The 57,671-nt window shown below is 70.5% G+C and carries 48 protein-coding genes (1 of these 48 running past the window's edge); 13 read left to right on the forward strand and 35 right to left on the reverse strand.

Annotated features, from left to right (window positions below; genetic code table 11):
* A partial coding sequence (locus D7X32_RS07405; protein ID WP_147450065.1) for a transposase domain-containing protein occupies positions 1 to 121 on the forward strand: 121 nt, incomplete at its 5' end.
* 562 nt (positions 122 to 683) lie between these two features.
* On the opposite strand, the gene D7X32_RS07410 is transcribed toward D7X32_RS07405, so the two are convergent.
* Complete coding sequence (locus D7X32_RS07410) at positions 684 to 1,421, reverse strand: class I SAM-dependent methyltransferase (RefSeq protein WP_120601805.1); 738 nt, start codon at positions 1,419 to 1,421, stop codon at positions 684 to 686.
* 99 nt (positions 1,422 to 1,520) lie between these two features.
* Positions 1,521 to 2,036, reverse strand: a complete 516-nt coding sequence (locus D7X32_RS07415; protein WP_120601806.1) for an OmpA family protein — start codon at positions 2,034 to 2,036, stop codon at positions 1,521 to 1,523.
* Between the two features lie 345 nt (positions 2,037 to 2,381).
* Between D7X32_RS07415 and D7X32_RS07420 the strand changes: the two genes are divergently transcribed.
* Entirely contained in the window at positions 2,382 to 2,741 is a 360-nt protein-coding gene (locus D7X32_RS07420; RefSeq protein WP_120601807.1) for a hypothetical protein, read from the forward strand.
* Positions 2,742 to 2,841: 100 nt separating this feature from the next.
* On the opposite strand, the gene D7X32_RS07425 is transcribed toward D7X32_RS07420, so the two are convergent.
* The 11 genes from D7X32_RS07425 to D7X32_RS07475 all read right to left on the reverse strand — a co-directional run bounded on the left by D7X32_RS07425 (position 2,842) and on the right by D7X32_RS07475 (position 14,846).
* On the reverse strand, positions 2,842 to 3,345 hold the full coding sequence (locus tag D7X32_RS07425; protein WP_147450066.1) for a hypothetical protein: 504 nt from the start codon (positions 3,343 to 3,345) through the stop codon (positions 2,842 to 2,844).
* A 49-nt stretch (positions 3,346 to 3,394) separates the two neighbouring features.
* Complete coding sequence (locus tag D7X32_RS07430) at positions 3,395 to 3,997, reverse strand: fimbrial protein (RefSeq protein WP_120601809.1); 603 nt, start codon at positions 3,995 to 3,997, stop codon at positions 3,395 to 3,397.
* Complete coding sequence (locus tag D7X32_RS07435) at positions 3,994 to 4,569, reverse strand: hypothetical protein (protein WP_120601810.1); 576 nt, start codon at positions 4,567 to 4,569, stop codon at positions 3,994 to 3,996. The genes D7X32_RS07430 and D7X32_RS07435 overlap by 4 nt, the downstream gene beginning before the upstream one ends.
* A 3-nt stretch (positions 4,570 to 4,572) precedes the next feature.
* Positions 4,573 to 6,264, reverse strand: a complete 1,692-nt coding sequence (locus D7X32_RS07440) for a phospholipase D-like domain-containing protein (protein ID WP_120601811.1) — start codon at positions 6,262 to 6,264, stop codon at positions 4,573 to 4,575.
* A 186-nt stretch (positions 6,265 to 6,450) separates the two neighbouring features.
* On the reverse strand, positions 6,451 to 7,662 hold the full coding sequence (locus D7X32_RS07445) for a proprotein convertase P-domain-containing protein (RefSeq protein ID WP_120601853.1): 1,212 nt from the start codon (positions 7,660 to 7,662) through the stop codon (positions 6,451 to 6,453).
* Between the two features lie 42 nt (positions 7,663 to 7,704).
* On the reverse strand, positions 7,705 to 9,204 hold the full coding sequence (locus tag D7X32_RS07450; protein WP_120601812.1) for a methyl-accepting chemotaxis protein: 1,500 nt from the start codon (positions 9,202 to 9,204) through the stop codon (positions 7,705 to 7,707).
* Positions 9,204 to 9,800 carry a thioredoxin domain-containing protein gene (locus D7X32_RS07455; RefSeq protein WP_120601813.1) on the reverse strand — a complete coding sequence of 199 codons (597 nt, stop codon included), beginning with the start codon at positions 9,798 to 9,800 and terminating at the stop codon, positions 9,204 to 9,206. The genes D7X32_RS07450 and D7X32_RS07455 overlap by 1 nt, the downstream gene beginning before the upstream one ends.
* Positions 9,801 to 10,054: 254 nt before the next feature.
* On the reverse strand, positions 10,055 to 11,158 hold the full coding sequence (locus D7X32_RS07460) for a class I SAM-dependent methyltransferase (protein ID WP_120601814.1): 1,104 nt from the start codon (positions 11,156 to 11,158) through the stop codon (positions 10,055 to 10,057).
* Positions 11,159 to 11,195: 37 nt separating this feature from the next.
* A complete protein-coding gene (locus D7X32_RS45365) occupies positions 11,196 to 13,079 on the reverse strand; it encodes a glycosyltransferase (protein ID WP_158625626.1) in 1,884 nt (627 codons plus the stop codon).
* A gap of 41 nt (positions 13,080 to 13,120) precedes the next feature.
* The gene (locus D7X32_RS07470; protein WP_120601815.1) at positions 13,121 to 13,852 is read right to left on the reverse strand and encodes a PIG-L deacetylase family protein; all 732 of its coding nucleotides are present in this window, start codon (positions 13,850 to 13,852) and stop codon (positions 13,121 to 13,123) included.
* Positions 13,845 to 14,846, reverse strand: a complete 1,002-nt coding sequence (locus D7X32_RS07475; protein ID WP_147450067.1) for an isopenicillin N synthase family oxygenase — start codon at positions 14,844 to 14,846, stop codon at positions 13,845 to 13,847. Before D7X32_RS07475 ends, D7X32_RS07470 begins: the two co-directional genes overlap by 8 nt.
* A 350-nt stretch (positions 14,847 to 15,196) precedes the next feature.
* Between D7X32_RS07475 and D7X32_RS07480 the strand changes: the two genes are divergently transcribed.
* From D7X32_RS07480 to D7X32_RS07500, 5 genes are all read left to right on the forward strand, one after another.
* Complete coding sequence (locus D7X32_RS07480) at positions 15,197 to 15,592, forward strand: PEGA domain-containing protein (protein ID WP_120601817.1); 396 nt, start codon at positions 15,197 to 15,199, stop codon at positions 15,590 to 15,592.
* Between the two features lie 58 nt (positions 15,593 to 15,650).
* The gene (locus D7X32_RS07485; protein WP_120601818.1) at positions 15,651 to 17,603 is read left to right on the forward strand and encodes a serine/threonine protein kinase; all 1,953 of its coding nucleotides are present in this window, start codon (positions 15,651 to 15,653) and stop codon (positions 17,601 to 17,603) included.
* Positions 17,600 to 18,862, forward strand: coding sequence for a FecR family protein (locus D7X32_RS07490; protein ID WP_147450068.1), 1,263 nt, complete (start codon positions 17,600 to 17,602; stop codon positions 18,860 to 18,862). Before D7X32_RS07485 ends, D7X32_RS07490 begins: the two co-directional genes overlap by 4 nt.
* A gap of 198 nt (positions 18,863 to 19,060) precedes the next feature.
* Positions 19,061 to 19,981, forward strand: coding sequence for a serine protease (locus D7X32_RS07495; protein WP_120601820.1), 921 nt, complete (start codon positions 19,061 to 19,063; stop codon positions 19,979 to 19,981).
* A gap of 131 nt (positions 19,982 to 20,112) precedes the next feature.
* On the forward strand, positions 20,113 to 21,072 hold the full coding sequence (locus tag D7X32_RS07500; RefSeq protein ID WP_120601821.1) for an alpha/beta fold hydrolase: 960 nt from the start codon (positions 20,113 to 20,115) through the stop codon (positions 21,070 to 21,072).
* Between the two features lie 19 nt (positions 21,073 to 21,091).
* Here the strand turns inward: D7X32_RS07500 and D7X32_RS07505 are convergent, their stop codons facing one another.
* Both D7X32_RS07505 and D7X32_RS07510 read right to left on the reverse strand, forming a co-directional pair.
* Complete coding sequence (locus D7X32_RS07505) at positions 21,092 to 22,708, reverse strand: GspE/PulE/PilB domain-containing protein (RefSeq protein ID WP_120601822.1); 1,617 nt, start codon at positions 22,706 to 22,708, stop codon at positions 21,092 to 21,094.
* A gap of 60 nt (positions 22,709 to 22,768) precedes the next feature.
* Positions 22,769 to 23,158 (reverse strand): VOC family protein, encoded by a 390-nt coding sequence (locus D7X32_RS07510; RefSeq protein WP_120601823.1) that lies wholly within the window; start codon positions 23,156 to 23,158, stop codon positions 22,769 to 22,771.
* Positions 23,159 to 23,185: 27 nt separating this feature from the next.
* On the opposite strand from D7X32_RS07510, the gene D7X32_RS07515 reads away from it, so the two are divergent.
* Entirely contained in the window at positions 23,186 to 24,541 is a 1,356-nt protein-coding gene (locus D7X32_RS07515) for a response regulator (RefSeq protein WP_120601824.1), read from the forward strand.
* On the opposite strand, the gene D7X32_RS07520 is transcribed toward D7X32_RS07515, so the two are convergent.
* The 6 genes from D7X32_RS07520 to D7X32_RS07545 all read right to left on the reverse strand — a co-directional run bounded on the left by D7X32_RS07520 (position 24,525) and on the right by D7X32_RS07545 (position 39,611).
* Positions 24,525 to 27,641, reverse strand: a complete 3,117-nt coding sequence (locus tag D7X32_RS07520) for a hypothetical protein (protein WP_120601825.1) — start codon at positions 27,639 to 27,641, stop codon at positions 24,525 to 24,527. The genes D7X32_RS07515 and D7X32_RS07520 overlap by 17 nt on opposite strands.
* A 24-nt stretch (positions 27,642 to 27,665) precedes the next feature.
* Entirely contained in the window at positions 27,666 to 31,343 is a 3,678-nt protein-coding gene (locus tag D7X32_RS07525; protein ID WP_341868120.1) for a flagellar motor protein, read from the reverse strand.
* Entirely contained in the window at positions 31,340 to 33,244 is a 1,905-nt protein-coding gene (locus D7X32_RS07530) for an Ig-like domain-containing protein (RefSeq protein WP_120601855.1), read from the reverse strand. Before D7X32_RS07530 ends, D7X32_RS07525 begins: the two co-directional genes overlap by 4 nt.
* A gap of 183 nt (positions 33,245 to 33,427) precedes the next feature.
* Complete coding sequence (locus tag D7X32_RS07535) at positions 33,428 to 34,402, reverse strand: FecR domain-containing protein (RefSeq protein WP_120601826.1); 975 nt, start codon at positions 34,400 to 34,402, stop codon at positions 33,428 to 33,430.
* A 32-nt stretch (positions 34,403 to 34,434) separates the two neighbouring features.
* Positions 34,435 to 36,276, reverse strand: coding sequence for a sensor histidine kinase (locus D7X32_RS07540; protein WP_120601827.1), 1,842 nt, complete (start codon positions 36,274 to 36,276; stop codon positions 34,435 to 34,437).
* A complete protein-coding gene (locus D7X32_RS07545; RefSeq protein WP_120601828.1) occupies positions 36,273 to 39,611 on the reverse strand; it encodes a response regulator in 3,339 nt (1,112 codons plus the stop codon). Before D7X32_RS07545 ends, D7X32_RS07540 begins: the two co-directional genes overlap by 4 nt.
* 195 nt (positions 39,612 to 39,806) lie before the next feature.
* On the opposite strand from D7X32_RS07545, the gene lexA reads away from it, so the two are divergent.
* Positions 39,807 to 40,475: a transcriptional repressor LexA gene (gene lexA / locus D7X32_RS07550; RefSeq protein WP_120601829.1), complete on the forward strand. Its 669-nt coding sequence runs from the start codon at positions 39,807 to 39,809 to the stop codon at positions 40,473 to 40,475.
* Between the two features lie 51 nt (positions 40,476 to 40,526).
* Here lexA and D7X32_RS07555 read toward each other — a convergent pair whose 3' ends face one another.
* From D7X32_RS07555 to D7X32_RS07585, 7 genes are all read right to left on the reverse strand, one after another.
* Positions 40,527 to 40,940, reverse strand: coding sequence for a hypothetical protein (locus tag D7X32_RS07555; protein ID WP_120601830.1), 414 nt, complete (start codon positions 40,938 to 40,940; stop codon positions 40,527 to 40,529).
* 52 nt (positions 40,941 to 40,992) lie between these two features.
* Positions 40,993 to 41,562: an imm11 family protein gene (locus tag D7X32_RS07560; RefSeq protein WP_120601856.1), complete on the reverse strand. Its 570-nt coding sequence runs from the start codon at positions 41,560 to 41,562 to the stop codon at positions 40,993 to 40,995.
* 58 nt (positions 41,563 to 41,620) lie between these two features.
* The gene (locus tag D7X32_RS07565) at positions 41,621 to 42,187 is read right to left on the reverse strand and encodes an imm11 family protein (RefSeq protein WP_120601831.1); all 567 of its coding nucleotides are present in this window, start codon (positions 42,185 to 42,187) and stop codon (positions 41,621 to 41,623) included.
* 15 nt (positions 42,188 to 42,202) lie between these two features.
* Positions 42,203 to 43,531, reverse strand: coding sequence for an AHH domain-containing protein (locus tag D7X32_RS07570; RefSeq protein ID WP_120601857.1), 1,329 nt, complete (start codon positions 43,529 to 43,531; stop codon positions 42,203 to 42,205).
* Positions 43,532 to 43,539: 8 nt separating this feature from the next.
* On the reverse strand, positions 43,540 to 44,682 hold the full coding sequence (locus D7X32_RS07575; protein ID WP_120601832.1) for a tetratricopeptide repeat protein: 1,143 nt from the start codon (positions 44,680 to 44,682) through the stop codon (positions 43,540 to 43,542).
* A 17-nt stretch (positions 44,683 to 44,699) separates the two neighbouring features.
* Positions 44,700 to 45,815, reverse strand: coding sequence for a hypothetical protein (locus tag D7X32_RS07580; protein ID WP_120601858.1), 1,116 nt, complete (start codon positions 45,813 to 45,815; stop codon positions 44,700 to 44,702).
* 63 nt (positions 45,816 to 45,878) lie between these two features.
* Positions 45,879 to 46,661 (reverse strand): SDR family NAD(P)-dependent oxidoreductase, encoded by a 783-nt coding sequence (locus tag D7X32_RS07585; RefSeq protein ID WP_120601833.1) that lies wholly within the window; start codon positions 46,659 to 46,661, stop codon positions 45,879 to 45,881.
* Between the two features lie 150 nt (positions 46,662 to 46,811).
* Here D7X32_RS07585 and D7X32_RS07590 point away from each other — a divergent pair, with 150 nt between their 5' ends.
* Entirely contained in the window at positions 46,812 to 48,341 is a 1,530-nt protein-coding gene (locus D7X32_RS07590) for an acyl--CoA ligase (protein WP_120601834.1), read from the forward strand.
* A complete protein-coding gene (locus tag D7X32_RS07595; RefSeq protein WP_120601835.1) occupies positions 48,338 to 49,348 on the forward strand; it encodes a 2-dehydropantoate 2-reductase in 1,011 nt (336 codons plus the stop codon). Before D7X32_RS07590 ends, D7X32_RS07595 begins: the two co-directional genes overlap by 4 nt.
* Here D7X32_RS07595 and D7X32_RS07600 read toward each other — a convergent pair.
* Genes D7X32_RS07600 through eno form a run of 3 tightly spaced genes read right to left on the reverse strand, consistent with a single transcriptional unit; the run spans position 49,345 to position 52,363 of the window.
* Positions 49,345 to 50,226 (reverse strand): peptidoglycan DD-metalloendopeptidase family protein, encoded by an 882-nt coding sequence (locus D7X32_RS07600; RefSeq protein ID WP_244238895.1) that lies wholly within the window; start codon positions 50,224 to 50,226, stop codon positions 49,345 to 49,347. The genes D7X32_RS07595 and D7X32_RS07600 overlap by 4 nt on opposite strands.
* A 44-nt stretch (positions 50,227 to 50,270) precedes the next feature.
* Positions 50,271 to 51,062: a 5'/3'-nucleotidase SurE gene (surE, locus tag D7X32_RS07605; protein ID WP_120601859.1), complete on the reverse strand. Its 792-nt coding sequence runs from the start codon at positions 51,060 to 51,062 to the stop codon at positions 50,271 to 50,273.
* 2 nt (positions 51,063 to 51,064) lie between these two features.
* Positions 51,065 to 52,363: a phosphopyruvate hydratase gene (eno, locus tag D7X32_RS07610; RefSeq protein ID WP_120601837.1), complete on the reverse strand. Its 1,299-nt coding sequence runs from the start codon at positions 52,361 to 52,363 to the stop codon at positions 51,065 to 51,067.
* Between the two features lie 80 nt (positions 52,364 to 52,443).
* Here eno and D7X32_RS07615 point away from each other — a divergent pair, with 80 nt between their 5' ends.
* Positions 52,444 to 53,532, forward strand: a complete 1,089-nt coding sequence (locus D7X32_RS07615; RefSeq protein WP_120601838.1) for an ADP-ribosylglycohydrolase family protein — start codon at positions 52,444 to 52,446, stop codon at positions 53,530 to 53,532.
* A 114-nt stretch (positions 53,533 to 53,646) separates the two neighbouring features.
* On the opposite strand, the gene D7X32_RS07620 is transcribed toward D7X32_RS07615, so the two are convergent.
* The 4 genes from D7X32_RS07620 to D7X32_RS07635 all read right to left on the reverse strand — a co-directional run bounded on the left by D7X32_RS07620 (position 53,647) and on the right by D7X32_RS07635 (position 56,120).
* The gene (locus tag D7X32_RS07620) at positions 53,647 to 53,826 is read right to left on the reverse strand and encodes a hypothetical protein (protein ID WP_043321424.1); all 180 of its coding nucleotides are present in this window, start codon (positions 53,824 to 53,826) and stop codon (positions 53,647 to 53,649) included.
* Between the two features lie 406 nt (positions 53,827 to 54,232).
* Positions 54,233 to 54,658 (reverse strand): type II toxin-antitoxin system RatA family toxin, encoded by a 426-nt coding sequence (locus D7X32_RS07625; RefSeq protein ID WP_014396139.1) that lies wholly within the window; start codon positions 54,656 to 54,658, stop codon positions 54,233 to 54,235.
* A gap of 43 nt (positions 54,659 to 54,701) precedes the next feature.
* Positions 54,702 to 55,667 (reverse strand): class II fructose-bisphosphatase, encoded by a 966-nt coding sequence (gene glpX / locus D7X32_RS07630; protein ID WP_120601839.1) that lies wholly within the window; start codon positions 55,665 to 55,667, stop codon positions 54,702 to 54,704.
* Between the two features lie 42 nt (positions 55,668 to 55,709).
* A complete protein-coding gene (locus D7X32_RS07635; RefSeq protein ID WP_120601840.1) occupies positions 55,710 to 56,120 on the reverse strand; it encodes an acyl-CoA thioesterase in 411 nt (136 codons plus the stop codon).
* Positions 56,121 to 56,213: 93 nt separating this feature from the next.
* Between D7X32_RS07635 and D7X32_RS07640 the strand changes: the two genes are divergently transcribed.
* Positions 56,214 to 57,671, forward strand: the 5' portion of a protein-coding gene (locus tag D7X32_RS07640) for an alkaline phosphatase family protein (RefSeq protein WP_120601841.1). Its footprint extends 162 nt past the window's final position; the window shows 1,458 of its 1,620 coding nt (coding positions 1–1,458); its start codon is at positions 56,214 to 56,216; the stop codon falls past the right edge of the window.

The raw sequence follows: 57,671 nt of genomic DNA on the forward strand, positions 1-57,671 counted from the left end.
CGTCAATCCCGAGGAGTACCTGGCCGACGTGCTGCTGCGCGTCCAGACGCACCCGAACGCCCGCATCGGAGAGCTGCTGCCGCACGAGTGGAAGCGCCTTCGCGCCGCCGATTCGTCCTGAGCCCCCCTGCTCAGGTCCGCCCCGTCAGCCCGCTCTCTCACAGGCTCGCGACCACCGCCGAGCACGGTCCCCGTCCCTCTGCAATAGGCTCGGTCACGTCGCTCGCCGGACGGATACTTTCCAACAGCCTGCGAGGATCACGACTAATCCTTTGACCGGATGATTTCTGTCGACCATCTCCCTCGGAGAAGGGGGGCGGAATCACGCGGACGCGGTGTCGGAGCTGCACGAGATGGCGAAGCGATCCCGCGAGGTGATGGTTGAGCTGGGCATGCGGAGCCCCCGTGGCCTCCAGGTGTCCCAGGACGAGATCAGCACGAACTAGCCACGCTGCCTGCGCGGAGGCTCCACTCCAGTCCCGCCATGTTGCACGTATGTCGCATGAAGCTGCGGCATGGTGTGGAACACGGCGGGACGACAGGGCACGAGGCGGGATATCGAATCCGGGTCGCTCCGAGCGGCAGCGAGGTAAGGGCGCGATCCTGCTGGGAGTTTCGCACCGCCCGGTGCGGGTTCGAATCCCGCCGCCTCCACCCTCACGAACCCGGCGGGCAGAGTGGCCTCACCGCTCGCAGCGCAGTGCGACCGCGTGCGGGTTGTCGAGGTAGTCCTGCCAGAACTCACGACCGTACCGGGCGATGCCCTCCGGGGAGCATTCGGGGCGCATCCAGGCGAGGTGCTTGAAGCCCGCCTCGCGCAGCGCGTGCTCGTACGTGTCCTGGCTCCAGTGGGAGAAGTGGATGGTGAAGGGCGTCTTCGTGTGCAGCTCCGCGGAGATGGCCTGCCCTTCCCGGGGCGACTCCGGGAAGTCCAACATCGTGATGCCATAGCGGGTGCTGTTGGGCCCCTTGCCGCTGAACCCGGGATTGAACGTGTACGTGACGAAGCGGCCCCCGGGCTTCAGGTGGGCGTGGATGCTCCGGCACATGCGCAGCAGGTGTTCGGGCGAGTGCGCGTAGTGCAAGAGATAGATGGCCGTCACGCAATCAAAGACACCCAGTGGCGCCATGTCTGCCACGTCCGCCACGTGGTACTCGATGCCCCGTGACTGAGCCGCTTCGGCCTCCCGGGCGACGCGAATCATCTCCTCCGAAATGTCCACGCCGGCCACCCGGTTCGCGCCCCGCGCCTGGAATTGCCGCGTGTACAGCCCGTCGCCACAGGCCAGGTCCAGGACGGATTGTCCCTGCACGGAGCCGAGCGCTTTGAAGAAGGTATGGCCTTCGAGGTACTCCGAGCGGACTGGCAAGACATCCCAGTCCGCCACCTTCACGCCAATCTGATCGTATTGCGCCGACACTTTCGCACGACCCTTCCAGACACGGACTGACAGGTTCTCCACGGAACCTATCAGAGGCAGTCACGCGGAGTGCGGGCTGCCGGGAGGGCCGACCGCCGATTACAGGCGGACCTGGAGCTCGTAGCGGCGGTTCTTCGCCTTCTTCGCCTCGGTGTTGTCCGGCTTCACCAGCGGGCGCTCGGAGCCGTAGCCCACGGCGGTGATCTCCCCGCGGGGGATGCCGCGCGTGACCAGCTCCTTGACGATGGCCTCCGCGCGCTGCTCGCTGAGCGTCTTGTTCTTCGCGGCGTCACCCGTCGAGTCGGTGTGGCCGGAGACCTCGAACTTGTAGCCACTCACGCCGGCTGCGACGAGCTGCTTCTTGGCGTCGACGAGGGCGTTGGTGAGCTTCTTGAGCTTCGCGTCGCAGCCGGGGGCCAGCTCGGCGGTGCCCGTCTTGAAGCTGCACTGGTTCTTGCGGCCCTCGTCCGTCAGCTTCGTGTTGACGCGCTTCTCGACGGTGGACTTGCTGGCATCGCCCGCGGCCTTCTTGAGCGAATCCATGGAGATTTGCGCGGTGGCCACGCCCGGAACGGCCAGCAGCGATACGGCGATGCAGAGCGCCTTGAGCTTCATAGGTTGGGACTCCTTGGGCTCCAGGGGAAGGGAGCCGGAGCCGAAGGCTGCCCAGAGCCGCCCGTCGCGTCCAGCACCAACGCGTGGGAGCACGGGATGCCTGCCCCGTCGGTGCACTGACAGTGGCAGCGGGCAGGGGTGCTCGTGCGGCAAGACGGTGCCCATTCCAATGAGACATGTCGCAGCGCGACGTGAAGCACGCCACCGCACCGGTTTGGCGGCTGCGCAACTCCTGCTGTATACGTCCCGCGCCGCGCAGGCCCCTGACTGAAACGTCGGCCTGTGTCTCTTGAGCACACACCCGGGGGACGACGCGCGGCGCCATCATTCACCTGGAGAAAATCGATGATGAAGAACCTGCGCACGCTCATGTGTGTCGTTGGCGGTGTCACGTTGTTCGGGACGGGATGTGGCGGCCCGCCCCAGGAGACACCGGAGGAGCTGCAATCGCCCGCGACGTCCGAGGAGCAGCCCGGTGTGCGGCAGCAGACTGTCCGCATGGTCTGCTGGAGCGACCTCGGCATCTACGACGGGCCGTCCACGTCCAACTTCAAGATCATCACCCTGCACTACGGCAACTACTTCGACACGGACAGCGCGGCGTTCGTATCGAATGGGGAGTACTGGGTCCGGGGCCAGTGGGTCTGCAGCGCGCCCTACAACTGCCTCGCCTACGGCTACGTCCGCTGGGCCGGGCTCTGCTAACCGGAAGCTGACGGGCGGAACGAGCGGGGCGGCTTTCAGTCGCCCCGCTTCTTCTTGCGTCAATTCTCATACGTCGACCGCGGTCGCGCTCCAGCAGGGTTCACTCCTCGCCCGCGAAGGAGCCGATCAGATTCTCGATGATGGCCCTGGCGGCCTCATCCTTCGCGTCGGCGGTCACCCATACGAGCAGGTCGCCATTGACCGTCCCGTCACCCCGCAGGCCTTCGGGCACGTGTGTCTTCAGCCAGGCCTCCGCCGCACTCGCTTCCTTGTAGTTGTTGAACAGGTAGACCGACGCCCGGACCGAACCCGACGTCCAGGCCCGGCCGAAACCCGCTTGGGCGCCGAGGTCCTGGACAGCGGGAGACGGAACGACTGGCAAGAGCTCAGCGCCGCCCGCGCCATGGCGCACCAGCGCCTCGCCTCGCCGGAGGGATGGATCGACCGGTGAGGGCTCATTGCTGCCCGCGTCAGGTCGTGTCAGCGCCTCGCCTTGCCGGAGAGATGGAGCGTTCGGGTTCATGGAGTTCCTTTGCGGTGGGCCACCGGCACACGCGCACAGCAGCAGCGCGGAGCAGGCAGACAGCGTGAGCAGGGTTCGCATGGGGCTCACGCGATAGCACCCTTGTCCGCGGGCCAGCCAGCGCACGGGCTCAGTCCTTCGTGTCGTCCACGAGCTGCACGGGGACACCGGGCTCGAAGCGCTCTCCGTCCGCGTCCTGGAGGTCCAGGGGGCCGGTGGAGAGGATCCAGACATCCAGGGTCTCGTCGTTGTCGGTGTTCCCCGCGCACACCAGGGTGATGTCGCAGGCGGGGCATTGGCCGGAGACGCCAGGCAGTGCCTTCACCGGCATCGGAAGCGCCTCCACGCCAATGGGGCCCAACTGGGTGAACCGGTAGGTGTCCACACCGATGGACACCGCTCCGTCAGGGACCTCGCCGCGCTCAACGTCGCGAGCCTCCATCGGACCCGTGCCCGCGAAGTATGCGTAGCGATTGTCCCGCTCGGGCGCAAAGCCCACCTTCGCGAAGACCGGCTCGTAGGCTCGCGTGTCCTGGAAGTGGCGCTGCTGGAGCGCGTACCAGGTCCTCAGGTTCGACTTGCACTCCGCCGCGCGGGCGCGCTGGCCGAACCGCACGAAGTTGCGGACCGTGTTGACCGCCACCACGCCCAGGCACGAACAGGCCAGCACGCCGAGGACGATGAAGAGCCACGTCCTGAGGGAGCGCCCTTCCCCACCCGGACGGCGGCTCATGGCGCGCGCACCTCGCCCCCCAGCGCCATCGCCGAGCCGACGAAGGCCGTGACGCTCCGGTAGCCAGTGGGCGGCGGCTGAAGCGCGGCGGTGCTCCCGGTCCCCAGTTGGGTGATGCCCCCGGGCAGGATGCGCCCCAGGTTCCACGTCCGGCCCCGGAAGTGGAAATCCTCACTGGAGCACAGCACCGCGGAGAAGAGGTTGCTGGAGAGCGGGCCCACCGCGGTTCCGACGACCGTGGAGAGGCGCTGGAGCGTCGCGATGGGCTGGCCCACCGAAAAACTCTCCGGCGCGGAGAAGTCTCCGCAAGGCTCCGGGTTGAAATACAGGGTGAAGCGGCCTACCGGGTCCAGCGACACCGTGAGGTCCCCGTTGGTCAGATGCTGGGGCGTGAAGGGCTCGGCGCGGAAGGTGAAGAAGGCGCTGGCCTCACCCGGCGGACCGTTGAAGAGCGGCCCCTCCACGTCTCCCAGGAGCGCGAAGTAGCCCACGTCCTGCACCTTGCCGTCGAGCGCTTCGTAGAAGCGCCCGATGGCGTACCAGACCACGCCTGCGATGGGATGGATGTGCATGGCTCAGAACCAGCTGTAGTCCAGCGGGTAGGGCAACTTGTCCTTCGCCGCCCGGAGCTCTCCGGGACTGCGGGGGATGAGCCGCACCTGGTCGTGCACGCTCCGGGCATCGTCCCGAAGGGCCTCCGGCACTTCCTTCATGGAGTGCACGTTGTAGTGCGGGAAGAGCTTCTGCTTCACCTCGACGGCGAATGAGTCGCTGTTGATGTGAAGGCTCATCTCACCGTCGTAATGCATGCTGCGGTGACCGAAGTTCGCGCTGCCCACGATGACGTGGCGCGAGTCGATGAGCATCAGCTTCGAGTGCACGTAGATCTTCGTGCTTTGCGCGTAGTCGTCGCTGTGCGACGGGAATCGCACCGGGCAGTAGAACTGGACGCGGGGCTTCGCGTCATCCTTCAGGTCCACGCCGTCAATCAGCTCCAGCGCCACCTTCACTGGCTCGCTGACGGTCTTCGCCCCCTTGACCTCCGGAGGCGTCATCTGGAGCTTCGCGCCTTCCATCCAGCCCTTCGGCTTCTTCGCGTCGAGGACCTTGTAATACACACCCTGTTCATTGTTCACCGGGTCCGTGACGTCCCGCAGCCGCAAGGCGCGCAGGGACTCGTCGAGCTTGCCCTTGACGCCGCCCTTCTCCTTGAAGCTCGCCAGCAACATCCGCGTGTACGCGATGCGTGACAACTGCGTATTCGCCTGGGTCGGGTCGCAGATGGGATCCGGAATCACCACGCAGACCTGGAACTGCTTCTGCGTCTTCAGCTTCCGGCAGATCTCCGTGATGATCTCCGGCTCGAAGAACTGGTAGTTCTCCGCATAGACATACGAGTTGGCGCCCTGGAGGAGCGTCTTGATTTCATCCCGGATGCTGTATTCGGTCTTCGTGGCGAAGACGCCCGTCGTCAGCACGGAGATCGTCAGCCCTCCCAGCGAGGGTTGATCGTGGACGAGTCCCCGGACGGCCCCCCGGACCTTGTACGCAGGTTGTTCCTTCGACCAGAACTGCAGCGACTTCAAGGAGACCTGCCGGTCCCACCGGCGCAACCACTCCTCCTCGATGTCACACGTCACCGGCCCTTCCACCAGCACCGCCGTATCGTGGAGGGTATGTCCGTGCCCCGTGAGGGGGTGCTGCCCCAGGTGATAGGCCCGGTCCCAGTACTCCAGCTCCATGTTGAAGCCGCCCACCAGGGCCTTGAGCTGCCCGCCAATGGAGAAGAGGGACATCTTCTGGTGCAGGCCGTACCCCACACCGCCGACCGTGGGGTGGCTCTCCAGGAAGACGAGGATCTTGTCGTTGTAGCCGTGAAGGGCCTTCGCCACCGCCGCGTTCCCGCGGGCCACCTTCTTCGCGAAGTTCTCATCACCGCCCGCGTTCGCCGACACGGCGTCCGGGTCCCACAGGATGATCTCCACGTGGATGCCCCGGTCCGCCAGCCCCTTCAAGGCCGCCTCCAGCGTGAAGCCCTGGTCGTCCTGTTTGAGCGGGAGGTGGTGCTCCATGGCCCAGTAGGCCAGCCGGACGTAGGTGTTCGCGGGCGCGGCCGGCTTTGACGGGCCCTTCGGCTTCGAGGACGGCTCGTCCGCGAGGGGGACGCTCTCCCGCACCTCGTCGAGACAAGCAACGAAAGCGGCGAAGAAGTCTTCGCCATCCATGATGAACGTCGCGCTGTTGTTGTCACTCGTCCGCTTGCTCATGGGCGGACACTATAAGAGCACCTCCGGTTTGCGACGACCCGACAGGTCAGAAACTCCAGCGCTCCCGGTTGGAGGGCCCCCAGTGATAGCGCAGCCTGTTTTACCCGCTGCAACGCCCTACCCTGCGCTCCATGTCCCTGCGAAGGCCCGCGAGGACAAGCCTCGCGGGCCTCGAATCATCGAACCTCAGTCCCAGCGGCTGGTCAGCTTCAGCTTCCACTCGCGCAGCTTGCCGTTGCCCACACCCGACGGGTTGACGACGTGCAGCTTCCACAGGCCGTTGATGGTCCCATCGCGCGGGATGCCGCGCGTCACCGGGATGCGCTTGGGCGGCGTGCCCTCGTTGGGGCCGTCCCACAAGAGCGCCGTCTCACCGCCCGGATCCTCCAGCGTCAGCACCAGCCTGGACGGGTTGTTGTGCGCCAGGTCCAGCTCCACCGTGATGTCCTCCGGCACCGTCGCCAGGCCCACCACAGGCTGCGTCACCGTCTGCGGCGTCGTGTTCCCCTGGAGCGTCAGGTCCGCGTACGCGGTGAACTCGCCCGACATCCACGCCGGCCGGCACCAGCCCTCCGTCGCGCCCGAATCCAGGCCGTGGCACGCCAGCCCGTCCTCACACGGCACGAAGCGCGAACACGAGGCGCCGTCCCCAGGAATGCTCAACGTCGTCACACAGCGGCCGTAGAGGCTGGAGGCGTCGTACGGTTTGCCCTCGCAGTGGAGATTCGTCCCGCACGTCCCCGCGCCCGTGCACGGATCGCCCTGCTCGCCCAGCTGGGTGGCCGTCTTCAGGTTCTGCAGCGCCGTCGCGTCCACGGCCGGCAGCCGGCCCAGCTTCAGGATGTCGTAGAAGGGCCGCGCCGCCACCATCGCGTTCGCCGCCACCGCGGGCACGTTGTACGTGGACTGCAGCGCCGTCAGCGACTGCGTGTTCACCACCGCCAGCACCCGGCGCGCCTCCGCGACGTTGAACGACACGCCCTGGAACGTGCCCACCCAGCCGTCCACCGGCAGCTCCACGCGGCCCGTGCCCCGGGCGTACGTCTCCAGCGCCGTCAGCGCCGCGGGCCCCACGTACATGAGGTCGTCCACCTGCTCGATGGAGACGAAGCGCCGGTCATCCGCCGTGTGCGCGATGCCGTCCGGCCCGTAGCGGTAGTTGATGATGCTCTGCGCCGCCTGCGAGTTGAGCGGCACCTGCGTGTCCAGCACGTTGAAGTTCAGGGAGTACTCATTGAGGAACAGCACCACCCCGATGCCCGCGGGCGTGCCCGTGGCCAGCTCCTGCGTCTGCACGGCCAGCGCGGCGGCCGGCGTGTCCGACACCGCGGCAGCGCCGCAGCTCAGGAGGAGGGGAACCGAGGAAAACGACAGAAAACGACGGAGTCTGGAGTTCATGGCCTCCATGTACTCCATGCCGGGCCGCGTGTCGGTGACCGTTCAGGTCCTGTCTTGATACAGCGCGATGACCCCGTGGACCTGGTCGGTGACCTGCTGGAGGCTTTCCGCCGCCGCGTGGGTGGCCTCCACGCGGGCCATGGAGGCCTGCATCAGCGCCGTCAGGTCCGACACGGCGGTGAAGATCTGAGACACGCCCGCGGACTGCTGGCTCACCGACGCCGAAATCTGGCGGACGGCGTCCGCGTTGCCCTTCACCAGGCCGGACAGCATGCCCAGCCGTTCGCCGGAGGCGCGGATGGTCTCGATGCCCCGGCCCATGCGCTCGCCGCCCTGGCGGGTGAGATCCACGACCCCCTGGATGCGCGAGCGCGTGTCATCCAGCACCGCGCGCACCTGCTGCGTGGCCGTCACGGACTGGGACGCGAGGCCGCGAATCTCGCGCGCCACCACCGCGAAGCCCCGGCCCACGTCCCCTGCCCTCGCCGCCTCGATGGCCGCGTTGATGGCGAGCACGTTGGACTGGTCCGCCAGGTCCTGCACCGTCCGGGTGATGCCGGCGATCCGCTCCGTGTAGGCCGCCAGCCCCTGGATGCGCTCGGAGATGTCCGCCGTCTGCGCGCGCAGGTCCGCCAGCCCCTCCACGCTCCGGCCGATGGCCTCCTCCACCGCCGCGCCCACGTCCCCGGCCTCCTGCGTGGCCCCCAGCACCCGCGTGGCCTGCGCGGACGCCACCTGCGACGTCTGGCGGATCTCCTCCGCCGTCACCCGCGTCTCATCCAGCGCCCGGGCCTGCCGGGAGAGCTCGTGGCGCTGCTCGCTCGTGGATTCGGACAGCGTCCGCACCGAGTCGCGCAGCGCGCCCGCGGAGCCCATCAGCGGCCGGACGACCTGCTCCTCCACCGCGCTCCGGGACAGCTCCAGCTGCGCCTCGCGCTGTGCCGCCGCCCGGAGGTCGCGCTGGCCCTGCACGCAGGAGGTGATGAGGAAGATGTCCTCGAACGCCACCCATGCCGTGTGCTCCACCCACCGCCAGGACTCCCGGGCGTGCATGCCGAAGATGGACTCCGGCCAGAGCGCGCCGCGCAGGAAGTGGTCCGCCGCCACCACGCCGCTGAAGGTGAGCAGCACCTTCCAGTCCCGGTAGATGGAGAGCAGCGCCAGCGAGCCGAAGATGTGGAAGTGCGTCTCGATGCGCCCGCCCATCAAGTGGATGAGCAGCCCGGACATCAGCGCCTGCCCCACCGCGATGACGTGCCGCGTGGACTCACGCCCGGGCCGCGTGAGGGCGAGCACCACCGGCAGGCCGCCCAGCAAGAGCCCCAACCCCACCGCGGCGGCCACGTGGGAGTGGACCGAGCTCTCCAGTCCCTCCCAGGCGCGTGGCGACAGGTACACCGCCGCCACGATGCCCCCCAGCCACTGCAACACCATCAGGACCACGAAGGTCCGGTCCGTCCGCCGGCCCAATGACAGACACTGAGCCTCGAACAGCTGGCGCGCGCGCGCGGATACGGCTGCTTCAGACAGCTGGATTCTCATCACGGAGTCTCACCGGAGGACGTGGAGGGCGTCTGGAGGGCACAGCCGAAAACAGGCGCGGTGGCGGTGCTGGAGTCCTCCGCGCGAAGGAGGTCGCGAATGGCGCCGCCACCCGCGCTGTCGCCTTCGTGGCCCCGCGCGGAGGTGATGCCCCCGCTGAAGCGCTCCACGCCTTCCGGCGAGTAGAGGACCACCTGGCCCGAGGTGCGCGCGCCCAGCTCGCGCGCCACCGCGCCGTCCACGTCCGCCACCACCTCCACCCCGGGCAGGGCCACGGCGCGCGTCCACAGCTCCGAGCGCTCGAAGCCCGGCGGGGCCTGACGCGGCGCCCAGACGAACACGCGCGTGGCGAGCCTCGCGCCTTCGCGGTCCAGGAGCTTCGCCAGCTCCGCGAGCGTCGCGCGGGAACACGGGCACTGGGGATGGAGGAAGACGAGCAGCGTCCATGCGCCCGGCGCCCGCGTGAACCGCTCCGGCAACCGGGAAGGAGGCGTGGCCGCGAGCCCCGCGGCGCTCGCGTGTGACCACACGAGCCCCAGCCCCAGCACGCTCGCCACGAGCCACCCGGCCACCAGCCACGGCAGGGCCCCGCGCAAGCGCGCACTGTGTTTCAGACCCTCCTCAAGGGATGCCCGGGCCGGGGCATCCACGGGGCCATGCGAGACAACCGGGGCGGCCATGCACGGTCATGCTGATGATTTCCCGTGTCATTGGCAACGCGTATTCAAGCGGGCAAGCCTATACAATCCTTAAACAGGAAAGAGCTTCAAAACCAGAGGGCAGCCTCTTCCGGGAGAGAGGCTGCCCTCCTATCCGGCGAGCCCGGGCTTCCGTCCCTGAATTCTTGTTATCACCGTTCCCAGAGCCGGATTTCGGTGCCTGCACGGCGCACGAGCAGCGGGCTTCCGGCGCCGTCCACGGGTTCGATGCGGCCCGGGAGTGTCGCGGACTGGACGCACTTCCAGCCGCGTCCGGCGAGCGCGGCGTGCACCTGGGCGCCGAAGCCGCCGCCGTAGGACGTGAGCAGGTGGGACGCGCGCAGCCGGTCCAGGAGGTCGCTGCCAGCGTCCTCGGACAGGTAGTAGAGCACCTCCGCGAGCAGCACCAGGTCCGCCTCCAGCGCCACGTCCTCCGCGCTGGCCTCCACGATGCGCACGCGCGGAAGCCCCCCCAGCCGCTCGCGCAGGCGCGTGACGAAGCGGGGCTCGGACTCCACGGCCTGGACGTTCGCGTCGGGGAAGAGCGTCAGCAGGTGCTCGGTCATCATTCCCTCGCAGGCGCCCACGTCCACCACGCGCCGGGGCGGCACGGCGTGGCGCAGCGCGCCGAGCACCTTCGCGGTGAGGGCGAAGCGCTCGACCTCGTAGGTGGAATGGGCGAAGCCCCAGGGGTCCGCGAGCTCGGCGAAGATCTCCGGCTTGGTGAGGGACAGGGCGCGCACCACGTCCCCGGCGCGCACCTCCGCGAAGGCTTCGATGCCGGGCCCGTCGCGCACCGGGTCCGTGCAGGCGCCCGAAGAGGCTCCGTCCGGACGTTCCCGGTAGAGCGTGTTGAGCAGGCCCAGCTTGCGCTGGAAGGCCGCGTCGTCCAGCACCGTCCAGGCCGTGGGCCTGGCACCCGTGGCGGGCACCCACAGCCGGTCGAAGACGCGGCTGACGAGGAGCGCCACCTCGCGGTGCAGCGGCGCGTCCTCCTGCGGGCTGTGCGTGAAGACGCGGACGTCGCCCCGGGCGCGCTGATCGCGGCACCAGGGCCCCACCTCCGACGGGGACAGCAGCAGGTGCGTGCTCCGCGCGCCCAGCGCCCGGCCCACGGTCTCCAGCTCCCGGCCCGCGCTCCCGTCCTCCGTCACCACCGCGACGTCCGCGCCCGGTGCCACCGTGCTGAACAGGCGGACCACGTCCTCCGGATGGGCCACGACGATGAGCGCCGGGGCCTGCGTGTTCTCAGCCATGGATGCACTCCGCTCTGAAAGGGATTCCGCCAGGGGCTCAGCCATGGGCCGCGCTCCAGTCGGACACGGACTGCGCTTCCTGCTTCGGGAAGCGGAGCAGCGGCAGCAACTGCTCGCGGATGAGCGGCTCCCAGCTCAACCGCTCCGACAGCGCCCAGCCCGTCGCCAGCAGGAGGCGCCCTTCGTGCGCATCACGCGGCAGGCGGCGCACCACCTCTTCCGCCACGCGCGCCGCGGTGCGCACCTCCTGCTCCCGCAGCACGGCCGGTGGCAGCGCCTTCCAGGCCTCCACCGTGTGCGCCAGGCCCGCGGCCCTGGCGTCCGCCACGGCGTCCGACACCACGAGGTTCGGATGCGCGGACTCCGACAGGCCCTGCCTTTCGCACACCGCTCGCAGGGCACGCCTGGCGCCGCTCACGCCGGAGATGACGCAGATGGCGCCGCAGCCCAGGGCCTCCAGCTGCGCCAGGCCATAGGACTCATACAGCGACTGTCCCAGGGACACGTCCGTGGCGCGGTGCAGGTCGTCCCGCGTGAAGTCCAGGCCCGCGGGCCACGTGGGCTGGTTCACCAGCGCGATGTGCAGGCCCGTGTCCTTCGCGTTGAACGCGTCCACCCGCGCCTTCAGGGCGCGCAGGTTGCCGGACGGCTCCGCCTCGTTCCACTCCGTCACCATCACCAGCAGCGCGGGCTTGTGCTCCGGTGGCAGCGACGCCGCCAGGTGTTCGCACACGTCCACGTCGCGCCAGAGCCCCTTGCAGACCTCGTCCCGTGCGATGTGCGTGAGCAGCAGGCGGAAGTCCTTCCCCCACTGCCTGCGCGCATGGGCCAGCACCCGCGTCCGCGCGGCCTCCTTCGCGTCCCAGCCCGTGTCGATGGGCCGGTGCCCGTGCGGCACCACCGTCACCGGGTGGAGCGCATAGCGCTTGTCGAGGAACCGCAGCTCGTCCGCCACGGAGGCGCTCACCGCGCCCACGCGGTCGCACAGGTGGCCGTTGCGCAGGATCTGGAAGTTGGGCCAGCTGCCGACGGGATACACCTCGTCCAGCGTCCGCCCCTGCTCCAGCCCCAGGCGCTGGATGTTGTAGAAGCGCGCGTCGGACGCGCCCTGCCCTGCCTCGCCGTACTCCACGAGCACCCGGGGCGTGCGCACCTCGCCCGCGTAGTACACGGTGCGGCACCAGCCGCGCCCGTCGAGCAGCGCCTTGTACGCGAGCGGCAGCGACAGGTGCTCCTGCGCCAGGATGACCGTCCCCGCCCCCTCATCCTTCGGACGCAGGCGCTCCAGCGCGTCGAAGACGGGCTCCGCGAGCACGATGGACAGCATCGCGTCGTGGTCCAGCGCGGGCGCGTCCATGAGGCCGTGCCGTACCGCCTTCCGGAACAGCCCGTTGACCCAGGGCGCCGCACCCAGCCGCGTCCCGAAGCGCTTGCGCCACACGCGTGAGAGCCCCCGCCACGCCGCCGGACGCCGGCCCCGGCAGTCGAACGGGAGGTCCACCCCGAGCAACGTGTGCAGCCGCGCGAGGAACTTCGGCAACGTGCCCAGCCGCACCCGGTAGCCCCGGAGCACGTCCGTGAGGTCCACGAGCAGCACCTCCACCGGACCGCCCGGAGCGTCGCGCCGCCCGTAGACGAACGACACGTCGTGCTTCTCCTCCACGGGCCGGAAGACGCGCGTCCACCGCTCCGGGTTGTCCTGGCGCAGACCGCTGTAGAACACCTCGCCGTGCGCCTCCAGGTCGCGCGCCAGGGACTCCTCCGGCGCGTAGCTCCCCAGGCCGCACGGCCGCACCGTGGGGCTCACCAGCAGCGTGCGCGGGAAGGCCTGCCGGTACTCGGGCGCGGACAGCAGGTGTTCCAGCACCACGCCCATGCCGCCCACCGTGCGCGTGGCTTCATAGGAGAGGTGCACCAGCAAGTCCCCCTCCTGCGTCCCGAGCCAATGGGGCTCCCTCGCGCTCATGGCGCCACCGTCCACACGCGCTCGCACAACCCCCGGCCCGCGCCCAGCCGCCGCGCGTGCGCCTCCACCGCGGGCAACGTCTGGGGCTCCAGCTGGCTGGCGTAGAAGGACAGTCCGCGCAGCTTCGCGGACCACAGCGCCGTCATGTCCAGACACCGGGGCGACAGTCCGAGCGCCCACGCGTAGTCGACGATCTCATCCTCCGGGTGGTGCGCGGAGTACGGCAGGTCCTCGTAGTAGACGACGCCCCGCTCGCCGCGCAGGGCCCGCACCGCGTCGCGCACCAGCAGGTGGTCCACGTGGCTGGAGATGCCCAGCGGCACGTAGCAGAGGGCGTCCTCGGACACGCTCGCCAGCACCTCGCCCAGCGCCAGCCGCACGCGCGCGGCCAGCGCCTCCCGGGCCTCCTCCGGCTCCGCGGGGCCCCCGGGCGGCGCGCGCAGGCTGGTGTCGCGGAAGCCCAGGTGCACCAGGTCCGCGCCATGCGCCCGGGCGAACCTCCGGTCCTCGCCCATCCGCAGCGACGTCACCGCCATCGCTCGCGAGGGGTCCACCGGCAGCACGAACTCCCAGCAGCTCTGCGAGAAGACCGTGACGAGCGTGGGCACGATGCCCCGGGGCACGCCGAGCAGGCTCGCGTACGCGCCCAGCGCCACGTCGTCCGGATGCGGAGAGAAGAAGACGTGCTCCGGCCCCTCGTCCCTGCGACCGCGAGCGCGCTCAGCCACGGGCGCCTCCCGCGAGCGCGGGCGCGGGCCACGCGTCCAGCGGCAGGTCGTGCAGGTCGCCCTCGGGCGTCACGAACCCGAGGATGACCACGCGCTCCCCGTCGTTGTGCACCGTGTGCCGGAACGCCCGCACCGGCGCGTCCAGCTCCCGCGTCAGCCCTTCCGAGAACCGGCCGGAGGTGATGAGCCAGTGCCCCGCGTCGTTGGGCATGAGGCGCGGCGTGTTCCCGTCCAGCCACACCAGCCCCGGCCGGGACTCCCCCAGGTTGAAGGTGAAGAAGCTCTTGTCCGAGTGCGGCTCCGACGCGTGCGCCACCACCTCCCGCCGGCGCCGCGCCGTGCTGGGCGCGTGGTACTTCACGAACCGCACCGCCCCTTCCGTGCGGCGGCGGAACAGCCGCGTGAGCCCCCCGGCGCGCAGGCCGTAGCCCAGCTCCAGCGCCTCCAGCAGCGCGATGCCCACGGCGTGGCAGGCGTCGTACGCGTCCTCCGAGGCCTCCAGGAGCTCCCGCACCGGCTCCGGCACGACGCGGCGGCGGAAGCCCGTCCAGGTCGCGGGCTTGGCCATGAACGCCTCGATGGGTTGCCTCACCACCGGCGACTGCGGGTACCAGGTGGCGTTGTAGCCCGTCTCGAACACCGTGGCCGCGGGCAGGAGCGCGTGCAGGTACGGATGCGCCAGGAGGGCGTGCTGGAAGGTCGCCTCGTAGCGCTCGAACAGACCCGCCAGGGCGTGGCGCTCCAGGAAGGCCGTGGGACGCTCCAGGTAGAAGAAGCCCCGCTCCGACAGGTGCGTGATGAGCCGCCGCGCGAAGGACTCCCGCTGGCGCGGCGTCCCGGACACGTAGTCCTCCAGCTTGAGCGGCCGGATGGCCGTGAAGCGCTGGGGCTGTCTGCGCACGAGGCCATCCCGCGCGGAGGTGAAGGGTCTGGGCGGCAGGGACGGCGACGGTGTCCGGGGCGCGGTGGCGGGCATGGGATGTCGGGTCGTCATGGGTGGGATTCAGGCTGGAACGTGTCGCAGGCTACGGGTGGCGTCTGACATGCGTGGATCCACCCGGACCCGTACCCGGGTCCAATTCCTCTCAAATCCATCCACCTCCCAGGTCGCCTGGCACGCACGCGCCGTCGCTCGCGCGCGGGGTGGACGCGAGACACGGACGGACGCCATCCGTCCACCCGGGAACATCCCCTTTTCACTCTGGAGAACGACCTGGGCAGGTGGGTCCGGAAAGCACCTCCGGGAGCGCTGTTTTCTCCTGTTTGTACGGGTGGGAACAGCGATTGCGACGTGGGGGCCGGTGCCTTGACGGAGGCCCCCGCGCTCGCGCTCCAATCCCTGTCATGCCTCCGCATACGAGCCGTCTGCTCATCGCCGCCCTGATGGCTGGTACCTTCGCCTGTGCGCGCGCCCCCGTCTCACGGGAGGTGGATGCCCTGGCGCTCCTGCGGGTGGAGGCCATCCGTCCCCCGATGCCCGCCGTGGCCAGCCGCGCCGCGGTGCGGGTGGAGCGCGTGACGACGACGGGGCTGCGCCTGGACGTGATGCCGGACCGCGCGCGCGTCTTCGTGGATGGCCGCGCGATGGGGCTCGCGCGCCACCTGGGCGCGCTGCTGCCGCTGGCGCCCGGTGTCCACCAGGTGAGCGTCCGGCTGGAGGGCCACTCCACGTGGCGGGCCGAGGTGATGGTGGGCGACCGGCCCGAGCCCATCCAGGTGACGTTGACCGCTTCGCAGTGACGAAGACGCGGTCCGTGACGCGAAGCGCACCGTCATTTTCGTGAGGGGGAGGACCGGCGTGAAGCTGCCAAAGAGGAAGGGCCGGCTGTTCCGGTTGCCGTTCGCGGATGCGCCGGAGTCCCGCGCGCGGCTGTGGAAGAGCCTGACGGAGCACGGCCTGTTCGTTCCCGAGGACACGCCGCAGCCCATCGGGACGGAGTTCCCCCTGCGGGTGGCCTTCCAGGGGGACGGGCCCGCCGTCTCCGGCCGCGTGCGGGTGATGGAGCACGGCGTGTCCGGCTGGGTGCGCGGCTACTTCGTCAAGTTCGTCGCGCTGGACGCGGACAGCCTTCCGCTGCCCCTGAGCCCTCGCGAACCGCCCGCGCACGCACCGGTGGCGGCAGCTCCCGTGAGCGCGCCCGACAGCGTTCCCGGGGGGAGCGAGGACACGTGGCGCGAGGAGCCGACGCCGGTGGGCATCCGGCCCCGCTCCACGGTCAGCGGCGTGTCCGCGCTGAATGACTATTCGCACCTGGAGCTGCTGCACGCGCGCGACCCGGAGGCGTGGCAGGGAGGGCTGCGGCCGTTCGACGCGTTCGGGCCGTACCAGCTGCTCCAGCGGCTGGGCGCTGGCGGCATGGCGGAGGTGCTGCTCGCGCGGCGCACGATGGCGGAGGGCGTGGACAAGCTGGTGGCGCTCAAGCTGGTGTTCCAGGAGTACGCGCGGCACCCGCGCCTGTCGGAGCTGTTCCTCACGGAGGCGCGGCTGAGCGCCACGTTGCAGCACCCCAACGTCATCCAGGTGTTCGACGTGGGCAGCGCGGCGGGCCGGCCCTTCATGGCCATGGAGTACGTGCACGGACGCAACGGCGCGGACCTGTTGCAGGCGCTGCGGCAGCGCGGCAAGCCGCCGCCGGTGGCGCTCGCGGTGACGCTGGCCATCGAGCTGTGCAAGGCGCTGGAGTACCTGCATGGGCAGCGCGACCTGGACGGACGTCCGCTGCACCTGGTGCACCGCGATGTGAGCCCGGGCAACCTGCTCGTGGGCCTGCACGGCGAGGTGAAGCTGGTGGACATGGGGGTGGCGTCCGCCAGCATCGCCAGCGGGAATGATCTGCTGGTGGTGGGCAAGCGCGCGTACATGGCGCCGGAGCAGGCCGCGGGAGGGCGCCCGGAGCCCGCGTGGGACGTCCACGGCCTGGGGCTGGTGCTCTACGAGCTGCTCACGCTGCACCGTGCCTCGGAGGTCGCCAGCGGCATGGAGGGGCGGCCCTGGGTGCTGAAGCCGTCCCTCTTCAATCCCCAGGTGCCACCGGAGCTGGAGCAGCTGGTGCGGTGGGCCACCGCTCCAGAGCCGTCCGCCCGGGCGCCGAGCGCGAAGGTGCTGCGGCAGGCGCTGGAGCGCGTGAGGAGCACGCTGCCTCCGTTCGACCTGGTGCAGACGATGCACGAGCTGTTCGGCGAATCGCTGGACCGCGCGCGGCATGAGACGGAAGCGCTGATGGGGGTCGCGCGGGGCAAGGACCGGCCGCATGCGTTCCCGGGAGTCCGCCGGTGGCGCGGCGCCGTGGAGCAGCGCATTCCGGCGGCCGTGAAGCTGGCGGTCGCGCGGCACGGGAGGGCGCTGCGATGGGGCGCGCTGACGCTCACCGTCCTCTGCGCGACGGGCGCGGCGTTGATGTGGCCGCTGCATTCCAGGGAGGCGGCGCTGGCCGGGCATCTGTCCCGCGCGGACCGGCTCATCGCGGTGGCGAAGCTGTCGGGCGCGGGCGAGGACACGGCGCTGGCGCAGTTGCAGGCCGCACGGACGCTGCGGCCCGAGGATCCGCGCGTGCGCACACGGCTGGCGGCGTTGGCGGATGCGTTCGAGCAGCTGGCGGCGGAGGCCACGCAGCGAGGGGACGTGACGGAGGCGATGGCGCACCTGCGCGCCGCGCTGGAGGCGGAACCGGAGCGGAGCGCTCCCCGCCTCCGGCTCCGGTTCCTGGAGGAGGAGCTTCGCAAGGCCCCTTCGGGTTGGAGGGTGCGATGAGCATGACCCTTCCGCGTTGGGGCACCCGGGGGTGGGTCGTGCTCCTGATGACCGCGGCGGGCTGTGCACGGACCTCGGAGGAAGAGGGCGCGCCGGAGTCCGTGGAGCGGGAGCTGTCCGCCATCGTGGCCACCTGCGCCGTCGCGCGCGGGCCTGTCGGCACGATGCGCACCGCGAATGCGTACTGGGAGCCGTTCGAAGCGGGCGCCACCTTCCGGTCCGGTGACTGGGTGCGCACCGGCCCGGACGCCTCCACGCGCATCGAGCTCCGGGGGGGCGGCCGCATCGAACTGGAGGAGCGCACCGTGGTGATGGTGGAGCGTCCCGTGCTTCCGGAGGGAGGCGGTTCGGTGGTGGCGCTGGAGTCGGGAACCGCCCGGGGCCTGCTGCCCGAGGACGCGCTGCCGGACGGCCCGCTCGTGCTTCGCGGCGACAACGGGCGGCAGGTGGCGCTCACGGTGGGAGCCCATGCCGGCCCCACGGAGTTCCGCGTCACCCGCACCGCGCGCGGCATGCACCTCAGCGTCTCCCGTGGACGGCTGTTGCTGTCCGAGGGCGCGCACCGCCGGACGCTCGAGGCCGGCAACTGGCTGGACGTCGCACGCGGCCTGGAGGACTCCGAACACGATGGCCCGCCCTTCCCCACCAGCCTCTCGCCGGGCGTGGACGCGCGCATCGCGTGGAGCCCGGAGCTGCGCATCCCGCTGAGCTGGAAGCCGCTGGACGGCGCGCGGCGCTACCAGGTGCAGGTGGCGCGCGACCTGGGCTTCACCCGGCGCATCGTGGACACGCAGGTGGAGGGCCCGGGGTTCACGTTCCTCCCGCCGGAGCCCGGCACGTTCGTCTGGCGTGTGTCCGCGGTGGATGAGGCAGGAGGGCCGGGGGAGTCCGGCTTCGCCCGCCGCATCTTCGTGGAGCGCCAGCGGCCTCGTGGGCTGCTCGTCACCCCACGGGATGGCTACGAGGCCCCGAGCGACCTGGCCGCCGAGGACCTGGTCTTCGCGTGGCAGTCCATTGGCGGAGAGCCGCGCTACCGGCTGGTCGTCGCGCGCGACCGGGACCTGCAACACCCGGTGCTGGTGCGCGAGGGCAGTCCGCAACAGGTGGTGCTGCCCGGCCTGGCCCCCGGCGAGTACTACTGGGGCGTGTACGTGGCGGAGGACCCGCCTGTCCCGCTGTTCCAGAAAGCCCGGAGGCTGGTGGTGCCCGGAACGCCCGGGCCCCCCGCACGCGACCCGTCCCTCCCCGTGGAGCGCTGAGGGCCGGCGTCGTCCCGCCACACGCTCGACGCGCTTTCACGGACGGCTGACGCGTCATGCACCTCCGCTGACATGTCACACGGCGACGAAGACGACGTGCCGTCGCACGTCCAGGTGCGCGTCTCGTCCAGACAGCCGGGGCGCATGAACGCGGCATGTCGATTGCTGTCTCACGCCGCACTTGAACCAGGAGGATGCATGCGCTTCATGAGCGGAGTCGTCGTCGCGGTCGGTCTTCTCGGGTGCGGTGGTTCGGAGGCCGAGCAGGCCCCCTTCGATACAGTGGGTCACACGGACCAGGAGATCGTGGGAGGCATCGAGGCCCGGCCGAACTCCATCCCCTGGATTGTCAGCCTCCAGCAGGACGGCAGCCATTTCTGCGGGGGCAGCCTGGTGCGCGTGAGTGACAAGGAGGAGAGCGACATCGTCCTCACCGCGGCCCATTGCGTCTATGACGGTCTCGTATTCACCACGGCGTCCGCGGGGGCGCATGACCTGTACCACCCCACGTCCACGCAAGTGACAGTCCGGGTGACGAGGGCCGTCTACCACCCCCAGTACAATCCGGACACGACGCTGAACGACATCGCCGTCCTCAAGCTCGAAAAGCCCATCAAGTTCGACACGACCGTCGCCAGGGCTTGCGGCCAGTCCTCGGGCATGCGCCCCAACCTGGCCCCTCAGCTCGCGGGCGGCAACACGCGCGTCCCTGTCTGCCTCCCAGCCTCCGGGGAGCGCATCGCTGCAAACACGATGGCGACGGTCGCGGGCTGGGGCCTGACCCGGGAGGGTGGCTACGACACGTCCAGCCTCTTGCTGCAGGTGGGAGTCCCCGTCCTCAGACATCAGGACGTCGCCAATAGCTACGCGACCCAAGGAATCAGCATCAACGAAAATGCCATGTTCGGGGCTGGGTATGCGAAGGGGGGCAAGGACGCATGCCAGGGCGACAGCGGCGGGCCGCTCGTCGTCCAAGGCCCCCAAGGCTACGTGCTCCAGGGCATCGTGAGCTTCGGGGTGGGCTGTGCGCGGGCAGGGCTGCCCGGCATCTACACGCGGGTCTCCAACTACATCCCGTGGATCAACACGCAGATCCGGAGCCTCAGCGCCGTCCGGTAGGGCTGCCAGCATTTGATGGACACCGCTGTGCCTTGAGCCAGCAGGAGGCTGACGCGGCCCGTATGATGGCCGCCGTGTAACGGGCCCGTCCGCCGCGAGGCTCCGGTGCCCTTCCCGCCCTGGGTGAACGCATGTCCGTGGCTCTTGGAGTCCTTGCTGGCGCCGCCGTCCTCGTGCTGGCCGCGCGCTGGTGGTTGATGAACCGGGTGGGCGCCCCCAGCGCGAGCGAACCCTTTGACGGACATGTCTACCGGGTGGGCAAGGCCGTCATCGCCGAACGGCGCTGCGAGCAGCCGCGCGCCACGGTCATCGTCATGCACGGCTTCGTGGCCGACATGCGCTACTTCACGCACCACTACCGCGAGCCCGGCCTCCAGCTCATCCTGCTGACGAGCTGCGACTACCACCTGCCCATCACCGGTCCCCGCGAGGAACCGGCCGCCTGGGCGAAGGTGCCGGCCGAACCCGAGGGCACCATTGCCCACGATGCCGCCGTGCTGGTGCAGGCCCTGGAGCACCTGCCCCGGACGGACGTCGTGCGCGTCCATGGGCATTCGCGCGGAGGCGCCGTGGTCCTGGAGGCCGCGAAGCTGCGGCCGGACCTCTTCGAGCGCGTGGAGGTGGTGCTGGAGGCGCCCGTGCTCCCGCAGGCCCGCCCCTACCGGAGCCTGACGCCTTCGCAGCTCTGGTTGCTGCCGTTCCTCATCCCGTTGTGGCGGCTCGCGCCCATCGCCCGGCACAACCGGGGCGCCTGGGGGCCGCTGGAGAATGCTCGCAAGCGAGAGCTCATCATGGCCTTCCCGTTCAACCCGAAGCGGGTGGCGACGATGATGGCCAACCTGCGGGACATCGAGGCCTGGAGCCAGACGCGCGACGCGTCCCTGTTCGGCAACGTGCGGCGCGGCACGGTGCTCGTCCCGGGGAAGGACCGGGTGCTGGAGTCCGCGTCCATGCGGGAGAGTGCCTGGCGCGCGAAGCCCGGGCTGGACGTGGTGGAGCTGGACGGGTGCAGCCACTTCGTCCTGTGGGACCGCCCCGATGCGCTGCCCGTGCTGGCGCTCGCCTCGGAACGGCCCACCGGGAACGGGTGAGCATTCGCGAGGGCTGGCGCTACGCGCTCTTGCGCCGCCGCATCATCGCTTCGTACGAACGGCCCACGCCCTGCGAAAGGATGAGCAGTTCGCCCACGTCCGGCGGCGTGAACTGCTCCGGTCCATTGTCCACGTAGAGCAGGTGGACCACCTTGCCGCGCACGAGCAGCGGCAGGATGACCGCCGTCGTGGGGAAGCCGCCGCCGAGCAGCCGGTAGAACATGCCCATCGCCGCGTCGCGCTTCACCGGACCGACGTAGTGGGAGCGCAGGTCGCGCACCAGGCGGAAGGTGCTCTGGTCGCGCAGCGGCACGCCGATGCGGCGGACCCCTTCGTCGCTCACGCCCTGCCCCATGCCGTGCCAGCCGGTGACGAGGTTGCCCTGCACGGACAGCAGCAGGCAGCGGCGCCACTTGCCCATCGCGAAGCGGAGCACCGTGCGGGCCACGTCCTCGCGGTCCGAGCTGCGCGCCAGTTCCGCCTGGGCCTCCGGGAACGTGAGCGGCGTCGGAGGCGGTGCCGCCGGCTTCGCGGCCACGGGCGGGCTCGCGGCGGTCCCCGGGGGAATCGCTCCCGTCACGCCGGCCTGGGCCGCGACTTGCGTGGACACACCCTGCGCTCCGGCCTGCGCCGCGACCTGGGCGGGCACTCCCTGCGCTCCCGTCTGACCCGCGAGATGAGCAGGCACTCCCTGCGCTCCGGCCTGCGCCGCGAGATGCGCGGGCACGCCTTGAGCCGCGACCTGGGCGGAGACTCCGTGCGCACCGGCTTGCGCCGCGACTTGCGCGGGCACTCCCTGCGTCGCCGCGCCCTGCCCCGCGGGACTCGCGGCACGGGCCGCCGCCTGCGCGGGCACTCCCTGCACCGGCACGGGGGGCGCCATGTGCGCGGGGATGTCCACTCGCGGAGCCATGGGCTTCTGGGCCGCGGGCGGCACGGGCGCGCGCTGCGCCGGAACAGCCGCTGGCATCGCGGGCCGGCCCTGGGGCGGCGCGGCCACGGGCGCCTCCAGCACCTCCTCGCCCGTGATGATGATCTCCCCTTCCAGCACGTCCGCTTCCGCTTCCGAACCGCCGCGAAGCGCCTGCGCGTAGACGGACTGGAACTCCTCCTCGCTCATCAGGTCCGGCGGCCGCTCCGCCGCCTTCGCCAGCTCCGCCGCCGCGCCCTTCGGGGGCCTGGGCCGGACCGCGTTCATGTCGATGGCCCGCAGCTGCCGGAACGCCTTCGCATGCCGCCGGAGCAGCTGGTTCATCCGGAACTCAGGGATGACCACCGGCACCACGCGCTTGCCCGTCTTGAACGCGATGGCGTCCAACGTCGGGAAATCATGCGGGTTCACCACCGCGACGCTCAGCCGCGTCGCGTCCGACCGCATCGGCAGGAACTCCTTGTCGTCCGCCTCGTTCGGGTTCACCAGCGCCACGGCCTTCGGGTCGGGCACCATCTCACCTGACGCGTAGGCGCAGTTGTGCAGCCGGCCCAGCGTCTTCGCCAGGTCCTGCTCGGACAAGAGCCCCAGCTCCACCAGGTTGGTCCCCAGCCGGCCGCCGTGGACGACCTGCGACTCCAGCGCCTCCTCCAGCGCCGCCGCCGACACCAGGCCGTCCTTCACGAGCAGTTCACCCAGGCGCATGGGGCCCGCTTGTAGCCATGCCCCGTCACCCTCCGCAAGCACCCGGCCGGGCACGCCTCCCTAGTCGTCTGGATGGTGGCTCAGCCCCACCCGGTTGCCCTCCGGGTCCCGCACGTAGAGCGTCCAGCGCGTCTCGTGCTCCAGCGGTACCCCCGCGCGGGCCAAGGTCTCCACCACCCCACCTCGCGCCTCGCGGGCAATCCGGAACACCAACATCAGCAGCCCCGGCGCCGGATGGCGGAACGGCACCACCTCCGGCATCCCGTCCACCGCCTCGATGGCCAGGAAGGCGCCCCCGGGGACGCCTACCCAGACGCTCCTCAGGGTGCCGTCCTCCCGCAGGTGGCGCTTCAGTTCCGGAAAGCCCAGCAGGTCGCGATAGAACGCTGTTACGCGCTCCACGTCCTTCGCTTGAATGGCCACGTGGTGGAAGCCCTGAACGTCCTTCATGGGGTTGATGCTAGGGTCTGGCCGCCCATGGCGCGACTGCTCATCGTGGAGGACAACCAGGAACTCGCCTCCCTCATCGCCACGGTGGCGCAGAACCGGGGCCATGAGGCGCTCACCGTCTTCACGGGGGAGTCCGCGCTGGAAGCGCTGGGGCCCCACTCCCGCTTCGACGCCGCGCTGGTGGACCTGCTGCTGCCGGACATCCGCGGCAGCGAGGTGCTGGGAGCGCTGCGTGCGCACGCCATCCCCGCCATCGCCGTCAGCGGCGTCTACAAGGGCGACCGCTTCGCCACGGAGGCCACGCAGGTCCACGGCGCCTGCGCCTTCTTCGAGAAGCCCTTTGAACTGGACGCCGTGCTCGACGCACTGGAAGAGGCCGCGGGCGTGCCGCCCGTGACGCACGGCGAGCTGCTCGACGAGGTGGACCTGCTCGTCCTGGAGGAGCTGGTCCAGGAGACGCCCTCGGAGGACGAGCCCGCGCTCGAGTCCGTCGGGTCTCCGTCCGAGCCGTCCGAACCGGCGCTCCCCGATGAGACGCCGGACGTGTCGGAGGCCCTGCCCCTGCCCTTCGCCCAGCGCGGCGCCGTGTGGACGGAGGCCGCGCCCGCCCCCGCGCGCCAGCGCCGCCAGCTGCCGGAGTGGTCGCTGGGCGGAGACCTGGCGCACACGTCGATGCCTCGCCTGCTCAACGCCTATTACGAAGCCCGTCACCACGGCGAGCTGAAGCTGCGCCAGGGCACGGTGCTCAAGGTCGTCTACTTCGAAGCGGGCCGCGTCGTGTACGCCGCCTCCAACCTGGCCCCGGAGCGCTTCGGCCGCTTCTGCCTGCGCAAGGGCGCGCTCACGGAAGCCCAGCTCGCGGAGGCCGTGGGCTACGCGCGCGAGCATTCGCTGCGCACCGGTGACGCCCTGCTCAAGCGCGGCCTCCTGAGCCCCAAGCAGCGCCGCCAGCTGCTGGAGGAGCAGGTGAAGGACATCCTCTGGTCCACCTTCACGTGGACGGAGGGCGGCTACGGCTTCAGCCCCATGCGGCCGCAGCGCGCGGACCTGGTGCCGCTGTCGCTCTTCCCGGGCGACCTCATCCTGGAAGGCGTCACGCGCACGGAGACGCTGGTGGCGCTGCGCCAGCGCATGGCGCCCGGACGCCGCCTGTTCCCCGCGGCGGATCCGCCCTACGGCCTGCACGAGCTGAAGCTGGACGGGCCGCAGGCGATGCTGCTCGCGTTCGCGGACGGCACGAAGACGGTGGAGGACCTGCTGGCCCTCACCGACCTGTCCGAGCGCGAGGCCCTGGCCACCCTGCGCGGCCTGGAGCTGTCGGGCGTGCTGGAGGAGCGGCAGGAGACGCCCAACCGCCGCCAGCGCATCAGCTTCGGGCTCTGACGCCCCGCCGGCGCCGCGCGGCCCACGCCAGCGCGCCCAGCCCGAAGGCCGTCACGCCCGAACCTCCGCCGGAGCACCCGCAGCCCGACATGGAGGGAGGCGGCGGCTCCGCGCGCGACACGGTGACCTCGCGCAGCGTCGCGGTGCCGGAGAACTTCGGCGGGGCCAGCAGCCCCGTGCGCACCACGTACGTGAGCGTCGCGGTCTTGCCCGCGGGCAGCGGCACCGGCTCCACCGCGAAGTGCTGCTCGGACGCATCCACCGGAGACACCGGCCGGCCATTCAGCGTCATGCTCTCGGGCACCACCTGCGCGCCGGTGACGTCTTCCGCGTAGCGGATGGAGCTGACGTCGCAGGCGGTGTCGTTGCGCAGCGTCACCGTGACGCCCACCTGGCCGGAGTTGAGGCCCGACCCCGTCTCCGTGCGCCGCTCCACCGTCACGAAGGGCCGCGCGCCAATGCGCACCGCGTGCTGCCGCGCCGCCCCGCTGGCACCCTCGCCCACGGCCGCCACGTCCAGCGTGAGGAACTCGCCCACCAGGGACTCCAGCGCCGTGTCCACCGTGGCCAACGACACGGTGTCCTCATTGTCGACGAACGGCTCCAGCGCGGGCCCGCTGGCACGTGTCCACTTCAGGTCCACCGACGAGCAGGCTCCCGCCGGAATCGTCTGCCGCAGCGTTCCCCGGGCCCCCTCGCCACAGGTGGCGATGAGCTCGCCGTCCAGCTCACCCAGCTCCACGTCGCGCGCGCGCCGCGGGAAGGACTCGAGCACATCGTCGGTGGTGACAGTGCCTTCGGCCGACGCCTCCTGCATGCGCGCCCGCACCGTATAGCTGGCGCTGCCGCAGGTGGGGGGCAGGTCCAGTTCGAAGGGCCCCCCGGCCCCCGTGGCCGTCCACGTGTCCAACACGCGGCCCGGATCCGCCACATCCTCCAGCGTCACCACCGTGGTGAAGGCCCGCATGCCCGTGCAGTTGAGCGGAGGATCCGTCGTCACGCGGCCGCGCACCTTGCGCTCTTCCGGAACGTCCACCGCCACCTTGGGCACCACCGACTTCAGCGGCACCCAGCGCGGCTTCACCGCGACGTCCACGTCAGCCGTGGGGCTGTCGAGCGGGAAGCCGTCCACGGTGATGCGGTTGAAGGCGCGCAGCTTCACCTGCAGCGTGTCCACGCACGTCGCGGAGGAGAGCAGCACCGAGTTGCCCTCGATGGGCTCCGAACCCACCGGAGGCCGGGCGCTCCCCTTCAGGGCCAGCACCGACACGCCCGAGGGATTCTCCAGGACCGACCAGAACGTCGACACCGGCGGCAGTCCCGGAGTCGCCGGAGTGCCCGGAGGCGCCGCGCACAGGTGGGTCGCCTGGGGGCCCAGGGACGCCCCGGAGAAGACCTCGGGCATCCCGCCCGCGAACGGCGCCTCGGGAGGGCCCCACGGGTGGAGCTGCACCGGGACGGTCCTGGGCTGGGAGGTCAGCTCGCCGTCGTTCGCGCGCACCGCGTAGTCGAAGGCGGTGATGCCCTCCTTGCAGCGGTCCGCCCGGGTGGAGGGCGGCGTGAGGGTTGCAACGCCCGCGGCGTCCACGGTGAGCACCGGTGCCCTGGCGGGCGTCGTCCAGAGGTACTTCACGGGATCGCAGCCGGTGGTGCCTCGCGTGGGCGTGAGGGTCCCGGAGGGCCCGCCCATGAAGAAGGCGCCGCTGGCCACCGCCACGCCCGCGTCCTGGGGCATCCCGGGCGGGACGGTGTGACGCAGCTCCAGCGCCACCGTCTTCGACCTGTCGTGCGCACGGAGTCCGTCAGAGGCCATCACGTCCAGGTACGACGTCTGGGTCGCGCAGATGGCTGGGGGCGCGGTGAGCGTCAGCTTGAGCCCGCTGTCCTCGCGCGAGTCGAGCGGCCCCTGGACGACGGCGAGCGGACTGCCCGACGCGCGCACCGTGGCCGAAAGCCGCACGGCGTCCCCGTCACCGTCGCGCAGCTTGAGCACCACCTCCTCCTGCGTGCCCTCGTCCACGGGGATGCTGTCCGGCAGCTCGCTCACGTTGGGAGGGTTCACGTTCTTGTAGATGAGGACGTTCTGCGCGGGCCCGTTGAGGATGGCGACGCAGTAGGACGCATCCGCGCAGGCCAGTTGCAGCGCGGTCTGGGTGATGCCCGTGGGAAGCTCCGTGTTCTGCCGCCAGAGCGTGCCTGGTGATTCGGGCGGAGACACCGGCTCCGCGCTGTACGCCGTCACCTTTCCATCTGACTGCTTGAGCAACAGCAGGCCGAACCCCGTACCCGCGCTGGAGCCACTCGCCACGTCGAGCGCGAGCGCGTCGACCGCGCCGGGCGCCAGCGGGATGGGTGCGAAGGGATAGCCGGTGTCGCCCAGGGTGCCTCGGAACAGGCCCGTGTCGTTGCCGAAGAACGCGAGCGGCTTGTCCGGCGTCGCGCCCGGCAGGAGCGCCACGCCGTGGGCCCGGTTCGGCGGGGTGATGCCCGACGCCACGTAGGCCACCGCGTCCTTGCCCCGGTACCAGAGGAAGTTGGCCTTGGATGGGGACACGGAGAACAGCGCCTGCGGTTGGCCATCCGCCTGCGGGGGCAGCACCGCGAGCTGCGGCTGGGCGGACAGGCCCGGCAGCGGAGTCGCCAGGGTGCCCCACTCCGCCGTGCCGCCATCCGGCGCGACGAGCGAGGAGCGGAACTGGGGGGTCAGCAGGGGCTGCTCGGCGGCGACGGCGTAGCCCACGCCCCCGTCCGCCGTGACGCGTACGGAGCGCACCTCGTAGTCGTTGCCGTCGTCGGGGAACAGGTGCTTGCCGTCATCCGCCGGAGAGCAGCCGCCCACGCTCTGGAGCGTCCCGTCCGTGCGGATGCCCACCACGCAGTCGGGCGCGCGCAGGAAGCTGCCCGCCATGCCCACGTTCACGGTCGTCACACCGCCATCGCGCGACACGTACAGCTGCGTGTCGGTCGCCACGGCGAAGAAGCCGGGCCGGAAGACAGTCACGTCCTTTGGAAGGCCCGTCTGGGTCTGGACGTTGGACCACTCCGCGCGAGCCACACCCGCGCACAGCCCCAGCCCCAGGATGATCCGCCAGACTCGCACGTTCGGCTTCCCTCTGCCCGGCGCCTACCAGGCCACTTCCACCCGGAGGTAGAGGCGATCCGGAGCATCCTCCGATTCGGCCTCCAGACCCAAGCCGCTGAAGCCCAGGACGGTGTACCCCAGGGCCACCCGGAGGCGCTCGTCCAGCCGGTAAGCGACTTCCGGCCGCAGCGCGCTCAGGCCCTGGTCGTCCGCCGCGGACGTACGCCGGGCGGCCTCCACCGCGACCTCCAGTCCGCCCACCACCCGCACCGCGGGCCGCAGCGTCCCCGTCCACACCCAGCGGGAGGACTCCCCCAGGCTGGAGCGTCCCACATGAAGGCCCGACGCCACGGAGAGCCGCTCGCCCAGCCGCACCGCCGGCATCAGCGACACCGTCTGGAGCATCCGGTCCCCGAAGTAGAAGCGGGCGCCGGGGGACAGCTCTCGCGTGAGGCCGTAGCGCGCCACCACCAGCCAGGGGCCGGGCCGCCAGACGAGCGCCGCGAACCCTTGCGCGAACCGGGCCTCCAGCCCCTCCCGGCCCGCCGTGTGCGCGAAGTCCAGGCGTCCGGAGGCCGTCACGTCCTTCAGCAGCTGGGCCTCCGCGGCCAGCGCCAGCACCACCTGGGTGCGGTCCACCGGGCCGGAGGTGCCAAGCGCGGGGGTGCCCTCCTCGTGGCGCAATTCAGCGCGCACGTCCGCCCGGAAGCGCTCGCGCAGCCACTGCGCGGACACGCTGGCCACGTCGCGCGTGAGGTCGCTGGCGATGTCCAGCGGGTTGCGCACACCGCGCTCGTAGCGGGCCCCCGCGCTGAAGCCGCTCTTGCCCGCCGCCCACTGGAAGCCCACCGCGCGGGCCCGCCGCACCGCCATGGCATCGTGCGCACTCACGTCCTCCACGAACACGGTGGTGCCATCCCCCACCTCCGTGCGAGCGCCCGTCACCGCGCGGCCCGCGCCGAAGTCCGGCCCGTCCACGTCCACGGAGTAGCCGCCGTAGTACGTCTCCTGGCCGTGCCGCACGCGCGCGTCCAGCCAGGCCTGCGGGCCCAGCTCGGGGCCCCAGCCGCCCTTCAAGCCCACGGAGGCGTCGTCGTCCAGCCTCACGTCCACGCCCGCGGAGGTGAAGGTGTCATCCATGCGGCCCAGGCCTTCGCCGCGCTCGTGCAGCCGCTGCCGGTGGCCCGCGGACAGGGTGAGGCGCGAGGTCAGCGCGTAGTGCCCCGCCACGCCCAGCGACGTCCGGCCGCCCTCGAGCGCGTCGCCCTCGCCGGGCACGTCCGTGGCGCGCAGCCAGCTGTCGCGCAGCTCCACGCGTGCGCCCCAGTCATCGCGCTCGTAGGCCACGGCGGCGCCCAGCGTGCGGGCACCAAAGGGCGTGTCCTCGAAGGGCAGGCGCGGATCCGCCGAACGCCGCTCGTCGCCCAGGAGCGTGAGCTCCACCGGGCCCACGGGCTGCGCGACGCGCAGGGACAGCTGCCGGAAGCGCGCGGCGTCCAGGTGCGCACCGTCGGAGAAGCCCCGGGAGCGCTCGCGCCACGCGGCCTCCACGGCGCCGCCATGCGCGGGCCCCAGCACACCAGGGCCGCTCAGGCGCAGGCCCACCGCGCCGCCATGGTCGTCCTGCGTGCCCATGGGGCGGAGGAAGGACAGGCCGCCGTCGTCCGACACGCCGAACACGCTGGAGTCCACCGCGAAGCCCCGGCTGCTCGCGGCCTCGGCGAGGAGCGAGTAGCCCCCCAGCCGTGTCTGGCCCCGCCCCGACAGCAGTTGGAAGGGAGCGCCCAAACGGCGCTCGCGCACGGCGGAGAGGCCGACGGTGGAGTCGCGCCAGCGCGCCCAGGCCTCGCCGCCCACCGAGTCGCGTGGATCGCCTGAGTGCAGCACGGCGTAATCCACGACGAGCACCGGCTCCGGCGCCTCGGTGAGCGCGTCCGTGCGCAGGAGCGACGCCCCGGTGAGGAACGACAGCGGGCGCGCGAGCAGGATGCGGCCCGCGAGGTAGTCGATGTCGTAGTCGCGGCCCCGGATGAGGTGCTGCTCGCCCAGCGGTAGGCCGGTGACGCCGTCGCGCACCTCCACGCGCACCAGCTCGGAGCCCTCCGCCACGATGCCGCCCCCGAGGTAGTAGAGGCTGCCGCCGGTGGCCCGCAGCTCCTCGTGCGCGGGGGTCGCGGCCAGACCGCGCGTGGGGTCCACCAGCCCTCCGGCGAACACGTCCATGCCCACGCGCACGGGGCCCAGCTGTTCGCGCAGCTCCGCGTAGGGGCCGAAGAGGGGGCGGTGGTAGCGGCCCACCTCGCGGTCCTGGAGCAGCGCGCGGTAGGTGCCGAAGCCCGCGCGGCCATATTGCTCGTGCCGGGCCTCCAGGCGCAGGCGCCCTTCGGCGGGGTTGGGCGTGAGCGACACGGAAGCGTCGCCCCACTCCGCCGGCGCGAGGTCGGGGTCGGGCCAGCGGTCGAAGCGTTCAGGCAGCCGGGGGCGCAGCCAGTCCGCGAGCGGCGCGTCGTTCAGTTGGCGCAGGTCGGTGTCGGTCAGGTCCAGTTCGCCGACCACCTGCACCGGCCCCACCTGGGCTTCGCCGTGGAGGGCACCGCGCCCCCGCAGCCGGAAGCCGCCGCCAGCGGGCGCGATGCTGGCTTCCATGTCGAGCAGGCCCACGACGAAGGGCTGGGCACTCGCTTCGACGGACACCGTCACGGTGCTCGCGGGCTGCGATGGAGGAGCCAGCGTGATGGGGAGGGTGTTGCGACCCGGCACGAGCCGCACGGGCAGGCGGACTTCACCGTCGGGGCCCGCGTGGAGGATCGTGTCGGAAGACGTCACCTCGGTGCCGGGTGGCACCTCCAGGCGCAGGAACGTGTCTCCGGCGGGCAGTGGCGCGTCCGCGGAGAGCCCTCGCACGGCGCCCAGGCGATTCCTCTCGCGAGGGATGACGAGCCACCCGCGCTCACCGCGTCGCACCACGTCGAACGTGTGCTGGGCGAACTCCACCGCGCCGCCCGGCGAGGTGGTGGTGATGGCGATGACGTTCCGTCCCGGCTGGAGCGGCACCGTCGCGAGCCACGCGCCGGAGTCCTCCACGGTCGCGTCCACGTCCCCCGCGCGGACCCGGTCGCCGGGGGAGGCCTTGCCGCTGATGACGAAGCGGAGTCCACCGTTGGCGATGCGGGCCTCGGGGGGGCTGCCAGGCGCGGCGCTGGGGGGCGCGGAGGCGCGCGTGGGCGGGGAGCGCACGGCGAAGTCCTGGAGGACGGCGGCGCCCCAGGGAACCTCCACGGTCGCGGTCCGGGGGACCACCTGGCTGGAGGGCGGCAGGCTTCGCGGATCCACCTTCAGCGCATGGCGTCCGGGGCGCAGGTGCGGGCCGTCGGTCAGGTCCGGCACGCGCGAGTCCACGCCGGTGAGGTGGTAGCGGCCGAAGGCATCCGTGCGCACCTCGCGGCCCGTGGACAGCACCAGTCGCACGTCCGCGAGACCGGGCTCGTCGGGTCCGCAGAGGCCATCGCCGTCCACGTCCACGCAGACGCGTCCCGCGATTGTCGAGGCCTGGGTCGGCAGGTCCGAGGACAGCGCCTGCGCGGACGCCACGGACGACAGCAGGAGCAGCACGAGCACGAGGCTGACAGTGGCATGCCGGCCCACGGCGCGAAGCAGCGCCCCACCCCGGGCCATCCCGGCCGCGCGCGCATCACCCTGCGCCGGGACCGGGGACCTCAAGGCCGCACCTCTTCCACCGCCGTCACGCCCGTGCGCACGTCCGCCACGGACACGCTCACGGGTCCTTGCGCGCCACGCACCGTGAAGCGCCTGAGCCCGTCCTGCACAGACTCGTCACCCCGCTCGCCCTCGGACAACGCGACGTGCACCGGGCGATCCGTCAGCACGCGGCCGCTCGCATCCTCCACCCAGCACGTCACCCGCGCGCCTTCGATGCGCACCCGCACGTTGACCGGCAGCGGCGGCGCCAGCTCCACCCGCTGCACGACGGGCGCGGGCACCAGCGGCGCGGACTCCGGGAACACCGGTCCCTGCGGCCCCAGCACGTACACCGTGACGTCCAGCCCCGGCCACACGCCGTGCGACACGCGCACCTTACCGGGCACCACCGCACCCACGGTCAGCGTCCCGTCCTCCCCTGTGACCTTCTCTTGGCCGTTCACCCGCAGCGGCTGACGGGGCACGGGCCAGCCCGCCAGGTCCACCACGCCCGCGACGAGCGCCGTGCCCTGCCGCCACACCGCGAGCCGCGCGGGCTCCGTGCTTGTCGGACCGTAGGCGCGCACGGTCAACTCCGTGGTCGTCCCCCAGGTCCCCTGCGGCGCGGTCCAGGGAAGCGTGAACGTCCCCGGAGGAGACTCCACCGCCGGTCCCGCCGTCCCAAGGGTCGAGGACAGCGCCACCTTGGCATCCGCACGCGGCTGGCCGGAAGCATCCCGCGCCACCACCACCACCCGCGCCGTTGTCTCCGCATGCACCAGCGGCTCGGACAACGACACCGTCACGTCGCGCACCGCGCCCTGCACCAGTTGCATCGGCAGCGACTCGCGCGAGCCCGGGCCCCGCTGCGGCCAGGCTGCTTCGATGCGCTCATCCGCCGCGAGCGTGCGCGGCGCCGTGTAGCGCCACTCCAGCATGCCGTTCGTGTCGCGTTGGGGCCCGTCCAGCCGGCCGTACTTCGCCTTCACCGTGACGCGTGCATCCGCGACGGGAAGCCCTTTCGGATCACTGGTCGCGCACAACAGACGGGCCTGGGACATGCCGTCCGCGGGCAGCCGCTGCGGGTTGAGCACGCACGCCAGGCCATCCGTGGGCGGCAGCTGGAGGTCGATGGCAAGGCGCTCCACGTGGCCCGAATCGTCCTTCACCTCGCCCCGGGCCATCGAATAGCCGGGGGGTACCACCAGTGGCAGCACGAAGCGCCCGCCCGCGTCCACCGGCACGGGCCCGAAGCGCTGGCCCGCCACCTCCAGCGACACCTGTCCCCCGGGCTCGCTCTGGCCAGGCAGGTTCACCGATGCCGCCAACGGCACCAGCAGCCGCCCATACGCTCCATGCACCGACTGCGGATGCGGCCACGCGGACAGCGCCACCAGGATGGCCGCCTCGGGCAGGCGCGTCGGGGGCAGCACGTAGCGGGCGACGTACGTGCCCGGTCCCGTGTGCTTGAGCCCCTCCACCTGCCCGGTGCTCGCGCGCATCACCGGCGGCGCGCCGCTGTCATCCGGAGTGCCGTCTGGCCGTAGCCGCCTCACGGTGAGCGTCGCTTCCTTGTCGCGCCCCTTCACCGGCAGCGCGGGCTCCAGGGACAGCTCCATGCGGCTGGCGGGCGGCCCCACGTCATAGCGGGCCTGGGCCTCCTCACCGTCGCCCTTCACGCGCACCACCACCTCGCGCGCCTGGGCCTTCGGAACCACGACCCAGGTGTGCAGCGGCGGAACCTCCGGGCCGGGCTTGAGCTCCGCGCCCTCCGCCGTCACCGATGACGGCGTGAACGCCACCGGCTGTCCGCTCGAATCCCTGCGCACCACCGCGACCGCGAAGCCCTCTGGAGGCACGGGCGCGTCAGGGCCGAGCAGCTCCAGCGAAGCCGCCCAGACCGGGGCACAGATCAACACCAGCGCGGAGAGCAGGAGACGTTCCAGGGTCACCCGACTCTACAAGGCCCCCCGCCGGGACTGCACCACTTTGCTGCCGCTGGCCCCGGGAAGGGGCCACCCCTTAGCCCTGGGGACACCCCAATCAACCCGCCCCACCCACGAAGTGGGCATCCCTTCATAAGACCTGGAGGCCCACCCGGCGGATCAGGGCGGGGTGCCTCCGTCGGGCCCCCAGATCTCCTCGGGCCTGAACTTGATCACGGGCGTCGTGTCCACCACCAGCTCGCGTTGCGAGTCCAGGTGCGCGCCGCCCACGCCCACGGCGCGCACCTGGACGGTGTTGCTGCCCTCGTTGAGTGGGACGTTGAGCGTGAAGCCCCCGTCCGCGTCCGTTGGCACGATGACGTCGTCCACGATCACCCGGCTGCCCGGATCCGTGTGGCCCACGACGGTGACTTCGCGCTGGCGAAGCTTCTTGGCCTTGGGCCACTCCATCTTCAGGAACACGGTGCTGGGGATGGGATCCGGCTCGGTGGGGGCATGGCCGGGACGGACGATGGACCGCTGGCCGGCGCGCACGATCACGTACTTGCCCTCCTTGCCGGTCAGCTTCACGTCGCCCTCGCGGGTGCCCACGCTCACGGTGCCCGCGCCGTTGTTGCTCATGGTGAAGGTACCCTGGCTGGTGCTCGCCTCCGCGTCGCCGTTCTTCGCCTTCAAGATGAAGGTGTGGCGGACGTTGGGGCGGCCCCGCACGGTGGCGGTGGCCAGACCGCTGGCCAGCATCACCTTCGACAGCTCGTTCGAGATCTCCTCCACGGAGATCTCGGAGTCGGGCTCCATGCGCAGCTCCACGGACTCGCCGTTGAGCAGCACCGCCCAGGACCCACGGCCCGTGCGCACCACGTCCGTCGGCCGCAGCGGCATGTTCTTCTGGGCGGGCTCCCACGCCCCCTCGCCGTGCCGCACTTCCACGGTGCCGTCGAAGCTGCTGAGCACCATCTCCACGGCCTTCTTCTGCTCCACCGCCGCGGTGGTGGCACGCGGCGGCGCGGTGGGCGGCAACGGAGCGGGCGTCTCCCGCAGGAAGACGAACCAGCCCACCGGGAGCGCGGCCAGGATGAGCACGAGCCCGACGAGGAACGGCGCCTGTCGCTTGCGAGTGGGGGAAGCGGCCATACGAAAGCCCTCACTAGCACACGCGGCGGGCTCTATGCCCGCGGCAGCACGATGGTGAACCGGGCCCCCTGCCCTGCCTCCGAGCGGACCTCCAGCGTCCCCCCGGCCTCCGTGATGATGCGCCACGCGACGCTCAGGCCCAGGCCCACATTGGACCAGACGTCCTTGGTGGTGAAGAAGGGCTCGAAGATGCGCGGCCGGATGCTCTCCGCGATGCCCTTGCCGGTGTCCTCCACCTCCAGGATGCACATCCCGTCGCGCTCACCCGTGCGCAGCGTGAGCCGCTTCACCGGCGTCTTCAGCATCGCGGTGCGAGCGTTGGACAAGAGCGCCAGCACCACCTGCGACAGGTGCCCGGGATCCGCCTTCACCCGAGGCACCTCCGCGCTCAGCTCCGTCACCAGGTCGATGCCCTCGCCGCGCGTCTGGTTCTCCGTGAGGTTCAGCGCGTCGCGCACCACCGCGTTCAGGTCCATGGGCCGCAGGTCCGGACGCTCGCGCTGCTGGGAGAAGCGCAGCAGGTTCTGGGTGATGTCCTTGCAGCGCTTGGCGCTCTGCTCGATCTTGCGCAGCGTCTCGAAGTCCACGTCGTCCGCGCCCCGGTCCAGGAGCAGCAGCTGCACGTTGCCCAGGATGCCGGCCAGCGGGTTGTTGATTTCGTGCGCCACGCCCGCGCCCAGCTGGCCCACCGCCGCCAGCTTCTGCGCCTCCACCAGTTGCAGCTGCGCCGCCCGCAGGTCCGCCGTGGCCTCCTCCACCCGGACGCGCAGGTCGTCGTTCCAGCTCATGAGCCGCGAGCGGGACGCCTCCAGCTCCTCGCCCATGCGGTTGAAGGTGGACGCCAGCTCACTCAGCTCGTCCTGGCCTTCCACGCGCAGGCGGCGCTCCAGCTCTCCGCGGCCATAGGCCTCCGCGCCCTGCACCACCTCCGCGAGCCGCCGGTCCAGCCGCCGGGTGAAGAGCGCGCCCAGGCCCAGCAGCACCACCAGCGCGCCCGCCACGGACGCGAGCACCGTGGTGCGCAGCTCCCGCACCGGCGTCAGCGCCAGGGCCTCGTCCTCCGTGACGACGACGCCCATCTCCAGCGTGTCCACCCAGGCCACGCTCACGCGGCGCGCGGGGTCCTTCAATTGGAAGCTGCGTCCGCTGTCCGCGTCCTGGAGGGACCCCAGCGCCTGTCGCAGCTCCGGCTCCAGCGCCGCCATCCGCCGCGCGGGCTGGGAGCTGGCCAGGATGCGCCCCTCGGTGTCCACCACGTCCAGCCGCGCGGACCCGTCGTTCGCGCGCCGCGCGAGCAGCGCCTCCAACTGGGTGAAGACGAGCTCCGCGACGGCGTAGGGCGCCTCCTCCGAAGCCCCCAGCTTCACCGCCACCGGCACCGCGGCCACGCCCGAGCCCGCGTGCACATACGCGCTGCCCAGCGCCGCCTGGCCCTTGCCGCCGTTGCGGAACTGCTCCACCGGCACCGCGTGCGCCAGCTGACGGATGCTCGCGGCGTCGAAGGCGGGGTGGTGCTCCAGCGGCTCCGCGCTCCGGAACACGGCGGGCCCCAGGGGCTGGCCGTTCGCGTCCGCCTGGATGACCGCGCTCACCGTGGTGGACTGGCCGTACAGGAGCATCAGCATGCCGCGCACCTCTTCGGGCGTGGCGCGGTCCCAGGGCAAGAGCTCCGCGGACCGGGCGAGGCCGTTGACGACCTCCATCAGGCTCGCCTCCACGGCCTCCGCGGTGGCGGTGGCGGTGGCGCGCTGCTGCTCATCGATGCGCTGCGCGAGCGCCTGCTCCGAGCGCGACAGGAGCAGGAAGCCGACGATGGCCAGGGGCAGCACCGTCGCGGCGAGCATGAAGAGGATGAGCTGCTGGTAGAGCCTCATCCAGTGACGGACCGGACCACGCGCTCTAAGTCGCTGCGCAGGAAGACGGATCCGGGAATCGCCTTCGCCCGCTTCTTCATGTCCGCGGCCCGGCGCGCCAGCTCCGCGTGGTCATGCGCCACGCCATCCGTCATCACCGCCACCACGGACACGCTCATGATGGGGAAATGGCGCTTCTCCCCGAAGCGGTCCTCCGCCTCGATGTGGCCGCGCTCCCGGTCCTGCCGGTCGTAATAGAGCGGGATGATCCGGTCGAACGCTTCAATGGCCCGCTGGCACACGCGGTCCACCGACTCCACGGAGGTGATGAACACGAAGTCGTCCCCGGCCACGTGGCCCAGGAAGTCCCCCGGGGCGCCTTCCTGCTGGAAGATCTCCCGCATCAGGTCGCCCGTCTGGCGCACCACGCCGTCCGCCTTCGCGAAGCCGTAGTAGTCGTTGTAGGCCTTGAGGTTGTCCAGGTCCAGGTAGCAGAAGGCGAACGGCTGGCGCGCACCCAGCCGGCGCTGCACCTCGCGCTCGATGGCGGTGGAGCCGGGCAGCTGCGTGGTGGGCGACGAGGACAGCTCCTGCTCCTTGCGCCGCAACATGCTCTCCACGCGCGCGCCCAGCTCCAGCGCGTCGAAGGGCTTGGTGATGTAGTCGTCCCCGCCCAGCTTCAGCGCGCGGACCTTGGAAGACGTCTCCGTGCGCGCGGAGATGAAGATGACGGAGATGTGGCCCGAGGCGCGCTCGGCCTTGATCTCCTCCAGGAACGCGAACCCGTCTCCGTCCGGCAGCGTGACGTCCAGCAGCACCGCGTCCGGCCTGCGCTCGCGCAGCGAACGGCGGCCCTCCTCCACGCTGTGCGCGACGTCGACCTCGAAGCCCAGTCCTTCCAGCACCTCGCGGCAGATGAGGGCGATCTTCACGTCGTCGTCCACGACGAGCACGCGCCCGTGCTGCGCCCCACCCCGGCCGCGCGCCAGCGAGTCCACCGTGGCCAGCAGCTTGTCGCCCGCCAGGGGGCGCACGAGGAACGCATCCGCGCCGGCCCGGAAGGCGCGCTGGCGCTCGTCGAACGCGGAGGTGAGCAGGAGCGGCGCGCGGCGCGTCTCCGGATCATTCCGGAGGATCTCCGCCAGCCGCAGACCGTCCACGTCCGGCAGCCGCACCGACACCAGCACCACGTCCGGGTGCAGGTTGCGCGCGGCGGAGAGGCCCTCTTCCGCGGTCGCGGCCAGGCGCACCCGGTAGCCCCGGGCGCCCAGCAGGGCCTTCATGATGTGGCCCACCTCGGGCTCGCCCTCGATGACGAGCACCTTGCCGCGCGAATCCGAGCGGATGGGCTGCGGCGACGGCAGGAGCGTGTCCACGGCCGCCTGGGTCAGCACGTCCTGGGGCGGTTCGGTGGGCAGCACGGCGATGAAGCGCACGCCGTCGTTGGACGGCTCGGACCAGATGCGGCCGCCGTGGGCCTCCACGATGTTGCGGCAGATGGGCAGGCCCAGGCCGGTGCCGCGCACGGTGCGGTTCGCCTGGGTGCGGGCCTGCTCGAAGCGGTCGAAGATGCGCTCCAGGCTCTCTTCCGGAATGGGGTCGCCGCTGTTCCAGCAGGAGAGCACCACGTAGCCGGGCAGGCTGGACGTGGCGCGCAACTCCACGCGCACCTCACCGCCGTCCGGCGTGAACTTCACCGCGTTGTTGAGCAGGTTGTTGAGCACCTGGTTCACGCGGTTGGGGTCCACCATGGCGCGCAGCGGGTGCTGCGGAAGCAGGGGCACCACGCGGATGCGCTTCTCCGCGAAGGCGGGCCCGTACTTCTCCACCACGCGCTGGACGAGCTCCTCCAGGTAGATGCGCTCGAAGCTCATCTTCAGCCGGCCCTGCGCGTACTTCGACAGGTCCAGCAGGTCGTCAACGATGCTGTTGAGCTTCTCCGCGGAGTCCTTCGCCAGCGACAGGTAGCGGTGCTGCCGTTCGTTGATGTCCCCCGCCATCCGGTTGAGCACCAGGTCCAGCGCGCCGGTAATGGAGGTGAGCGGCGTGCGCAGCTCGTGGCTCACCATGGAGACGAAGGTGTCCTTGCGCTCCTCCAGCCGCTTCTGGTCGGTGATGTCGCGCAGCACCACGCACACGCCGCGCAGGGTGCCGCGCGCGTCGTTGACGGGCGTCACGGTGGTCTGCACGGTGCGCTCGAAGAGCTTCACGTCCTCGCGCAGCACCTGGTGGCCGCTGTACTCCAGGTTGCGCACCAGCTGGAACGGCTGGAAGCCCAGGCGCTCCTCCAGGAGCCGGTTCGAGGGTCCCTGCCCCTCCTCCCCCGCGCGCAGGATGCGGCGGGCCGCGGGGTTCATCACCACGATGTCGTTCTTCTCGTCGGTGAGCACCACGCCGTCCGCCATGGACGCGACCATGCGCTCCATGCGGTGGCGGGCTTCTTCCTCCGCGGACCGCAGCGACTGGATGGCGTCCGCCGTCTGGTTGGCGAGCACGTCCAGCAAGAGCCCGTCGTCCTCCGTGAACGCGTCCGCGCGGTGGGAGAACAGCGACAGCATGCCCACGGGCCGCCCAGCGGCGGTGAGGTTCACCGTGAGCTGGTTGGGGTAGACGACGGGGGACGCGGAGTCCTTGGTGGTGGTGCCGGTGACGCGGGTGATGACCCGGTCCTCCGGCAGCGTCAGGCCGCTGCTCTTGCGATACGCGCCGAGCATGGACTCCTTGACGCCCAGCAGCGCCTCCTCGCCCACGTTGCCCACGCAGCGCAGGCGCAGCGTGGCGCCGCGCTGTCCGTCCGGCGCGATGAGGGCCGCGCCGCAGTCATACGGCAGCACGCGGGCCACGGCGGTGAGCACGCGGTCGATGATGGCGTCGTAGCTGGCCGGGTCGTTCGCGCTGGCGCGGCTGACCTCGTAGAGGACGAAGAGGGCCTCCACCCGCTGGTGCAGCTGGCGGATGAGCTTCTCCTTGTCCTTCTTGAGCTGGGCGAACTCCACCGCGTTCTTCACGGTGATGAGCAGGTCGTTCACGTCCCACGGCTTGGTGACGTAGCGGTACACCTGGCCCTGGTTGATGGCCGCGATGATGTCCTGCGGGTCCGTGTACGCGGTCAGCAGCAGCGTGGTGACGTCCATCCCTTCCGCTCGCGCGGCGTTGACCAGGTCGATGCCGGTCATCTCCGGCATGCGTTGGTCGGTGACGAGGACGTCCACGGACTCGGTACGCAGGATTTCCAGGGCTGCCTTGCCGTGGGGGGCGGTGAGGACGCGATAGCGTCGCTGGAACATCCGGCTGAGGATGTCCAGGACGTCGGCCTCGTCATCGACGAAGAGCAGCGTGTGGCGGAGGTCGGACACGGCGGCGCCAAGTGTACGCCGAGATCAACGCGCCTCCTCAAGTTGCGAGAAAGACGGGTTGAGGGAGCACGCACGGTATGGGTGGGGGTACTGAACAGATTGACTCTACACGTATGTTCAGGGAGCATGGAGCACTGAAATTCTGTTGCCCATCACCGCCAGAGCAGGCGGGCGACCGAGCGAAGGAGTGCGGCCATGGAAGAGCTCACGGAGCGCCAGCGCGAAATCCTCACCTTCATCGTGAAGGAGACGGAGGTCCGAGGCTTCCCCCCCACCATCCGGGAGATTGGGGAGCACATGGACATCCGGTCGACCAACGGGGTGAACGACCACCTGAAGGCCCTGGAGCGCAAGGGCTACCTGACCCGGGGCGAGCAGCAGAGCCGCTCGCTGGTGCCCACCAAGCGGGCAAGGCTGCTGCTGGGCCTGGGGATGAAGAGCCGGGAGTCCGGCATGGTGGAGATCCCCCTCTTGGGCAAGGTGGCGGCCGGGGCGCCGGCGCTGGCCCAGGAGCACATGGAGGACTCGGTCAAGATCGACAGCTTCCTCTTGGGCGGGGTGAACGGCCGTGAGGTGTTCGCGCTGAGGGTCAAGGGCCAGTCGATGATCGACGACGGCATCCACGACGGGGACTACCTCTTCGTGAAGAAGACGCCGTCGGCGCAGCCGGGTGAAATCGTGGTGGCGCTCATCGAGGACGAGGCCACGGTGAAGCGCTACTACCCGGAGAACGACCGCATCCGCTTCCAGCCGGCGAACGCGACGATGCAGCCCATCTACGTGAACCGCTCGGACTTCCGCTCCACGATGATCCTGGGGCAGGTGGTGGGCGTGTACCGGAAGCTGCAGGGCGGCCGGACTTAAGCGGCCCGCGTCACTTCCGCCCTGGGACCGTGGGCCCGGGCGGGAGGCTTTTCAACGGACGGGACAGGCGCCGCAGTCGAGCGCGTGGCCACAGCCGTCCGCCACGACGGTGCCGCAGGACCGGCCCAGCGAGGCGCAGGTCGCGGGCGTGCAGCAGGTGTTTTCGGCGGTGCAGGTCTGCCCCTGGGGACACACGCCGCAGTCGATGCGGCCGAACGCGGTCTGCGTGAAGCCACAGGCGACGTGGATGCTGGCGCAGAGGTCCGGCGCGTGGACACCGTTCATGGACCTGCGGCCCCGGACCTTCTCCTTGAGCACTTCCAGCGAGAGGTAGGAGGAGACCGGTGCGTCGGACGAGGGCGTCCGGATGTTCACGCCAACGCCCTGGGCGCTCAGCGCTCGCGCCTGCGCTCTCTTGAATTCAGCGCCACGCAGGATCTCGGGGCCGCCACCGTGGTCGGTCATCCACAGCCCGACTTCGTGTCTTCCCCCTCGGTTCCTCGTCACGGCCCGACAATCAGACTTCGGTGAACCGTATTCCCGTGGCGCGGATGCGCTCCAATGCGAGCTTGATGTCCTCGGAGACGATGAGGGCGATGGACCAGCCCCACGTCCGGAACACCTTCGCATCTCCGACCTGCGTTGGATCGATGCGCATGCCGTCAACGTCGCGATACTGGCCCACGCGATCCGGCCGGCCATCTTGAGGTGTCCAGCGGATCACCTCGTCGGACGCGGCATCATCAATGCAGCGGATGAGCCGGGTCGCCACGAGGATGGCGTACGGCTCCGCATGGCCCTGGACGGCCACGGGCACGAGCTGGATGTCCTGCGCTGCCAGCTCTAAAAGAACGGCTGCGACCCGCGGATGAACCACAGGCGTGCTGAATCCAGCCAGTGAGAAGTCGAGGGGCGTTCCCGGATGCTCCACGGGAATGCGCAGCGCCTGGCGAGGAGGCGCAGTCCGACCCTCTCTGAACATCCAGGGGTCGTCCACCTCGTTTCCACCCGCATCCAGGGCAATGCCCAACTCCCATCGGCCTGGGATGGTGACGTCATCAAGAAGCCGGAAGTAGCGCCGTGGCAGTGATGGCTCCGAACTCACTTGTTTCGTATGAGCAGCATGATGAGGCCTCGGCGGGAACTCAAACGGGAGTGAAGCGGACTCCCGTGGCGCGGATGCGTTCCAGGGCGAGCTTGATGTCCTCTGAGACGATGAGGGCGATTTTCCACCCCTCTGTCCGGAACACCTTCGTGGTGCCGACCTTCTTCACGTCGATGTGGAGATCGTCCACGGCGTAGTACTTTCCCACCTTCTCAGGCAGTCCATCTTCGGCGGTCCAGAACTGGACGGCAGAAGCCTGCTCATCAATGCAGAGGATGCATTTCGTGGCCACGAGGATGACGTACTGGTCCGGCATGCCCTGGATGCGGACAGGAATGAACTGGACATCCTCGGGGGCGAGTTCCGCGAAGACGGATGCCACCTTCACGTGGACAACGGGCGCGAGTCCGACTCCCGCGGTCGAGAAATCCAACGCACGCCCCTGCTGATCAATGGGCACGGTCAATCGGCCCGTTACCGACACCGGACGCCCCGCTCGGAACTGCCAGGGGTCATCGACCTCCTGACCCTGCTCATCGACGGGGTCGCCGAGGTACCAAGTGCCAGCCTGGACGTCTTCGGACAACTCGAAGTAGCGAAGTGTCATTGTGGCTCTCGGATTTCAGCCGCCTCGGGTGACGAGCAGGTTGAGCTCTGTTCCAGGTTTCTTGACTTCTTTAGCCAGGAGTTCGAGAGCCCGGATCAGTGCCGCACGGCAGTCTTCGACCTTCCGGCAATTCGCCGTGGCGCTGTTGAGTCGCGCCATCACCAACTCATGGTAGCGCTTCGGATGCGGGCCGCGATGTCCCGGGACCTCGACGACATTCTCCAGGTCCTTCAGCTCCATCCCAGCCTTCTTGAAGATGCGCTGGAAGCGTGGCGTCCATGGTCCGCCACGATGAGTGGACACGTTGTTCCGCAGGGTCGCGAGGTGGTGCTTCTGGCTCTCGCCCCGTGACGACATGGCGACCGCATTGGGCGTCAGGGCGATGGTGAAGCCATCCGCGGTCATCGCCACGGACCGCACGCCACCCAGGCCCGCGTAGGCGAAGCCCGCCTGGGCCTCCACCGCGAGCGCCGCCTGCGCGGAGCCCGGCAGCCCCGGTGCCTTCGCCACCAGCCCCACCGTATTACCCAGCGCCGCGGTGGCCAGCATCACGAAGACCCGCGCGGCGTTCTTCCCCAGCACCTTGCCGTAGCCCTCCCCTGCTTCGCGCAGTTCGTCGAACGTCAGCGCGCGGTCGGCCTGCCTCACCAACGTCAGCCACCCGTTCAGCAGTCCCCACACCATGTCCACGCCCAGATACGCGATGGCCGTCGCCGTCATCAGCGCCGCGAGGCCCTTGGACACGGGTTCCGGCAATGACCACAACAGCAGATACACCGTGACCGAGGCCGTGACGGTGGCCAGCACTGCTTGCGGATTCACCACTCCGCGGAGGGCCTCCGCCGTCTCCTCCCACACCGAGTCCATCGCCATTGCCAGGGCCAGGGCATACCGGCCGTCGCTTCCGAGCAGCGGCCCCTCCTCCAATAGCGAGAGGCAGTCCCGCCCCTGCTTCTTGCGCTCGCACCAGCGGCCATAGGCGCGCGTCAGCTCCGCCGACGCATCGTCCAGCAGATAAAGCTCCCGTGCTTCCGCTTCACCCAGAGGACGGATCCGATGCGTGCGCGCTTCGTACCCGAACACGCCGCTGCGCTCCGGCACGCCAAACAACGTCCGGGCATCCCGCAGCGGATGCGAGAACTGACGAACGTCACGCGCGAGCGCCGTGACGGCCTCCTCGAATTCGTCCGCCTCCAGCTCCGCGTCCTCCAGTGGAGCTTCGGCCTCCACCCGGGGCGTCACGACGACCGGCTCCGCATGCCCCGTGTCCAGACGCACGACCCGGACGGACGCGCAGCCCGTCAGGAGGAACGGCAGCAGCAGGCAAAGCCACCCGCGATGCATCCGGGCATCTACGGGCACTTCACCGCGCCACCGTCCGTCGCCGCCGCCGCCACCCGGGCGCATGCGGCCTGGACCGTGGCCGTGTCCTTCAAGTCACGCGCGAGCCTCGCCGTGGACAGCTGAAGCTCCGTGTTCTTCGCGTGCCCCGGCTCGGAGCCCAGGCTCGTCAGGATGCGCAGGGCGTCCTGCTTGCGTCCCATCGTCGTGAGCAGCTCCGCCAGCTCCTGCATCTCCCCCACGTCCGCTCCGGACACGGTGTCCAGGGCCTTCTGCAGCTCCCCTTCCGCCGCCGCGCGGTCGCTCGCCGCCAGGTGCGCCCTCGCGAGCGCCACGTGGACGATGGCGCGGTCCTTCACCTTCAGCGACTCGCCGTAGGCCTTCAGCGCCTCCTCGCGCTTGCCCAGCTTGAGCTGGATCTCCGCCACCAGCTCCCACAGCGTCGGCTCCTTGGGCGACTTCTTCGCGGCCTCTTCGTACGCCGCGGCCGCCTCCGGCAACCGGCCCGCGCGCACCTCCGCGTCTCCCAGCGCCGTCAGCACCTCCGGCGTCCGCACCCCCTGCCCCGCCACCTTGCGCAGCAGCCCGAGCACCTCGTCCTGCCGCCCCTGCGTCGTCAGCACGTCCACCGCCCGCACCAGCAGGTCCGCCTTCGACGCATCCGGCGCGGCTTCGGCCGCCTGCGTGAAGTCGCGCACCGCCTCGTCGTGGTCGCCGCGCTCCTCGGCCAGTTCGCCCAGCTGCTCCAGCGCGTTGAAGTCTTTCGGATGCAGCGCCAGCGCCTTCTGCAGCGACTGCCGGGCTTCGTCCTTCTTGCCCAGCTGCGCCTGGATGAACCCCAGCCGGCTCCAGTTGGTGGAGCGCTTCGGATCCAGCCGCAGCGCGGCCTCGAACTCCTTCTCGGATTCCTCCAGCCGGCTCATCGACAGGAGCACCTCGCCCCTCGCGGCGGGCAGGCGCGGGTCGCCGGGCGTCAAGGCCTTCATCTCGTCGAAGGACTTGAGCGCGGCGTCGAACTTGCCCTGGAGGTACTCGGAGTTGCCCCGGAGGTAGAGCCCTTCCGCCTGGTCCTTCGGATCGAGCTTCGGGGTTTCAGTGCAGGCCCCGGTGGCCAGCAGTGCAAGGAGCGGCAGGGCGCGCAGACGCGAGGACATGAAAGGCTCCGAAAGACTCAGAAGTGGTATGCGATGCCGGCGTTGACATCCAGGTTGAGGCCGTCGCCCGCGCCGTCGTCCGCGAGCCCCAGCACCGCCTGCGCGATGTTCGTCCCCAGCTCCAACTGGAAGCCCACGTGGCCCACCAGCAGGTACTCCAACCCCACGAACCCGACCACGGACGGCAGCGGGCCCGTGTTCTGGAAGATGCCGTAGTCGCCAAACGACAGCTGCACGCCCAGGCCGAAGCCCCAGTAGGGCCGCAGCGACGTCTCCAGGCGGTGGTAGTGCCGCGCCCCCACGATGCTGGGCAGCACGTTGAGCTTGCCCTCGTCGGTGCCGCCAGCTTGCACCAGCGTGAAGCCCACCTGGACGAAGCCCTGCCACTCCGGGTGGAACCAGTACCCCACCTCCAGGTCCAGGCCCGGGTTCAACGACGACAGCTTCTCGATGAAGCTGTTGTTGAAGCGCAGCCCCATCGTCAGCCCGCCGCCCGGCGACGGCGCGATCGCGCCGCCAAACAGCGGCCGGGCCGTGACGGTTGAACCGGGCGACTCCAGGGCAATGCTCAGCTCGTCGGACACGGCGACGACCGTGCGCAGCAACTCGCCGTCCTCGTTGGCCTCCGCGCGCGGCTTGGCGATGGTGTGGCCATCGAGCGTGTCCACGAGGCTCGCGGTGAGGAGGTACTGGTCTCCGAACCGGTCCAGACGGCCCGTGAGGACGTAGCGCGCGCCTGTCAGCGAGGACAGCGCCTGGACGCAGTCGCCCTTCTCACACGGGGCGCCTCCCAGGAGCTGCTGCTGACGCTCGGGGGCGATGCGAGCCTGGAGCTCACGCTGGGACAGCACGCGCAGCCGGGGCGACTCCGCGATCCGGCCCGCGATGAGCGACGTGATGCCCGTCGCGGCGTCCTTCCCCGCCGCGTTGGCCTCCAGCGGCAGCACCGCCACCGTGAACGTCGGGGCTGGCGCCTCGGTCACGGAGGGCCGCGAGGGCTCAGCCTTCGCCTCGAAGACCTCGGCCAGCGCCAGCTCCGGGGACGGCGAGGGAACGGCCGTCTCCTCCTGCGCGAGGGCAGGTGACGTCAGCGACACGAGGCATGCGACCAGGAGCCGGGGGAGGCGAGACACGCGCGACACTCTACCCTCCTCCCGGCCCGCGCCCAGGGGCTCCGTGGCTGCTTCCCTGCCCGCTCAGGCCTGCTGGTTCAGCCTCGCCGTGACGAAACGCACCGCGGCACGGGGGCTGAACCGCAAGGAGAAGGCCGCCAGCCGGTTGAGGACGCCGTGCACCGCGACGACCTGGCCCTTCATCATCGCCGAGTAGGCATGGCCCGCCACCTCGGGCGCTTCCGCCACGCCCGACCGCTTGAACAGGCGCGACTCCGCGTTGCCCGCGCGCGCGGTGAACTCCGTCTTCGTGGCACCGGGGCAATGGCAGGTCACCGTCACGCCCGTGCCCTCCAGTTCGAACGCGAGCGCCTCCGTGAACGACAGCACGAACGCCTTCGTCGCGTAGTACGTGGCCATGTACGGTCCCGGCTGGAAACCCGCCGTGGACGCGATGTTGAGGATGCGCCCCTGCTTGCGCTCGCGCATGGGCCGCGCGAACAGGTACGAGAGCTTCAGCAGCGCGGTGCAGTTGACCTCCACCATCTCCGCCTCGCGCCCCAGGTCCTGATCGAGGAATGCCCCGGAGGATCCGAACCCCGCGTTGTTGACGAGGAAGTCCACCGCGAGCCCCAGCTCCTGCACGCGCGCGAAGAGCTGCTCGGGCGCGGAGGGCTGGCCCAGGTCCGCCGGCAGCACGTGAGCCTTCACGCCGTGCGCCTGCGCCAGCTTCGCGGCCAGGGCCTCCAGCTTCGCCACACCGCGCGCGACGAGGATGACGTCGTGTCCATCCTTCGCGAACTGCTCCGCGAACTCCACTCCGAGTCCCGCCGACGCGCCGGTGATGAGCGCCACTTTCCGCGACATGGTGATGCCTCCCGGCAGCGATATAGCAGCACACCGGGGACCCGCGCTCCGGTGGCCCCATCCAGTGGAAGAAGGCCCGCGCACAAAGCGGTTGCCCCTGAGGATGCGCGGCCATATTCGGAAGGGGACCCCGAGGACGTGGAGCCCGGCATGGAGCGGATGGACACCCTCGAAGCACTGCTCGCACGCGGACGGACGGAGGATGTAGCGCTCGGTGCGCCCGGCAGGCAGGGCATGACGTACGGCTCTCTGAGGGAACTCACCACGAAGGTCCGCGAGCAGTTGAATGCGTGGGGGCTGGGCCAGGGCGACCGCATCGCGCTGGTGCTGCCCAACGGTCCGGAGATGGCGGCGGCATTTCTCGCCGTGGCAGGTGCCGCGACGACCGCTCCGCTCAATCCCGCCTACCGCGCGGACGAGCTCACGTTCTACCTGGAGGACCTCCAGGCCCGGGCCCTGGTCGTGCTCGAAGGAACGGAAGGACCGGCCCGCGAGGTCGCGCGTGCACGGGGCATCCCACTCATCGAACTGAGTCCAGAGCAGGAGGGACCGGGGGGGCACTTCACGCTCAAGGCCGGGCAGCCGCTTCCGGGCATGGCCCACCGTCCCGGGCCCGCCACCGCGGACGACGTCGCGCTGGTGCTGCACACTTCGGGCACGACAGCGCGACCGAAGCTCGTACCGCTGTCACATGCGAACCTCAGCGCGTCCGCGCGGCACATCGGCGCGCTGCTGGGCCTGGGGCCCACGGATGCGTGCCTCAACATCATGCCGCTGTTCCACATCCACGGGCTCGTGGCAGCGGTGCTGTCCAGCCTGGGCGCTGGAGGCCGCGTGGTGTGCACGCCGGGCTTCAATGCACTGCGCTTCTTCTCCTGGTTCGAGGAGGTCCGCCCCACCTGGTACACGGCCGTCCCCACCATGCATCAAGCGCTGGTGGAGCGCGCCCGCCGCAACCCGGACAGCCTGAAGGGCCACCGCCTGCGCTTCATCCGGTCCTCCTCCGCATCGCTGCCACCGCAGGTGATGGAGGAACTGGAGCGCATCTTCGGCGTGCCCGTCATCGAGAGCTACGGCATGACGGAGGCCGCGCACCAGATGGCCTCCAACCCGCTGCCACCGCGTCCCCGGTACGCGGGGTCGGTGGGGCTCGCCGCCGGGCCCGAGGTCGCCATCATGGACGACGTGGGCACGCTGCTGCCTCCGGGGGCGCTGGGCGAAGTGGTCATCCGCGGCCCCAACGTCATGACCGGCTACGTGAACAACCCCGAGGCCAACGCGCGCGCCTTCACCCATGGATGGTTCCGCACGGGCGACCAGGGCACGCTCGACGCGCAGGGATACCTGCGGCTCACGGGCAGGCTGAAGGAGCTGATCAATCGCGGCGGCGAGAAGGTGAGCCCGCTGGAGGTGGACACCGTGTTGCTGGATCATCCCGCCGTGCAGCAGGCCGTGACGTTCGCCCTGCCCCACGCGAAGCTCGGCGAGGACGTGGCCGCCGCCGTCGTCCCGCGCGAGGGCCACAGCCCCACCGAGCGCGAGCTGCGCGACTTCGTGGCCTCACGCATGGCGGACTTCAAGGTGCCCCGCCGCATCGTCTTCCTCTCGGAGCTGCCCAAAGGTCCCACCGGCAAGGTGCAGCGCATCGGGCTGGCGGAGCGGCTGGGGCTCACGTCATGAGGATCGCCATCTTCGGCGCGGGCGCCATCGGCGGGTTCCTGGGCGTCAAGCTGCTCCAGGCCGGCGCGGACGTCACCTTCATCGCGCGAGGCGCCCACCTGGACGCGATGCGCACCCACGGCGTCACGCTCACCAGCGGCGGTGAGACGGTCACCGTGCGTCCGCATTGCACGGACTCTCCCGATGACGCGGGCCCGCAGGACTACGTCTTCCTCACGCTCAAGGCCCACGCCCTGCCCGCCGCGGCGCCGCAGATTGCGCGCCTGCTGGGCCCGGAGACGGCGCTCGTCACCGGCATCAACGGCGTGCCCTACTGGTACTTCCACGGACTCGAAGGCCCGTACGCGGGCCGCCACATCGAGAGCGTGGACCCTGGCGGCGTGCTCCTTCGCACGCTGCCTCCCGAGCGCGTCATCGCCACCGTGGTGTACCCGGCCGCGGAGGTCGTCTCTCCGGGCGTCATCGTGCACACGTACAACGACCGCGTGACGCTGGGCGAACCCGACGGCAGCAAGAGTCCGCGTGTGCAGGCCCTCTCGCAGCTCATGATGAAGGCCGGGCTCAAGTCCCCCGTGCGTCCCCGCATCCGTGACGAAATCTGGGTGAAGCTCTGGGGCAACCTCGCCTTCAACCCGCTGTCGGTGCTCACCGGCGCGACGCTCGACGTCCTCTCCCGACAGCCGGACCTGCGCGCCGTGGCCCGCGCGATGATGGTGGAGGCGCAGGCGGTAGCGGAGGTCCTGGGCACCCGCTTCCTCATCGACGTGGACCAGCGCATCCAGGGCGCGGCCCAGGTCGGCGCGCACAAGACGTCCATGCTCCAGGATTTGGAGCGCGGCCGCCCCATGGAGATCGACGCGCTGCTGGGCGCAGTGGTGGAGCTGGGCCAGCTCGTGGGCAAGCCCATGCCCACCTGCGAAAACATCCTCGCCCTGGTGCGCGAGCGAGCCCGCCACGCCGGTGGCTACCCGCCCCGCGCGACACCCCCAGCTCCCGAAGCGACCTAAGGCGACGCAGGCGGCATCACGCCCAGGTACTCCAGCGGATCCACCGGCTTGCCGTCCACGCGCACCTCGAAGTGCACGTGCGGCCCGGATGTGCGGCCGGACTCGCCCACCGTGGCGATGACCTGGTCCCGCCGCACCTTCTGCCCGGTGCGCACGCGCAGGTCGCGGTTGTGCGCGTACAGCGTGATCAGCGGCGACGCGTGCTCCACGATGACGATGAGGCCATAGCCCTTCTGCTCGCCCGCGTAGAGGACCGTGCCCTCCTGCGCCGTCTTGATGGGTGTGCCCGCGGGCGCCGCCAGGTCGATGCCATCGTGCGGCTCCTTGCCCTTCTTGCCGAAGCGGCCATACAGCACGCCGCGCAGCGGCCAGTCGAGCAGCCCCTGCGTCGCGAGCTTCGGACGCGACGGTGCGCCCGGACGCCCCGACACCACGCGCGCTCGCGGCGGGTCCTCGCGGCGCGTCACCACCGGCACCGAGCGGCGCGGCGTGGACACCGGCGCCTGGCCCGGCTTCGAGAGCACCAGCTCCGGCTCCTCGTCGGACAGCGGCCCCGGGTCGCCGTACTGCGGGGGCTCGCCGCCCGGGATCATCAGCTCCTTGCCCACCGACAGCTCGCGCGGATCCTTGATGCCGTTGGCCTGCGCCAGTTCCTCCACCGTGATGCCGTAGGTCTTGGCGATGCGGTACATCGTCTCGCCCGGGGCCACGCGGTGGCGCACCGCCACCAGTTCTGGCTCCTCGTGCGTGGGCCTCAGCGCGAACGACAGCGGCTTGCCGTCAGCCGTGGACGCGGGCAGCGCCGCGGTCTCCAGGTTCGAGGAGGAAGCGGCCTGGGTGCCCACGCAGCCGCTGAACAACGCGGCCGCGAGCAACACCCAGAGCGCCCTGCCCGCTCGGCTGGAGCCGCCCGGCCACAACCTCAGGCACCGCCGTCCGAACCGTGCCGCTTGAAGCCCTGCAGGTTCCACCCCGACAGCTCCGGGATGCGAGGGTGGTCGGTCATCTCGAAGTGCAGCGGCGTCACCGACACGCGCTTCTCGTCGATGACGATGTTGCAGTCGCTGCCCGGGATGTTCTCGTGCGCGTACTCCGTGCCGCCAATCCAGTAGTACTTGCGGCCGCGCGGGTCCTCCTTCTCCACGACGTTGTTGCCGTAGGAGTGCCGTCCCTGCCGGGTGATGACGTAGCCGTCCGGTTCCACGCCGCCGGGGATGTTCACGTTGAGGAGCATCCGGGGCGGCAGGGGCCGCGACAGCGCCTCCGTCACCAGCGCCCGCGCGAAGCGGCCCGCCGGCCCGAAGTCGAACGGCCCCCGCGTCACCAGGCTGAACGCGATGGCCGGAACGCCCAGGAACGCGGCCTCCATGGCCGCCGCCACCGTCCCGGAGTACATGACGTCGTCCGCCAGGTTCGCGCCGTGATTGATGCCGGAGACCATGAGCTGGGGACGATTGTCCTTCAGCAGGTGGTTCACCGCCAGATACGAGCAATCCGTGGGGGTGCCATCCACGGCGAACCACCGCTCGCGCACCTCCTTGATGCGCAGCGGCCGGTGCAGGCTGATGGCATGGGAGGCGGCGCTCTGCTCGCGGTCAGGCGCCACCACCCACACCTCACCCAGCGGGCTCACCGCCTCCACGAGCGTCTGCAGCCCTTCGGAGAAGTATCCGTCGTCGTTGGAGACGAGGATGCGGGGACGCGAAGTGCTCACGGTCACTGCTTCTTCGCGAGCGAGCGGAAGGCGGACCGGCCCGCGTACCGCGCCCCGACGCCCAGCTCCTCTTCGATGCGCAGGAGCTGGTTGTACTTGGCCACGCGGTCGGAGCGCGACGCCGAGCCCGTCTTGATCTGCCCGCAGTCCAGCGCCACCGCGAGGTCCGCGATGGTGGTGTCCTCGGACTCGCCGGAGCGGTGGCTCATGATGGACGTCATGCCCGCCTTGTGCGCCATGCGCACCGCGTCGAACGTCTCCGTCAGCGAGCCAATCTGGTTCACCTTCACCAGGATGGAGTTCGCCGTGCCCGTCTCGATGCCCCTGGACAGGCGCTCCACGTTGGTGACGAAGAGGTCGTCGCCCACCAGCTGGACCTTGTCGCCCAGCGCGTCGGTGAGCTTCTTCCACCCCTCCCAGTCATCCTCCGCCATGCCGTCCTCGATGGAGATGATGGGGTACTTCTGGGACAGGCCCCGGTAGTACTCCAGCAGGCCCTGCGAGTCGTACTCCTTGCCCTCGCCCTTGAGCTTGTACTTCTTGGAGCCCTTGTCGAAGAACTCGCTCGCGGCCACGTCCAGCGCCAGGAACAGCTGCTCGCCCGCCTTGAAGCCCGCCGCGTCGATGGCCTCCATGATGAGCTTGAGCGCCTCCTCGTTGGCCGGCAGGTCCGGGGCGTAGCCGCCCTCGTCGCCCACGCCCGTGGCCAGCTTGCGGCCCTTCAAGATCTTCTTGAGCGCGTGGAACACCTCCGCGCCCCAGCGCAGGCCTTCCGCGAAGGTCTTCGCGCCGGCGGGCACCACCATGAACTCCTGCACGTCCACGCGGGTGTCCGCGTGCGCGCCGCCGTTGAGGATGTTCATCAGCGGCACGGGCAGCGTGCGCGCCTGCAGACCGCCCACGTAGCGGTACAGCGGCAGGCCGTGCGCGTCCGCCGCGGCGCGCGCGGCGGCCATGGAGACGGCGAGGATGGCGTTGGCGCCCAGCTTGGACTTGGTGGGCGTGCCATCCAGTTCAATCATCCGCTGGTCCACGGCGACCTGGTCCACGGCGTCCATGCCGATGAGCGCGGGCCCGATGGTGTCGCGCACGTGGTCCACGGCCTTCTGCACGCCCTTGCCCAGGTAGCGGTGCTTGTCGCCGTCGCGCAGCTCGTGCGCCTCGTGCTCGCCGGTGGAGGCGCCGGAGGGCACCGTCGCGCGGCCACGGGAGCCGCCCACGAGCAGCACTTCGGCCTCCACGGTCGGGTTGCCACGGGAATCGAGCACTTCACGCGCCAGGATTTGAGCGATCTCGGTCATAGGCGGCCGTTTCTACGAGGCACGGCCAGAACGGGCAAGCACGCTCGCATGTGCCGCCTGCTACAGTGTCCAGCCGCCGAATGCCTCCTCCTCCCAAGCGCCGCGCCACGGGCCCCGACCCGCTTCCCGGTCAACGTGCCCGGGGTGCCCTCCTGGGGCTTGCCATTGGCAACGCCCTGGCCGTGCCCACGGCGGGGAGGCCCTTCTATGCACCGTCCTTCCCCCAGCTCGCCGAGGGGCCGTACCAGGGCATGCACGGAGGCGGCCCGTTTGACCTGCGCAAGGGACAGGTGACGGAGCCCACCCAGCTCGCGGTGGCCCTGGCCCTGAGCCTGCGCGACCTGAAGCGCTACGACGCGGGAGACGCGCTCAAGCGCTACCGGGCCTGGCAGTCCCACGCCATCTCCGTCACCGGGCACATGAAGGAGCTGTTCCAGGAGTGTGACGCGAGCCACCCGCCCCAGGTGAAGGACGCCGGCAAGCGCGTCTGGCAGAAGAACTTCCGCCGTCTGGCCCCCGCTGGCGCCCTGCCGCGCGTGGTGCCCCTGGGCGTGCACCTGGCGAAGGACTCCTTCGCCCTGGCCAAGGCGGCGCTGGAGGACACGGCCCTCACCCACTTCGACCCCCGCAGCCAGCTGGCCGGCGCGGGGCTGTGCGCCGCCGTCGCCAAGGCGGTGACGGGCGGTCCGAACCTGAAGGCCGCGGACCTGCTCCCCGCCGCGGAGGTGGGCATCTCCCTGGCGGCCGCCGCCCTGGGCAAACAGGAGAAGGACTACGTCCAGGAGGTGGCCCAGGCCGCCGCCCTCCTGCGCGAGGACCTGGCCCTGGCGGCCAAGGACGACCCGCAGCTCTACGGCCCGGAGCTGCACATGCACCGGCCCGGCAATAACGCGGTGCGTGCCGCGTTCCGGCTGGCCTTCTGGGAGCTGCTCCACGTCCCCACGGCGGAAGCGGCGCTCCTGGACGTCATCCACCGGGGCGGCGACACGGAGATCCACGCCTCCGTCACCGGGGCGCTGGTGGGCGCCTTCCACGGCGAGGGCGCGCTGCCGGAGGAGTGGCGCGAGAAGGTCCTCCTGGCCCTGCAGCCCTACAATCCCCTCCAGAAGGGGACGGTGCTGTGGGAGGTCTACCACCCCCGGCACCTGCTGCTGCTGGCCCCGGCCTAGGGCCCATCCCAGGCCCCGCAAATGCGAAGCCCGCGGGAGCCGCCCGGTGAGGGACGGCCCGGCCGCGGGCCCCGGGACACGCCGTGGCTCCGGGGCCACGGGTGGGATGGGTCATCAGCCGAGGAGGTCGATGACGACGACGCCTCGGGACGGCTTCTCTTCCTCGGTGTCCGTCCTCCGGTGGGGACGGTCATCGGGTGCAGGCAGTGGGAGCTCCACCACCGGCCGCTCGTAATCCTCGCGGCGGAGCCGCTCGCGGCGCTTGATTTCTTCAATGATGAACGCGTCGAGCATGGGTTCGGTCTCTCCCTCAGCCTACGTACCCCGATGTACGCCCGCCGTCCCGCCCCCTTACCACTTCCACATCTCTTTGATGCAAATTAAGAACCCCGGTTTCTTTCTGGGGATGCTGCCCTGATTCTGCATGGCTGCTCGTCCAGCTCCCGACATCCGGGACAGGGCAACCGTGCCATGGATGTCAGGGGAGCGTCCGTGGACGTTCAAAATTCGCCTGATCCTAATGCGCCCGCCGCGCGCCGCAATACGACTCGCTTCAGGTGGCCCCCGTGCCCTCGCGCGGCACGGTTCCAGCCGAAAAGGGCCCGCCCGCCCTCCTGCTCCCTTGCACGGCACGGGCCGTACGGGATGACAGGCAGGCGGGCGGAAACCTGACGCGAAATGTCAGTCGCCGGCGGAAACCTCAGGGAGCTTCGGCGCGGCGCTTGAACGCCTCCAGCATCTTGGGGAGCTGGGTCTCCGTGAGGGTGTTGATGATGGCCTTGGGGATGAGGGCGCCCAGGGCCATCTCCACGTTGTAGGTCGCGCGGGTCTTCCCCTCGCCCTCGGGCTCCAGCGTCCAGCTGCCCTTGTTGTCCTTCATCACCTCACCCTCGACGAAGGTCCAGGACATGCGCTTGGGGCGCTCCTCGGTGACGCGGATGGTGTAGCGGATGCGCTTCACCACATCGACCTCGTAGTGCACCTGGACGGTGTTCCCCTGGCGCTGCGAGGTGGAGACCTTCTTCACCTCCGGGAGGAACTCCGCGTAGCGGTCGTAGTTGGTGATGATGTCGAAGACCTTCTCGACGGGGGCATTGATGGTGATGGTGCGCGTGGCGCCGGCCATGACGGTGTCTCCGGAGGCGTGAAGGACGAGGCTGGGGGACAGCTTACGGCGCGTAGCCCGGCTTCTTGTCGAACTTGTGGATGGACTGGATGAAGCGCACGGTGCCCGTCTTGCTGCGCATGACGACGGAGTGCGTCTCACAGCCGCCGCCGAAGAAGCGCACGCCCTTGAGGAAGTCGCCGCTCGTCACGCCCGTGGCGGCGAACATCACCTCGCCGTGGGCCAGCTCCTCGGCGGTGTAGATCTTGTGGATGTCGGTGATGCCCATCTTCTTGGCGCGGTCGATCTCGCCCTGGTTGCGAGGCACCAGCCGGCCCTGCATGTCGCCGCCGGTGGCGCGGATGGCCGCCGCGGCGATGACGCCTTCCGGCGCGCCGCCGATGCCCATGAGCACGTCCACGCCGGAGCCCTCGAAGCAGGTGGCGATGGCGCCCGCCACGTCACCGTCCTCGATGAGGCGCACGCGAGCGCCCGCGGCACGGACCTCCTTGATGAGGTCGGCGTGGCGCTCGCGGTCGAGGATCATGACCGTGAGGTCCTCCACGTAGAGCTTCATGCGCTCCGCGATGGCGCGCAGGTTCTCCGTGGGGGACTTGGTCAGGTCGATGGCGCCCTTGGCGCGCGGGCCCACGGCGATCTTCTCCATGTACGTGTCGGGCGCGTTGAGCAGGCCACCGTGGCTGGACATGGCCACGACGGAGATGGAGCCCGGGCGGCCATAGGCGCACAGGTTGGTGCCCTCCAGCGGGTCCAGGGCGATGTCCACCTCGGGGGCGCCGGCAGTGCGGGCACCGACGCGCTCACCGATGTAGAGCATGGGCGCCTCGTCGCGCTCGCCCTCACCGATGACAACCGTGCCGTCGATGTTCAGCGCGTCGAAGGCGCGGCGCATCGCGTCCACGGCGGCCTGGTCGGACTCGTCCTTGTTGCCGCGGCCCATGAGGCGGGCGGAGGCGATGGCCGCCATCTCGGTGACGCGCACGACCTCCATTGCCAGGTTGCGATCCATTGTCGGGTGCTCCTCGTTCGGGAATTCGGGAAGGAAAAAAGGTCAGGTGTCGGTGTCGTCCGCGGCCTTCAGGCGGGCGATGGCTTCGGGCAGCCGCTGGGGTTTGCCGTCGCGCCCCACGCAGGCGTGCATCGTGCGGCCGGTGCACAGGAGCGTGGGGGAGTCACCGTCGCGCAGCAGCTCGTAGGTGAACACGAGTGACGCACGGCGCAACTCGTCCAGGGTGGTGCGGATGAGGAGCAGGTCGTCGTAGCGCGCGGACGCCTTGTACTGGGCGCTGGCCTCCACCACGGGCAACAGCAGCCCGGTGCTCTCCAGTTCGCGGTAGCTGCCTCCGTGGGCACGGAAGAACTCGCTGCGGGCGAACTCGAAGTAGCGGAAGTAGTTCGCGTAGTAGACGACCCCCATCTGATCCGTGTCGCCGTAGATGACGCGCAGCCGTGCCTCGACCATTGAGGCGGCCATATCAGGGCGGGGTGACGTGTCCAAGCGGTGGGCGCGCATGTTGGTTGCTTCTGTTCATCCGCCCGGAGAGGCTGCCGCACCATGTCGCGCCTGCTCGCCACCCTCCTCGTCCTGTTCGCCCTGCCCGCCTCCGCCAAGGCCCCGAAGCTCACCCTGTTCATCAGCGTGGACGCCATGGGCAGCGACCTCCTGTTGAGAAGCCGTCCGCGCCTGACGGGCGGCCTGGGCCGGCTGCTCTCCACGGGCGCGTACTACCCCTACGCCCGGTACGCCTACGCGGAGGCGCGCACGGCCCCGGGGCACGCGACGCTGGCCACGGGCGCGAACCCCTGGCGCCACGGCATCGTGGACAACGACATCTACGACCGCGCGACCGGACAGGCGGTGCAGGTCTACACGGACCCGACGCATCCGGTGCTGAACGGGGAGACGCCCCCGGGGTCGGACACGAGCCCGGTGAACCTGATGGCGGAGACGCTGGCGGACCGGCTGCGGGTGTCCACGCAAGGTCGGGGCAAGGTGGTGGCGCTGTCGTTCAAGTCACGCGCGGCGATTCCGCTGGCCGGCAGGCAGGGCCAGGCGTGGTGGTTCGATGAAGCGACGGGCCGGATGGTGACGAGCACCTGGTACGCGAAGGCCGAGCCCGCGTGGATGCAGGCGTTCAACGCGCGCAAGCTGGCGGACGCGAGCTTCAGCAAGACGTGGGAGCTGTTGCGTCCGCGCGCTGAATACGTGGGCGACGACGACCGTGCGGTGGAGCCGGAGGCCTACGGCATGGGTCGGGTGTTCCCGCACGCGCTGAAGGGTGGGCTCCAGGCGCCCGGGCCGGCGTCGTACCGGGCCTTCTCCGTGTCGCCGTTGTCGCATGACCTGCTGGTGCAGGCAGCGACGGCAGCGCTGGAGGGTGAAGGTCTGGGGAAGGACGACGTGCCGGACATCCTGGCGGTGAGCTTCAGCGGCACGGACGCGGTGTTCCACGCGTTCGGGCCGTACTCCTGGGAGATGCAGGACACGATGCTGCGGTTGGATCAGGCGATGGGTGAGCTCATCGCCGCCGCCGAGCGCGCGGCCGGAGGGAAGGCGAACCTGGTCATCGCGCTGTCCGCGGACCACGGTGGCGCGGAGATTCCGGAAGCGTGGGCGCAGGCGGGCCTGCCCGCGGCACGGCTCAATCCGGTGGAGGCGGCGAAGGGTCTGGCGCAGGAGCTGAAGACGAAGTTCGGCGTGGACGTGACGGTGAAGCTGCTGGAGCTGGACGTGCACCTGGGTGGCAAGGCGCTGGAGGACGGCAAGGTGGACGCGGTGGCGGTGCGGCGCGCGGCGGCGGCGTGGCTGGCGAAGCAGCCCTTCGCGGTGTGGGCGTTGGCGAAGGACGACCTGGCCACGGCACCGGACCCGGATGGGCTCCTGGCTGCGATGCGGCGCGGCTACTACCCGATGCGCAGCGGCGACGTGGTCTTCATGGCGAAGCCCTTCCAGGTCATCAGCGACTATCCGCGCGGCACGAACCACGGCACGCCGTACTCGTATGACACGCAG

It is taken from the genome of Corallococcus carmarthensis (genome assembly GCF_003611695.1).
Classification (GTDB): domain Bacteria; phylum Myxococcota; class Myxococcia; order Myxococcales; family Myxococcaceae; genus Corallococcus; species Corallococcus carmarthensis.

Excerpts from the sequence above, each read along its gene's own strand:
- D7X32_RS07540 (WP_120601827.1), bottom strand. The coding sequence starts at position 36,276 with ATGAGGCTCTACCAGCAGCTCATCCTCTTCATGCTCGCCGCGACGGTG.
- D7X32_RS07435 (WP_120601810.1), bottom strand. The coding sequence starts at position 4,569 with ATGCACATCCATCCCATCGCAGGCGTGGTCTGGTACGCCATCGGGCGC.
- D7X32_RS07440 (WP_120601811.1), bottom strand. The coding sequence starts at position 6,264 with ATGAGCAAGCGGACGAGTGACAACAACAGCGCGACGTTCATCATGGAT.
- lexA (WP_120601829.1), top strand. The coding sequence starts at position 39,807 with ATGGAAGAGCTCACGGAGCGCCAGCGCGAAATCCTCACCTTCATCGTG.
- D7X32_RS07490 (WP_147450068.1), top strand. The coding sequence starts at position 17,600 with ATGAGCATGACCCTTCCGCGTTGGGGCACCCGGGGGTGGGTCGTGCTC.
- glpX (WP_120601839.1), bottom strand. The coding sequence starts at position 55,667 with ATGGATCGCAACCTGGCAATGGAGGTCGTGCGCGTCACCGAGATGGCG.
- D7X32_RS07625 (WP_014396139.1), bottom strand. The coding sequence starts at position 54,658 with ATGGCCGGCGCCACGCGCACCATCACCATCAATGCCCCCGTCGAGAAG.
- eno (WP_120601837.1), bottom strand. The coding sequence starts at position 52,363 with ATGACCGAGATCGCTCAAATCCTGGCGCGTGAAGTGCTCGATTCCCGT.
- D7X32_RS07450 (WP_120601812.1), bottom strand. The coding sequence starts at position 9,204 with ATGAGAATCCAGCTGTCTGAAGCAGCCGTATCCGCGCGCGCGCGCCAG.
- D7X32_RS07595 (WP_120601835.1), top strand. The coding sequence starts at position 48,338 with ATGAGGATCGCCATCTTCGGCGCGGGCGCCATCGGCGGGTTCCTGGGC.
- D7X32_RS07420 (WP_120601807.1), top strand. The coding sequence starts at position 2,382 with ATGATGAAGAACCTGCGCACGCTCATGTGTGTCGTTGGCGGTGTCACG.
- D7X32_RS07460 (WP_120601814.1), bottom strand. The coding sequence starts at position 11,158 with ATGGCTGAGAACACGCAGGCCCCGGCGCTCATCGTCGTGGCCCATCCG.
- D7X32_RS07495 (WP_120601820.1), top strand. The coding sequence starts at position 19,061 with ATGCGCTTCATGAGCGGAGTCGTCGTCGCGGTCGGTCTTCTCGGGTGC.
- D7X32_RS07590 (WP_120601834.1), top strand. The coding sequence starts at position 46,812 with ATGGAGCGGATGGACACCCTCGAAGCACTGCTCGCACGCGGACGGACG.
- D7X32_RS07555 (WP_120601830.1), bottom strand. The coding sequence starts at position 40,940 with ATGACCGACCACGGTGGCGGCCCCGAGATCCTGCGTGGCGCTGAATTC.
- D7X32_RS07615 (WP_120601838.1), top strand. The coding sequence starts at position 52,444 with ATGCCTCCTCCTCCCAAGCGCCGCGCCACGGGCCCCGACCCGCTTCCC.
- D7X32_RS07635 (WP_120601840.1), bottom strand. The coding sequence starts at position 56,120 with ATGGTCGAGGCACGGCTGCGCGTCATCTACGGCGACACGGATCAGATG.
- D7X32_RS07430 (WP_120601809.1), bottom strand. The coding sequence starts at position 3,997 with ATGAGCCGCCGTCCGGGTGGGGAAGGGCGCTCCCTCAGGACGTGGCTC.
- D7X32_RS07620 (WP_043321424.1), bottom strand. The coding sequence starts at position 53,826 with ATGCTCGACGCGTTCATCATTGAAGAAATCAAGCGCCGCGAGCGGCTC.
- D7X32_RS07575 (WP_120601832.1), bottom strand. The coding sequence starts at position 44,682 with ATGTCCTCGCGTCTGCGCGCCCTGCCGCTCCTTGCACTGCTGGCCACC.
- D7X32_RS07570 (WP_120601857.1), bottom strand. The coding sequence starts at position 43,531 with ATGCATCGCGGGTGGCTTTGCCTGCTGCTGCCGTTCCTCCTGACGGGC.
- D7X32_RS07475 (WP_147450067.1), bottom strand. The coding sequence starts at position 14,846 with ATGACGACCCGACATCCCATGCCCGCCACCGCGCCCCGGACACCGTCG.
- D7X32_RS07585 (WP_120601833.1), bottom strand. The coding sequence starts at position 46,661 with ATGTCGCGGAAAGTGGCGCTCATCACCGGCGCGTCGGCGGGACTCGGA.
- D7X32_RS07535 (WP_120601826.1), bottom strand. The coding sequence starts at position 34,402 with ATGGCCGCTTCCCCCACTCGCAAGCGACAGGCGCCGTTCCTCGTCGGG.
- D7X32_RS07515 (WP_120601824.1), top strand. The coding sequence starts at position 23,186 with ATGGCGCGACTGCTCATCGTGGAGGACAACCAGGAACTCGCCTCCCTC.
- D7X32_RS07510 (WP_120601823.1), bottom strand. The coding sequence starts at position 23,158 with ATGAAGGACGTTCAGGGCTTCCACCACGTGGCCATTCAAGCGAAGGAC.
- D7X32_RS07505 (WP_120601822.1), bottom strand. The coding sequence starts at position 22,708 with ATGCGCCTGGGTGAACTGCTCGTGAAGGACGGCCTGGTGTCGGCGGCG.
- D7X32_RS07480 (WP_120601817.1), top strand. The coding sequence starts at position 15,197 with ATGCCTCCGCATACGAGCCGTCTGCTCATCGCCGCCCTGATGGCTGGT.
- D7X32_RS07500 (WP_120601821.1), top strand. The coding sequence starts at position 20,113 with ATGTCCGTGGCTCTTGGAGTCCTTGCTGGCGCCGCCGTCCTCGTGCTG.
- D7X32_RS07565 (WP_120601831.1), bottom strand. The coding sequence starts at position 42,187 with ATGACACTTCGCTACTTCGAGTTGTCCGAAGACGTCCAGGCTGGCACT.
- D7X32_RS07425 (WP_147450066.1), bottom strand. The coding sequence starts at position 3,345 with ATGCGAACCCTGCTCACGCTGTCTGCCTGCTCCGCGCTGCTGCTGTGC.
- D7X32_RS07415 (WP_120601806.1), bottom strand. The coding sequence starts at position 2,036 with ATGAAGCTCAAGGCGCTCTGCATCGCCGTATCGCTGCTGGCCGTTCCG.
- D7X32_RS07445 (WP_120601853.1), bottom strand. The coding sequence starts at position 7,662 with ATGAACTCCAGACTCCGTCGTTTTCTGTCGTTTTCCTCGGTTCCCCTC.